General features: G+C 38.9%; 56 protein-coding genes and 1 pseudogene (2 of these 57 cut by a window edge). 35 read left to right on the forward strand and 22 right to left on the reverse strand.

The annotated features are described in order from the left end of the window. On the forward strand, nucleotides 1–498 hold the final stretch of the coding sequence (gene murJ, locus H0S58_RS00275) for a murein biosynthesis integral membrane protein MurJ (RefSeq protein WP_171256888.1). 1,053 nt of this gene lie to the left of the window's left edge; 498 of the gene's 1,551 nt are visible here — the last part of the coding sequence; its start codon lies beyond the left edge, outside the window; its stop codon occupies nucleotides 496–498. A gap of 139 nt (nucleotides 499–637) precedes the next feature. On the opposite strand, the gene H0S58_RS00280 is transcribed toward murJ, so the two are convergent. After that, the gene (locus H0S58_RS00280) at nucleotides 638–796 is read right to left on the reverse strand and encodes a DUF1328 domain-containing protein (protein ID WP_004656956.1); all 159 of its coding nucleotides are present in this window, start codon (nucleotides 794–796) and stop codon (nucleotides 638–640) included. 193 nt (nucleotides 797–989) lie between these two features. Between H0S58_RS00280 and H0S58_RS00285 the strand changes: the two genes are divergently transcribed. Further along, on the forward strand, nucleotides 990–1,442 hold the full coding sequence (locus tag H0S58_RS00285) for a YcgN family cysteine cluster protein (protein WP_092720007.1): 453 nt from the start codon (nucleotides 990–992) through the stop codon (nucleotides 1,440–1,442). Nucleotides 1,443–1,514: 72 nt separating this feature from the next. Here H0S58_RS00285 and H0S58_RS00290 read toward each other — a convergent pair whose 3' ends face one another. After that, complete coding sequence (locus H0S58_RS00290; protein WP_195726826.1) at nucleotides 1,515–3,557, reverse strand: EAL domain-containing protein; 2,043 nt, start codon at nucleotides 3,555–3,557, stop codon at nucleotides 1,515–1,517. 284 nt (nucleotides 3,558–3,841) lie between these two features. Here H0S58_RS00290 and H0S58_RS00295 point away from each other — a divergent pair, with 284 nt between their 5' ends. Further along, on the forward strand, nucleotides 3,842–5,116 hold the full coding sequence (locus H0S58_RS00295; RefSeq protein ID WP_092720012.1) for a replication-associated recombination protein A: 1,275 nt from the start codon (nucleotides 3,842–3,844) through the stop codon (nucleotides 5,114–5,116). Between the two features lie 274 nt (nucleotides 5,117–5,390). Here the strand turns inward: H0S58_RS00295 and purC are convergent, their stop codons facing one another. Genes purC through dapA form a run of 3 tightly spaced genes read right to left on the reverse strand, consistent with a single transcriptional unit; the run spans nucleotide 5,391 to nucleotide 7,666 of the window. After that, the gene (purC, locus tag H0S58_RS00300) at nucleotides 5,391–6,110 is read right to left on the reverse strand and encodes a phosphoribosylaminoimidazolesuccinocarboxamide synthase (RefSeq protein WP_195726827.1); all 720 of its coding nucleotides are present in this window, start codon (nucleotides 6,108–6,110) and stop codon (nucleotides 5,391–5,393) included. A gap of 36 nt (nucleotides 6,111–6,146) precedes the next feature. Next, the gene (locus tag H0S58_RS00305; protein WP_053579215.1) at nucleotides 6,147–6,752 is read right to left on the reverse strand and encodes a lipoprotein-34 precursor (NlpB); all 606 of its coding nucleotides are present in this window, start codon (nucleotides 6,750–6,752) and stop codon (nucleotides 6,147–6,149) included. A 14-nt stretch (nucleotides 6,753–6,766) separates the two neighbouring features. After that, nucleotides 6,767–7,666: a 4-hydroxy-tetrahydrodipicolinate synthase gene (gene dapA / locus H0S58_RS00310; RefSeq protein WP_195726828.1), complete on the reverse strand. Its 900-nt coding sequence runs from the start codon at nucleotides 7,664–7,666 to the stop codon at nucleotides 6,767–6,769. 488 nt (nucleotides 7,667–8,154) lie between these two features. Here dapA and pncA point away from each other — a divergent pair, with 488 nt between their 5' ends. Continuing rightward, a complete protein-coding gene (gene pncA / locus H0S58_RS00315; RefSeq protein ID WP_195726829.1) occupies nucleotides 8,155–8,799 on the forward strand; it encodes a bifunctional nicotinamidase/pyrazinamidase in 645 nt (214 codons plus the stop codon). Between the two features lie 92 nt (nucleotides 8,800–8,891). After that, nucleotides 8,892–9,848 carry a bile acid:sodium symporter family protein gene (locus H0S58_RS00320; RefSeq protein ID WP_195726830.1) on the forward strand — a complete coding sequence of 319 codons (957 nt, stop codon included), beginning with the start codon at nucleotides 8,892–8,894 and terminating at the stop codon, nucleotides 9,846–9,848. A gap of 64 nt (nucleotides 9,849–9,912) precedes the next feature. On the opposite strand, the gene H0S58_RS00325 is transcribed toward H0S58_RS00320, so the two are convergent. Next, nucleotides 9,913–11,166, reverse strand: coding sequence for a hypothetical protein (locus H0S58_RS00325; protein ID WP_195727532.1), 1,254 nt, complete (start codon nucleotides 11,164–11,166; stop codon nucleotides 9,913–9,915). 77 nt (nucleotides 11,167–11,243) lie between these two features. Between H0S58_RS00325 and serB the strand changes: the two genes are divergently transcribed. The 3 genes from serB to H0S58_RS00340 all read left to right on the forward strand — a co-directional run bounded on the left by serB (nucleotide 11,244) and on the right by H0S58_RS00340 (nucleotide 13,851). Beyond that, nucleotides 11,244–12,464 carry a phosphoserine phosphatase SerB gene (gene serB / locus H0S58_RS00330; RefSeq protein ID WP_092720022.1) on the forward strand — a complete coding sequence of 407 codons (1,221 nt, stop codon included), beginning with the start codon at nucleotides 11,244–11,246 and terminating at the stop codon, nucleotides 12,462–12,464. A gap of 420 nt (nucleotides 12,465–12,884) precedes the next feature. Beyond that, a complete protein-coding gene (gene aciT, locus H0S58_RS00335; RefSeq protein WP_053579220.1) occupies nucleotides 12,885–13,220 on the forward strand; it encodes a ciprofloxacin tolerance protein AciT in 336 nt (111 codons plus the stop codon). Nucleotides 13,221–13,371: 151 nt separating this feature from the next. Then, nucleotides 13,372–13,851 (forward strand): SCP2 sterol-binding domain-containing protein, encoded by a 480-nt coding sequence (locus tag H0S58_RS00340; RefSeq protein WP_053579221.1) that lies wholly within the window; start codon nucleotides 13,372–13,374, stop codon nucleotides 13,849–13,851. Nucleotides 13,852–13,928: 77 nt separating this feature from the next. Here the strand turns inward: H0S58_RS00340 and dtd are convergent, their stop codons facing one another. Beyond that, a complete protein-coding gene (gene dtd, locus H0S58_RS00345; protein ID WP_195726831.1) occupies nucleotides 13,929–14,369 on the reverse strand; it encodes a D-aminoacyl-tRNA deacylase in 441 nt (146 codons plus the stop codon). A 276-nt stretch (nucleotides 14,370–14,645) separates the two neighbouring features. Between dtd and pncB the strand changes: the two genes are divergently transcribed. The 3 genes from pncB (at nucleotide 14,646) to asd (ending at nucleotide 17,661) form a co-directional block, all read left to right on the forward strand. After that, on the forward strand, nucleotides 14,646–15,851 hold the full coding sequence (gene pncB / locus H0S58_RS00350) for a nicotinate phosphoribosyltransferase (RefSeq protein ID WP_193891886.1): 1,206 nt from the start codon (nucleotides 14,646–14,648) through the stop codon (nucleotides 15,849–15,851). A gap of 113 nt (nucleotides 15,852–15,964) precedes the next feature. Beyond that, on the forward strand, nucleotides 15,965–16,813 hold the full coding sequence (locus H0S58_RS00355) for a sulfurtransferase (RefSeq protein ID WP_195726832.1): 849 nt from the start codon (nucleotides 15,965–15,967) through the stop codon (nucleotides 16,811–16,813). Continuing rightward, complete coding sequence (gene asd / locus H0S58_RS00360; RefSeq protein ID WP_053579225.1) at nucleotides 16,810–17,661, forward strand: archaetidylserine decarboxylase; 852 nt, start codon at nucleotides 16,810–16,812, stop codon at nucleotides 17,659–17,661. The genes H0S58_RS00355 and asd overlap by 4 nt, the downstream gene beginning before the upstream one ends. A 214-nt stretch (nucleotides 17,662–17,875) precedes the next feature. Here asd and H0S58_RS00365 read toward each other — a convergent pair whose 3' ends face one another. Together H0S58_RS00365 and argS are read right to left on the reverse strand one after the other, a co-directional pair. After that, nucleotides 17,876–18,487, reverse strand: coding sequence for an SPOR domain-containing protein (locus tag H0S58_RS00365; RefSeq protein ID WP_195726833.1), 612 nt, complete (start codon nucleotides 18,485–18,487; stop codon nucleotides 17,876–17,878). Nucleotides 18,488–18,514: 27 nt separating this feature from the next. Beyond that, on the reverse strand, nucleotides 18,515–20,320 hold the full coding sequence (gene argS / locus H0S58_RS00370; protein WP_195726834.1) for an arginine--tRNA ligase: 1,806 nt from the start codon (nucleotides 20,318–20,320) through the stop codon (nucleotides 18,515–18,517). Between the two features lie 207 nt (nucleotides 20,321–20,527). On the opposite strand from argS, the gene H0S58_RS00375 reads away from it, so the two are divergent. Next, the gene (locus tag H0S58_RS00375) at nucleotides 20,528–20,794 is read left to right on the forward strand and encodes a DUF2798 domain-containing protein (protein ID WP_092720032.1); all 267 of its coding nucleotides are present in this window, start codon (nucleotides 20,528–20,530) and stop codon (nucleotides 20,792–20,794) included. A 54-nt stretch (nucleotides 20,795–20,848) separates the two neighbouring features. On the opposite strand, the gene H0S58_RS00380 is transcribed toward H0S58_RS00375, so the two are convergent. From H0S58_RS00380 to H0S58_RS00390, 3 genes are read right to left on the reverse strand one after another with little or no spacing between them, the layout of a single operon-like run. Continuing rightward, entirely contained in the window at nucleotides 20,849–22,156 is a 1,308-nt protein-coding gene (locus H0S58_RS00380) for a DUF445 domain-containing protein (RefSeq protein WP_053579229.1), read from the reverse strand. Nucleotides 22,157–22,180: 24 nt separating this feature from the next. Beyond that, entirely contained in the window at nucleotides 22,181–22,753 is a 573-nt protein-coding gene (locus H0S58_RS00385) for a CC0125/CC1285 family lipoprotein (protein ID WP_053579230.1), read from the reverse strand. Between the two features lie 50 nt (nucleotides 22,754–22,803). Further along, a complete protein-coding gene (locus H0S58_RS00390) occupies nucleotides 22,804–23,343 on the reverse strand; it encodes a DUF924 family protein (protein WP_195726835.1) in 540 nt (179 codons plus the stop codon). A gap of 211 nt (nucleotides 23,344–23,554) precedes the next feature. On the opposite strand from H0S58_RS00390, the gene gshA reads away from it, so the two are divergent. Both gshA and H0S58_RS00400 read left to right on the forward strand, forming a co-directional pair. Beyond that, nucleotides 23,555–25,132: a glutamate--cysteine ligase gene (gshA, locus tag H0S58_RS00395; RefSeq protein WP_195726836.1), complete on the forward strand. Its 1,578-nt coding sequence runs from the start codon at nucleotides 23,555–23,557 to the stop codon at nucleotides 25,130–25,132. A gap of 18 nt (nucleotides 25,133–25,150) precedes the next feature. After that, nucleotides 25,151–25,675 carry a disulfide bond formation protein B gene (locus tag H0S58_RS00400; protein ID WP_195726837.1) on the forward strand — a complete coding sequence of 175 codons (525 nt, stop codon included), beginning with the start codon at nucleotides 25,151–25,153 and terminating at the stop codon, nucleotides 25,673–25,675. A 68-nt stretch (nucleotides 25,676–25,743) separates the two neighbouring features. On the opposite strand, the gene H0S58_RS00405 is transcribed toward H0S58_RS00400, so the two are convergent. After that, a complete protein-coding gene (locus H0S58_RS00405; RefSeq protein ID WP_195726838.1) occupies nucleotides 25,744–27,087 on the reverse strand; it encodes a hypothetical protein in 1,344 nt (447 codons plus the stop codon). 243 nt (nucleotides 27,088–27,330) lie between these two features. Here H0S58_RS00405 and H0S58_RS00410 point away from each other — a divergent pair, with 243 nt between their 5' ends. Together H0S58_RS00410 and parE are read left to right on the forward strand one after the other, a co-directional pair. Continuing rightward, entirely contained in the window at nucleotides 27,331–27,915 is a 585-nt protein-coding gene (locus tag H0S58_RS00410) for a YqiA/YcfP family alpha/beta fold hydrolase (RefSeq protein WP_195726839.1), read from the forward strand. A 14-nt stretch (nucleotides 27,916–27,929) separates the two neighbouring features. Continuing rightward, the gene (parE, locus tag H0S58_RS00415) at nucleotides 27,930–29,810 is read left to right on the forward strand and encodes a DNA topoisomerase IV subunit B (RefSeq protein WP_195726840.1); all 1,881 of its coding nucleotides are present in this window, start codon (nucleotides 27,930–27,932) and stop codon (nucleotides 29,808–29,810) included. Between the two features lie 60 nt (nucleotides 29,811–29,870). Here parE and H0S58_RS00420 read toward each other — a convergent pair whose 3' ends face one another. Then, a complete protein-coding gene (locus H0S58_RS00420; RefSeq protein ID WP_195726841.1) occupies nucleotides 29,871–30,374 on the reverse strand; it encodes a GNAT family N-acetyltransferase in 504 nt (167 codons plus the stop codon). Nucleotides 30,375–30,480: 106 nt separating this feature from the next. Continuing rightward, the gene (locus H0S58_RS00425; RefSeq protein ID WP_195726842.1) at nucleotides 30,481–31,206 is read right to left on the reverse strand and encodes an outer membrane protein OmpK; all 726 of its coding nucleotides are present in this window, start codon (nucleotides 31,204–31,206) and stop codon (nucleotides 30,481–30,483) included. Nucleotides 31,207–31,694: 488 nt separating this feature from the next. On the opposite strand from H0S58_RS00425, the gene H0S58_RS00430 reads away from it, so the two are divergent. From H0S58_RS00430 to H0S58_RS13775, 5 genes and pseudogenes are all read left to right on the forward strand, one after another. Beyond that, entirely contained in the window at nucleotides 31,695–32,072 is a 378-nt protein-coding gene (locus H0S58_RS00430) for an HPF/RaiA family ribosome-associated protein (protein WP_053579239.1), read from the forward strand. Nucleotides 32,073–32,237: 165 nt separating this feature from the next. Beyond that, nucleotides 32,238–32,780, forward strand: a complete 543-nt coding sequence (locus H0S58_RS00435) for an ankyrin repeat domain-containing protein (protein ID WP_053579240.1) — start codon at nucleotides 32,238–32,240, stop codon at nucleotides 32,778–32,780. Between the two features lie 14 nt (nucleotides 32,781–32,794). Beyond that, complete coding sequence (locus H0S58_RS00440) at nucleotides 32,795–33,562, forward strand: transporter (RefSeq protein WP_053579241.1); 768 nt, start codon at nucleotides 32,795–32,797, stop codon at nucleotides 33,560–33,562. A 17-nt stretch (nucleotides 33,563–33,579) separates the two neighbouring features. Continuing rightward, complete coding sequence (gene dsbD / locus H0S58_RS00445; protein ID WP_195726843.1) at nucleotides 33,580–35,421, forward strand: protein-disulfide reductase DsbD; 1,842 nt, start codon at nucleotides 33,580–33,582, stop codon at nucleotides 35,419–35,421. A 4-nt stretch (nucleotides 35,422–35,425) separates the two neighbouring features. Further along, a pseudogene (locus tag H0S58_RS13775) lies at nucleotides 35,426–35,652 on the forward strand (glutathione S-transferase); the annotation flags it as partial. Nucleotides 35,653–35,703: 51 nt separating this feature from the next. Here H0S58_RS13775 and H0S58_RS00450 read toward each other — a convergent pair. After that, the gene (locus tag H0S58_RS00450; RefSeq protein WP_195726844.1) at nucleotides 35,704–36,900 is read right to left on the reverse strand and encodes a GGDEF domain-containing protein; all 1,197 of its coding nucleotides are present in this window, start codon (nucleotides 36,898–36,900) and stop codon (nucleotides 35,704–35,706) included. Between the two features lie 250 nt (nucleotides 36,901–37,150). Here H0S58_RS00450 and H0S58_RS00455 point away from each other — a divergent pair, with 250 nt between their 5' ends. Further along, nucleotides 37,151–37,717 (forward strand): FMN-dependent NADH-azoreductase, encoded by a 567-nt coding sequence (locus H0S58_RS00455; protein ID WP_195726845.1) that lies wholly within the window; start codon nucleotides 37,151–37,153, stop codon nucleotides 37,715–37,717. A gap of 94 nt (nucleotides 37,718–37,811) precedes the next feature. Here the strand turns inward: H0S58_RS00455 and H0S58_RS00460 are convergent, their stop codons facing one another. Then, nucleotides 37,812–38,723 carry an alpha/beta hydrolase gene (locus H0S58_RS00460; protein WP_193893701.1) on the reverse strand — a complete coding sequence of 304 codons (912 nt, stop codon included), beginning with the start codon at nucleotides 38,721–38,723 and terminating at the stop codon, nucleotides 37,812–37,814. 155 nt (nucleotides 38,724–38,878) lie between these two features. On the opposite strand from H0S58_RS00460, the gene H0S58_RS00465 reads away from it, so the two are divergent. Then, nucleotides 38,879–39,316 (forward strand): DUF2147 domain-containing protein, encoded by a 438-nt coding sequence (locus H0S58_RS00465; protein WP_053579246.1) that lies wholly within the window; start codon nucleotides 38,879–38,881, stop codon nucleotides 39,314–39,316. Between the two features lie 78 nt (nucleotides 39,317–39,394). On the opposite strand, the gene H0S58_RS00470 is transcribed toward H0S58_RS00465, so the two are convergent. Next, complete coding sequence (locus H0S58_RS00470) at nucleotides 39,395–39,742, reverse strand: Spx/MgsR family RNA polymerase-binding regulatory protein (protein WP_195726846.1); 348 nt, start codon at nucleotides 39,740–39,742, stop codon at nucleotides 39,395–39,397. A gap of 453 nt (nucleotides 39,743–40,195) precedes the next feature. Then, nucleotides 40,196–41,020 carry an exodeoxyribonuclease III gene (locus tag H0S58_RS00475; protein ID WP_193893707.1) on the reverse strand — a complete coding sequence of 275 codons (825 nt, stop codon included), beginning with the start codon at nucleotides 41,018–41,020 and terminating at the stop codon, nucleotides 40,196–40,198. 40 nt (nucleotides 41,021–41,060) lie between these two features. On the opposite strand from H0S58_RS00475, the gene pyrE reads away from it, so the two are divergent. Next, complete coding sequence (gene pyrE / locus H0S58_RS00480) at nucleotides 41,061–41,711, forward strand: orotate phosphoribosyltransferase (protein ID WP_195726847.1); 651 nt, start codon at nucleotides 41,061–41,063, stop codon at nucleotides 41,709–41,711. 119 nt (nucleotides 41,712–41,830) lie between these two features. On the opposite strand, the gene H0S58_RS00485 is transcribed toward pyrE, so the two are convergent. Continuing rightward, nucleotides 41,831–44,092, reverse strand: coding sequence for a TonB-dependent receptor (locus H0S58_RS00485; RefSeq protein WP_195726848.1), 2,262 nt, complete (start codon nucleotides 44,090–44,092; stop codon nucleotides 41,831–41,833). Nucleotides 44,093–44,699: 607 nt separating this feature from the next. Continuing rightward, on the reverse strand, nucleotides 44,700–46,388 hold the full coding sequence (locus H0S58_RS00490) for a DUF4394 domain-containing protein (protein WP_195726849.1): 1,689 nt from the start codon (nucleotides 46,386–46,388) through the stop codon (nucleotides 44,700–44,702). Nucleotides 46,389–46,702: 314 nt separating this feature from the next. Here H0S58_RS00490 and H0S58_RS13845 point away from each other — a divergent pair, with 314 nt between their 5' ends. Both H0S58_RS13845 and H0S58_RS13850 read left to right on the forward strand, forming a co-directional pair. Then, nucleotides 46,703–47,161, forward strand: a complete 459-nt coding sequence (locus tag H0S58_RS13845; RefSeq protein ID WP_265088218.1) for a transposase family protein — start codon at nucleotides 46,703–46,705, stop codon at nucleotides 47,159–47,161. Further along, the gene (locus H0S58_RS13850; protein WP_265088219.1) at nucleotides 47,109–47,579 is read left to right on the forward strand and encodes a transposase family protein; all 471 of its coding nucleotides are present in this window, start codon (nucleotides 47,109–47,111) and stop codon (nucleotides 47,577–47,579) included. The genes H0S58_RS13845 and H0S58_RS13850 overlap by 53 nt, the downstream gene beginning before the upstream one ends. A gap of 206 nt (nucleotides 47,580–47,785) precedes the next feature. On the opposite strand, the gene H0S58_RS00500 is transcribed toward H0S58_RS13850, so the two are convergent. Then, on the reverse strand, nucleotides 47,786–48,238 hold the full coding sequence (locus H0S58_RS00500; protein WP_195726850.1) for a MarR family winged helix-turn-helix transcriptional regulator: 453 nt from the start codon (nucleotides 48,236–48,238) through the stop codon (nucleotides 47,786–47,788). Between the two features lie 182 nt (nucleotides 48,239–48,420). Between H0S58_RS00500 and H0S58_RS00505 the strand changes: the two genes are divergently transcribed. The 9 genes from H0S58_RS00505 to lpxC all read left to right on the forward strand — a co-directional run. Then, nucleotides 48,421–48,903 (forward strand): glutathione peroxidase, encoded by a 483-nt coding sequence (locus tag H0S58_RS00505; RefSeq protein ID WP_195726851.1) that lies wholly within the window; start codon nucleotides 48,421–48,423, stop codon nucleotides 48,901–48,903. 256 nt (nucleotides 48,904–49,159) lie between these two features. Continuing rightward, nucleotides 49,160–50,104, forward strand: coding sequence for a glutathione synthase (gene gshB, locus H0S58_RS00510; protein WP_195726852.1), 945 nt, complete (start codon nucleotides 49,160–49,162; stop codon nucleotides 50,102–50,104). A 309-nt stretch (nucleotides 50,105–50,413) separates the two neighbouring features. Then, on the forward strand, nucleotides 50,414–51,511 hold the full coding sequence (gene murG, locus H0S58_RS00515; protein ID WP_195726853.1) for an undecaprenyldiphospho-muramoylpentapeptide beta-N-acetylglucosaminyltransferase: 1,098 nt from the start codon (nucleotides 50,414–50,416) through the stop codon (nucleotides 51,509–51,511). Between the two features lie 13 nt (nucleotides 51,512–51,524). Further along, entirely contained in the window at nucleotides 51,525–52,973 is a 1,449-nt protein-coding gene (gene murC / locus H0S58_RS00520) for a UDP-N-acetylmuramate--L-alanine ligase (protein ID WP_193890563.1), read from the forward strand. A 56-nt stretch (nucleotides 52,974–53,029) separates the two neighbouring features. Next, nucleotides 53,030–53,959, forward strand: coding sequence for a D-alanine--D-alanine ligase (locus H0S58_RS00525; RefSeq protein WP_195726854.1), 930 nt, complete (start codon nucleotides 53,030–53,032; stop codon nucleotides 53,957–53,959). A gap of 2 nt (nucleotides 53,960–53,961) precedes the next feature. Next, a complete protein-coding gene (locus H0S58_RS00530; protein ID WP_092720074.1) occupies nucleotides 53,962–54,816 on the forward strand; it encodes a cell division protein FtsQ/DivIB in 855 nt (284 codons plus the stop codon). A 72-nt stretch (nucleotides 54,817–54,888) separates the two neighbouring features. Then, a complete protein-coding gene (gene ftsA / locus H0S58_RS00535) occupies nucleotides 54,889–56,151 on the forward strand; it encodes a cell division protein FtsA (protein WP_195726855.1) in 1,263 nt (420 codons plus the stop codon). A 164-nt stretch (nucleotides 56,152–56,315) separates the two neighbouring features. After that, nucleotides 56,316–57,506 carry a cell division protein FtsZ gene (gene ftsZ, locus H0S58_RS00540; RefSeq protein WP_195727533.1) on the forward strand — a complete coding sequence of 397 codons (1,191 nt, stop codon included), beginning with the start codon at nucleotides 56,316–56,318 and terminating at the stop codon, nucleotides 57,504–57,506. Between the two features lie 123 nt (nucleotides 57,507–57,629). Beyond that, nucleotides 57,630–57,671, forward strand: partial view of a UDP-3-O-acyl-N-acetylglucosamine deacetylase gene (gene lpxC / locus H0S58_RS00545; protein ID WP_092720078.1) — the 5' end (the start) only. 861 nt of this gene lie beyond the right edge of the window; the window shows 42 of its 903 coding nt (coding positions 1–42); it begins with the start codon at nucleotides 57,630–57,632; its stop codon lies off the right edge, out of view.

Raw genomic sequence — 57,671 nt, forward strand, 5'->3', positions numbered from 1 at the left:
ATGACGGCAATGGCGCTGCAATGTATGAGTGCAGGCGTCATCTCTTTTATGTTGATTAAAGTTTTTGCTCCCGGTTTTTATGCCCAGCAAGATACAAAAACACCAGTACGGGTTGGATTGATGGCAGTTGCAGCCAATGCAATTTTAAATGTCATTTTTATTGGTTTCTTCAAGCTGATTGATTGGCAAGCAGAACATATGGCTTTGGCTTTAGCCTCTTCAGGTTCGGCTTTAGTGAATGCAGGAATGTTGTATTTTTATTTGCATAAACGTGATATTTACCGGTTTGGGGCTCATTGGAAAAAACTATTCTTACAGTTTGCGCTAGCGAATATCACCATGATTGCAGCACTTTGGTACGCTTTAAGTTGGTATAATGGCGATGCTTCGCAATGGATACGTATTCTAGAAGTGGTGGGATTATGTGTGATTGGCGTGATTGCTTATGCAGTGGGCTTGTTGATTACAGGATTCAAACCCCGTGATTTAAAACCCTAAGATTTATTATTTAGCCTCTCTCAATTGATAAGACATCTACATTTAGAGTGGGATTTATTAAAAAAGATTAAAATACACAATAAAAAAGAGCCTAATAGTAGGCTCTTTTTTATATGAATTATTTGACTAAGCAAACTCTCTAAACTTTGCCTCGAGACAAGAAACCGACAATTGCCAAAATAACAGCAACCACGAGTAAAATAACAGCAAAATCTTTAGATAAGCCTGCAACCCCACCAAAACCAAGTAGACTGGCAATAAGTGCAATCACAGCAAAAATAATCGCCCAACGGAACATACGCTTTCTCCATGTGTTGTTGTTTTCAAAGTGAATTCAGTATAGGGCTTTGAAACATCTAAAAGTGTTATTGTTCTGTTTACAAAGTGTTGACTTTAATAATAAATGTATGATTTAAAGTAAAAATCAGATAACGACAAGAATCATTTCAACAGGCTATAATAGTGATCATATTCACTCTTTTTTAATGATAATGTCTGAGTTATTACGAACAGAATTTTGGAAAACATACCCATTGGATGAACTTAATTCTGCTGAATGGGAGGCCTTATGTGACGGCTGCGGTTTATGCTGTCTGATTAAATTAGAAGATGAAGATTCAAATGAAGTGGCTTATACCAAAGTGGCCTGCAAGCTTTTAGATTGCCAAACGGCACGATGCAGTGATTATAAGCAGCGTTTTAAGTTTGTTCCTGATTGTATTCAATTAACCCCAGAAAAATTAGCCACCATTCATTGGCTACCCCCCAGTTGTGCTTATCGCCGTTTAAAAGAAGGTAAAAATTTACCGACATGGCATTATTTAAATACAGGTAGCCATGACAGCATAATTAAGGCCAGAAAATCGGCTGCGGGTCGTTGTATCTCTGAAAATAAGATTAATGAAGAAGAGATTGAAGATTATGTTGTACGTTGGGTACGTTGATTTAATTCATTATCTTTTAGATAGATGAAATACCGTGCGTTTCTTATATACGCTACAGATGCTTTTGTTGAATTATAGAAATTCATCAGTTTTCTTTAAAAGTTGAGTCGCATCTTGCATCGCCATGGCTCGATAGAAATAAAATCCTTGTCCCAAATCACAACCACAGGCTTTAACTGCTTCTAATTGTGCTAGATCTTCAATGCCTTCGACCAAGATATCTAAAGAAATACTCGCTCCAATTTGGCTAATCGCTTTGACAATTGCGATTGCAGAGGGGTCATACTCTATATTTTCAATAAATTTACGATCAATTTTAATACAATTCACTGGGTAATTTCTTAAACGTGTTAGAGATGAATGGCCTGTGCCAAAATCATCCAAGGCGATACTGATGCCACTTTTTTTAAGCATATTCAGAGCACGAATTACATAATCAGAACCACGTTCAGAAAGACTTTGTTCAGTAATTTCAATTTCAATCATAGAAAATGGAATATTAAACTGTGCCAATCTATTCAGCAGCGTTTCTGCATAGTTGTCTCGTAAAAATTCAACGGGTGCGGCATTGATAGAAATAGGCAAGAGTTGCATACCCATCTCAAGCCACTGCGTCATATCTTTAAAAATTTTTAATTGCATGGTGGCACTAATGCGAGTGGCCAATTCGTAATCTTGGAAAGCTGAAAAAATATGCGCAGGTAATTGTATTTTTGCTTCTGCATCATACCAGCGCAGTAAGGCTTCAAAACCAATAACTTGTCCAGTTTGAAGGTTAACTTTAGGTTGATAAAACGGAAGAATTTTATTGTTGTGAATAATTTCTCGAGCAAGTGAAAGCTGCTTTGTGGTCATTTCTATGGCTTTAAACATAGCCGTTTTAAATACACGAATTCCACCACGACCGCTAATTTTAAGATCGTTCAGGGCAATATCTGCACAACGTAATAAATTTGAACTGTTTTGAGCATCCTGAGGATAGATCGCACAACCAATACTCATCCCCCCATTGATATATTGGCCTGAATAGCAAATCGGAATATTCAGTTGTAAACGCGCAGTTTTTGCAATGTTTAATAACGTATTTTTATCACTCAGATTCGGAACAATAATCGCAAACTCATCTCCACCTAAACGCGATACAATCACATCATCTTGAAAACAATGATTGAAGCGTCGGCCTAATATTTGTAATAAATAATCTCCCGCAATATGCCCCAGTGTGTCATTGACGTGTTTAAAATGATCTAAATCGATCAGTAAAAAGCCGACTGATTGTTTTAATTCTCGTGCTTTCTGAATGGTTCTTTTGAGTATTTTATTAAAGCCATGACGATTATATAAACCTGTTAATTCATCCAATTCAATGACTTGCTGAAATTCTTTTTCTATTATTTTTTGTTCATTTGGATACGGATAAATATTCAGAATATTTTGTATTAAGCCTTCTTTATTCAAAACAGGACTGAAAATAGGATCGCGACTATGTGTTAGATGAATATCAGCATTCTGCTCAGACATCGCAGAATTTAAACAAGATGACTTTAGATTTTGTGGTTTTAATCGTGGCGTTATGGTTTGCTTTATAGGGGGTATATTTTGCACAAGATTTTGAAAAAGATGTTGATTTTGCAGCTCTATGGTTTGATTCAATTCCGATTGTTTTAATGAATAATCATGTATATCGGTGGCAGTAATCATCCATTCAAAAGGATTCAAATGATTTGAAGAGTGCTGTACCGAGATTAAACAATATCGATATCCTTTTTTCACATGCTTAATTCGACATTCTTTTTCAAAATTTTGTTGAGATTGTAGGGTGTGCTGCCAAAGCACAATAAAATGTTCAAAATCTTCAGGATGTAAAAATTCTTGCCAAAAGTTAACTTCATAAAAGTTAATCTCTTGACCAATATAATTACAAATCGCTTGATTGTAATAGTAAGAATTTTGATTAACTTTCACCCATACAAGTTGAGGTAACTGGTCGAGTAAATTTTGAAAAAATAAATTTTTACTTTCTAATGAAGACATATTTTTTTTATTTTTATGCTGAGGCTTCGTATTCTTCTCCTGATTTAAATAGACAGGCTTGCTATTGAAAAAATATTTCATATACCTCACCTATTCAACAACCGTTATAAAATGTAATACATCAAAATTCATTCTATATTTTTTTATGAAAAGCAGAGCAATCGCTTTTTAAGTCTTTTATTGTCGTACTTTATTCTAATCTAAAAATACTGAATTTAAAGTGTAAATTCTAACAATTCATTCATCATATTGCAGATCTTTTTAAAAGAACAGTAGGATTTTTTTGTAAAACAATTGAATTGAAATACGTTTTTTGAGTATGACATAGTAGACTGGTTTTTAAGTATGGTATAGAAATAAAAAAGATGTCAGATAGTCATATTCCTCTTCCTGAACGACTACGCCCCCGTGATCTTTCAGAAATTATAGGACAAGATCATTTATTAGGTGTACAAGCCCCTTTACGTCAGATGATTGATCAGGGACATTTGCCTTCAATTATTTTTTGGGGACCACCTGGTGTAGGAAAAACCACCATTTCTTTACTCTTAGCACAAGCAGTAGACCGACCTTTTGTCAGCTTATCTGCACTTAATACAGGGGTAAAAGAGTTACGCGATCTGATTGCTCAAGGTGGCGACTTACTCACCCCTGTGGTTTTTATTGATGAAATTCACCGTTTTAATAAAACTCAACAAGATGCACTGTTAAGCGCAGTCGAAAAAGGCAAAATTACTTTAATTGGGGCAACCACAGAAAACCCTTCATTTGAAGTAAATAATGCACTGTTGTCACGTTGTCAGGTGTATACCTTAAATGCCTTAAATGAAGATGCGATTCGGACTTTATTAGACAACGCTTTGCAACAGGATGACTTTTTAAAACAACGTTATATTCAGATTGAAGAATATGAAGCTTTCTTTCAGTTTTCCGCAGGTGATGCACGTAAAGCATTAAACTTGCTCGATTTAATTGCCAGTACTTTTGAACCTGAACTTGAAAATAAAATTGACAATGCTATTGTCGTAAAAGTGGCACAACAGAACATTGCTCGATATGACAAGTCAGGTGAACAGCATTATGACTTGGTTTCCGCCTTTATTAAATCCATTCGTGGAAGTGATCCAGATGCGACATTATATTGGATGGCACGTATGTTGAAAGGCGGTGAAGATCCTGTATTTATCGCACGTCGCATGCTGATTGCAGCTTCTGAAGATATCGGGAATTCGAATCCGAATGCATTACTTTTGGCTGGAGAATGTTTCCGTTCAGTCCAAGCAGTCGGTATGCCTGAATGTCGAATTATTTTGGGACAATGTGCAGTCTATTTGGCCACCAGTGCGAAAAGTAACAGTACTTATTTGGCGATTAATAAAGCCATGGAATTGGCAGATAAAACCTCAAATTTACCCGTCCCATTACATTTACGTAATGCACCCACCAAACTCATGAAAGAGCAAGGTTATGGGGTTGACTACTTATATCCGCACCACTATCCAGAACATTTTGTCATGCAGGAGTATTTGCCACCTGAACTCAAAGGCAGCAAACTGTATGAATCGGCCCGTAATAAGCGTGAAGTCGAAGGTGAACGGTTACAGCAACGTCGTTGGCAACAGGAACAACAGCAGCAATAAGAAAAGTCCAACTCTTGGGGAAGAGTTGGACGAATAGGATGTCTTAGATTGGGAGAAAGAACATCCTAGAGGGCAAATGCATATTAGAGTCAAACTATTCAAAATATGATGTTAGAGTCAGGCTCTCTTTGTATAATTGATTTTATCCTGATTGATAAATAATGTAAAAACGATCATTCTTATTAAATAAATTTGTTTATTCGATTGTAAGCAATATGATAAAAGACATAAAAAAACCGAGCTGAAAAGCTCGGTTTTTTTATGTCTACAAACATTAGATGTCGGAAAGATCAATTCCTAAGCGTGTAGCCACTTCTTCATATGCTTCGACTACACCGCCCAAACCTTGACGAAAACGGTCTTTATCCAGTTTTTTCTTGGTGTCTTTGTCCCATAAACGGCAACCATCTGGAGAGAACTCATCACCTAAAACGATACGGTCATGGAATAGACCAAATTCAAGTTTGAAATCGACCAAAAGCATATTGGCTTGGTCAAATAATGCTTTAAGCACATCATTGACTTGATAAGTCAAAACTTGCATTTGTTCAAGTTGCTGTGCATTGGCCCAACCTAAAGCAATCGCTTGAGATTCATTCACCATTGGGTCGCCAAGCGCATCATCTTTAAAGAACAATTCAAAGGTAGGTGGTGTTAATTCCTTACCTTCTTCAACACCTAAACGACGACACAAGCTACCTGCTGCATAGTTACGAATGACACATTCAACAGGTACCATGTCTAATTTTTTAACCAAAACTTCTGTCGGAGAAAGCAGTTTTTCAAAATGCGTTTCAATTCCTACAGCAGCCAATTTTTCCATGATAAAGGCGTTGAAACGGTTATTCACCTTGCCTTTACGGTCTAGTTGTTCGATTTTCTCGCCATTAAAAGCAGAGGCATCATCACGAAAAACTAAAATCAGGTGATCTTTACTGTCTGTCTGATAAACAGATTTTGCTTTACCAGTATAGAGCAAGGTTTGTTTCAACATGGGGGAACCTTTTTCAAAAAAAAATACCTAGTACGACTAGGCTGGCCAATTTTGGTAAATCTGGGTTAACAGTTCTGCAGCTTTTTCTTGGTCTGCGAAGCTATTATCGGCATTGAACACGGCTAGATTATTGCTTGTTCCAACAGAACTGAGTCTAAGCACATAGATTTGTTGATCGACTTTAACCGTGACTTCATAACGGTTTTTACTTTGGCCAACAAGAGTGTGGTTCAGTGTGCTGAGACTAGCAAGTGTGTATTGCCAAATTGTAGCAGAATTTCCATCAATTTTGAGTAAGGGATTTTGATTTCCATCACGTAGCAATTGTGGGCGGCTAACATTAGTCACATCAAGTTGGTTTGCAGGTACACTATTGGTTTGAGCTTTTTCTGGACGCGGTAAGGCAAAGCGATTACCACGCTCATTTTCCAGTTTAGGGGCATTTTCAATCGCCAAAGTTTCGACCACAGGCGCTGGATATAATGGCGTTGCAGGTCGAACCATTGAACCTTGCGGATATTTTAAAGGCTCTAACGTGGTGGTATCTTTATAGTCCAGTGAACCATTTTTTATTGCAAGTGAACTACAACCCGCTAAACTTAATGCTGAAAGTGCAAGGGTTAAACCAAAACGTAATTGCATAATATCGTGCTCTTTTATTTAATGACACCCGCCGTCGTAAGGGCTTCACGAAGCGGAGTGCGGTATTGTTCTGCAAGCGGGGTCAAAGGTAAACGAATACCTGTACCAATTAAACCCATTTCATGAAGTGCCCATTTCACAGGAATTGGGTTCGATTCACAAAACAGAATATTGTGTAAATTTGCAACTTGAAGATTTAATGATTCTGCTTTTACCTGATCGCCAGCAAGTGCAGCTTCACAGACTTGACTCATTTCTTTCGGTGCAACGTTGGCGGTTACAGAAATATTGCCTTTTGCACCACAGCCCATTAATTGATAAGCAGTTGCATCATCGCCTGAATAAACAATCATGTGTTTACCTTCTAAACCTTCAAGCAATTCTTGACCACGTGCAACATCACCTGTTGCATCTTTAATGCCCACAATTTGTGGAATATCTGCTAAACGAATCACGGTTTCATTTAACAAATCTACACCAGTACGTCCTGGCACATTATAAAGAATTTGAGGTAAGTCAACGGCTTCGGCAATCGCTTTATAATGTTGAAATAAACCTTCCTGCGTTGGTTTATTGTAGTAAGGGGTGACCAAGAGGGCAGCATCTGCTCCAAGCTCTTTCGCTTCTTTGGTCAGCTCAATAGCTTCATGGGTCGAGTTTGCGCCTGTTCCTGCAATCACCGGAATACGTTTATTCGCAACACGAATGACTTCTTTAATCACCTGTGTATGTTCAGCCATACTTAAAGTAGAAGCTTCACCTGTCGTGCCAACAGCCACAATGCTATTGGTACCTTGCTGAATATGCCACTCAACTAGCTTCTCTAGACCCTTCCAATCTACGCTGCCATCTTCAAACATCGGGGTGACGATTGCGACAATTGAACCTTGAATGATCTGTGCTTGCTGAGTCATTTTAAAAAAATATCCTATTTGTCCATCCATGAGGAATAAAAACATAAATTTGGATGGGTGCGTATTTTGATTTATAGCATTTTCAACACGATTGACAAGAATTGAGTAATGCGTATGCAAATTATGAACGAACAAACGATGAAGAACAATATGCTTTAGTCAAACTGATAAAAACTTTATGAAAAGCAATCAAATTTCACTGAAGCCTACACAATATCAATTTAATTTTATTTATTTATATCAATTAAAATGGATGAAACATTAAAGTAATGTGAATTCATTATTTAAATTTATTAAATTCATGGTGTTGTTGATGTTTAGATGCATTTTGTATAAACGGAATACACTATTATATTGATACAACAGCAATTCAATTTTAAGAAATTTAAGTGAAAAATCAATATTTTTAACGTTGGGTTTAAATATAGAAATTTATTTTGTTATATGCTTAGCCAAAATAACAAGCACTCAATCATGGAGGCAGAGCAATGCAAAATAAGAGCGCGTTAATTGTGGTTGATGTACAAAATGGGTTTTGCCCCGGCGGCAATTTGGCCGTGGCACATGCAGACGAGATTATTCCAAAAATTAATCAGTTAGCACAGTATTTTGACAATATTGTGATTACTCAGGATTGGCATCCAGATCATCATATTTCCTTTGCTATGAATCATGTTGGCAAACAACCTTTTGAAACCATTGAATTGGATTATGGAACACAAGTTTTGTGGCCTAAACATTGCGTACAGGGAACTTTTGATGCTGAATTACACGCTGCACTTGATTTGCCGACGACACAATTGATTATTCGCAAAGGCTATCATGCGCATCTAGATAGTTATTCTGCCTTTATGGAGGCAGATCACAAGACCACAACAGGACTTGCAGGTTATTTAAAAGAACGTGGAATTGACAGTGTATTTGTTGTCGGTATTGCCACCGATTTTTGTGTAGCTTGGACCGCCATCGATGCACGAAAATTTGGTTTTAACACGTTTGTGATTTCAGATGCCACGAAAGCCATTGACTTGGATGGTTCGCTTCAACATGCATGGCAAGAAATGTTGGCTAAAGGTGTAAAACGGATTCTAGTCAAAGATATTATTCAATTACAAGATTGCCTTGCTGGATAAAAATATGTGAAGGAATCTCATTTTTTATTGTGCTGTTGAGGTATTCAGATATGTTTTTAACCCCAAAACCGAATAAAGATCGGATGTAATTTATGGCTCCTTTTTTACGCTTTATCGAATTTATTCAAAAAACATTTGCTTTATGGGTGCTACTTTTTGCAGGACTGGCTTTGATATTCCCTGAGGCTTTTGTTTGGCTGAAAGTTTATATTACTTGGATGCTGGGTATTATCATGTTTGGTATGGGCATGACCATGACCATGGATGACTTTAAGGGGGTATTTCAAAGCCCTAAAGCGGTGGTTATTGGTGTAGTGGCTCAGTTCGTAGTAATGCCTGGGTTGGCCTATTTATTGTGCCAGTTATTTCAACTTCCGGCTGAAATCGCGATTGGTGTTATTTTAGTGGGCTGTTGCCCAGGTGGTACTGCATCCAATGTAATTACTTATATGGCAAAAGGCAATACCGCTTTATCTGTAGCGTGTACCTCTGTTTCAACCCTTTTAGCTCCCGTATTAACACCTGCTATATTTTATCTTTTAGCCAGCCAGTGGATCGAAATTAATGCACTCTCGATGCTTGGTTCAATCCTGCAAGTGGTTTTATTTCCAATTATTTTAGGACTGATTGTACGCTCAATGTTAAAGCAAAAAGTAGATGCTTATATACAAGTGATGCCATTCATTTCAGTTATTGCGATTGTTGCAATTGTCGCTGCGATTATTGCGGGCAGTAAGGCACAAATTTTAGAATCAGGTTTACTGATTTTAGCTGTGGTGGCACTACACAATGGGTTGGGGTATTTATTGGGTTTTTGGGCAAGCCGATTCTTTAAATTACCTTATGCAGATCGTAAAGCGATTGCGATTGAGGTGGGCATGCAAAACTCAGGCTTGGGCGTGGCTTTGGCGGCTGTACATTTTGCTGCTTCACCGATTACAGCGCTACCGAGTGCCATTTTTAGTTTATGGCACAATATTTCAGGGCCAGCACTAGCGACGTATTGGGCCAGTAAAGCCAATCAAATAAAAACAAACCCCATTGAATAGCCTGTTGTTTGAAGTGGAAAAAAACCGAGCACAGATGCTCGGTTTTTTGTCTGATGATGATCTTTTAAGAGGCTTTAGATTGTTTGGCTTTTAAAATGTCTGTTCTAAAAGTTTGTGCCAACTCTGCCACTTCACTATCCATTCCATTCATCATAAAAGCATGCCGAGTTAGGACATTGGTTGGATTTGGTATACTGACCAACTGATAAAAGCTAGAAATTTCTTTGAGTAAATGATTGGGTAAATGAAGTGCACTTTCTTTAGCAGACAAGTGTTGAACCAGACGTTCCGCGGCTTGGACAGGGGTCAATTGCATGGCTTCTACATGACTTGAAATCGCACTACGCGTTTGTAAAACGAAACGTTTTTCTTCACGATAACGTTTATATAATACATCGGACAACAATTGGAATACGGTACTGATCATCACCAAACATTGAACTGCATTTGGAGTGGTGGCCGACATGCTTAACGTTGTGCCATGCTCATCGAATTTATGTACAGTGGTAATATCGGAGCGGTTTAATTTGTAGTGCTGAATACACAATTCCGCAGCTTTATTGAGGAAAATCTGACATAAATTAAAATAAGGCACAGAAACGGTTTTATTGACCGAATCCATTAACTGTTTTGGATCATAATACTGAATATTTAAAGCAATACACTGGTCATCTAATACCACAGGTTTGGTTTCTTTTACTTTGGTTTTTGCCTGTGCATTTTGCTGCGCTTGTGCAATCGCCACAGCAGCGTTGTGTTGTTCTTGCTCTAAAGCTTGAGTCAGCGTTTGAATTTCATGTTTCAGACGTGATTCGTTGTTGATTCGTGCTAAATATTCGGTGCGACTTGGACGTGCAATTGCTCGATAAGCCAACCACAATAAGCCATGTAGCATCAGTGATAATAAAATAGCCAGCCATTGAGTCCGTAAAATTTCACCAATACTGGGTTTAATCAGCGTAATTTCAATACTGCCGACTTTCTTTTCATTTTGCAGTGCTTCACGAACAAATACTTCACCTTGACGAGTTTTGGTCAAACCGCCTGTGGCCAGCACCTGATTGTTTGCATCTAAAATACGAATCGAGGCAATACTTGGATTGGTGGCGTAACGATTGGCCAGCAAAGCTAACGATACTGTATTGGCAGGTTCAAGCTCGGATAAGCTGTCCGTGACCAATTGCGTGGTCATGAGCTGTCCTTGACTGGCGCGGTTAGCATTCAGTTGATGCGTTGTCGCAAGTACCAGTAAAAAGGTGTGTAAAGCAAAACTTACAATCAGTAGGCTAGCAAAGAGCCCTTGTCTAGGCGCATTCAACGTAAACTTCCAAGGCATTTATATTCAAATTCGATTATGATTCTTACAATAGTTGTAGCTCAGATCAGAGTCAATTCATGCGAGAAATCATTCTTATATCATTTTTAGGACCAGACCAGCCTAATCAATTTACACGATTAATGCAGGTATTGTCCGTACATTCTTTACAAATTCTGGATGTTGGACAAGCCGTCATCCACAACCAACTGACTTTAGGTATTGTTGTTTCGTCAGATGACCAAACTGCTACAGCATTAGCCATGAAGGAGATTCTGATTCTAGCACATGATATTGGCTTAACAGTGCGCTTTAAACCAATCTCTGCAACAGAATATGATCAATGGGTAGGTGAGGGCGGACAGACACGTTATATCGTGACGGCTTTGGCACCTGAATTGACCGCTTCGCAGTTACAAGCAGTGACCCAAATTGTATCAAGCCAAGGTTTTAATATTGAAACGGTAACTCGTTTATCAGGTCGTCCCGAACTGGAAAATCAAGCAGATACACCAAAACGCTCGTGCGTACAATTTGGTTTAAAAGGACAAATGTTGGATGCCACGGCTATGCGTGCTGCATGTTTACGTTTATCAAGTGAACTGAATGTCGATGTAGCTGTACAAGAAGACAATGCCTACCGTCGTAACCGTCGTTTGGTTTGCTTCGATATGGACTCGACCTTGATTGAACAGGAAGTGATTGATGAATTGGCGATTGACGCAGGTGTAGGCGCGCAAGTGGCTGAAATTACTGAGCGTGCGATGCAAGGTGAATTAGATTTTCAACAAAGTTTCCGTGCACGTGTTGCTTTGCTCAAAGGGCTAGATGCAGCAGTATTACCTAAAATTGCTGAACGTTTAACGGTGACTGAAGGGGCTGAACATCTTATTTCAACTTTGAAATCATTGGGTTATAGAACTGCAATTTTATCAGGTGGTTTTCAATATTTTGCTGAATACTTACAAGAAAAGTTAGGGATTGATGAAGTGCATGCCAATATTTTGGATGTACAAGATGGCAAGGTGACAGGTGAAGTCAAAGGTCATATTGTGGATGGGGCGCGTAAAGCTTTATTGCTGCGTGAACTTGCCGACAACATGGGGATTTCGTTGGAACAAGCCATTGCTGTAGGCGATGGTGCCAATGATTTGCCGATGCTATCGATTGCTGGTCTCGGTGTGGCTTTCCGTGCCAAACCTTTAGTCCGTCAAAATGCAAATCAGGCTATTTCAAGTGTGGGTTTAGATGGGGTGCTCTATCTTCTAGGCGTGCATGACAAAGACTTAAACCGAGCTTAGATCGCGATTTTTATTGAAAAAACGCGACTATAATGTCGCGTTTTTTATTGTTAAAAGTATGAAAATACGATGAACGGTAAAGTTAATTTTTTTATTTAAATATTGATTGTTCAATTCTAAAAAAATATTTTTTACCTGCTTTAACGATGGTATTTTTTTGTAATGACAGCGCAAGACTGAGACTCTCTCTGTTCTATAAAAACTTAAAAATAAAAAAATGTAATGACAAAAGAATATTGCGACAAGGTGTGTCGCTTTATAAAAATACAAGACTATTTTTCTTTAAAAAACTCAGCATAATGCTTGCAGAGAAATTGATATAAATATATTCCATCATTTATTAAACGGTAATCGGGGTTTAGGTTGAAACAGGTGATAGCCATATCAAATCTGTAAAATCTATCTTAGACGGAGGTTTTTATGGTCACAGCGAATTTAGCTACCATTGTAGGTTTAAGCTTGATAGCAGCTGCTTTGATAGCGGTTTTCTTCTCACCTTATCGTCGTTTGTTAAGCTTTATGTTCGCGGGAATGCTTTTTTGGGGATTGATTGAAACCGTTCGTTTCAGTACTCAAATTGTATTTGATCTGCCTATCGCATACAGTTATCTCACTGCACTCATGTTAGCAATGTCGATTGTGATTGTGCTTTTATTACGTGAAGATCGTCGTGCGGAACGTGCTTTAGCTAAACGTCGTTATATTGAACATACCCCAGTGTATGAAGACGATCAGCAACAATGCTCAAGTCGTTAAATGATAAAATACAGATCAAATTTAAAGATGTACTTCGGGACATCTTTTTTTATTCTTTCATTATTGTGATACAAAGCCTTGCTTCAAAAAAACAGAACTTATGGTAGGATGAGTCGTTCATTTTTTCACAATTACAATAGGCTTAAATGTCATGAAACTCTCTTCGATTCCTGTCGTAAAATTACCACTGGTCGATGTAAGCACGGATCCGCTTGATTTATTAGTTGCAGGTTTGGCCTTGCGTATGAAGCAATTGGCGCGTACCAGTCCAAAATTTATCGAGTTAGTGCATGAGCGCCAGTTCCGTATTCAAATTGGTACAGATTTGGGTGTGGCACGTCAAATTATTATCAATAATGGGCAAGTGGATAGTGTCGCAGGTGATACAGAAAAAGCAGACTTTACTTTACAATTTGCGGACAGTGAACAAGGGGTTAAAACCTTGATGAAAGGTGACCCAACGGCTTTCATGACTGGCATGCAAAATGGCAGTATTAAAATGGAAGGTGATTTTGGATTGTTGGTTTGGTTCAATAAAGTAGCCAAACTTATTCCACCAAAGTTACCGAAACCTGTAAAAGAAAAAGTGAAATTAATTCGTTCATTTATTAAAGCAAAAACAGGTAAATAGCTTTTAACCGAAAAATGTCAATAAAAAGCCCTTTCACTTAGATGAAAGGGCTTTTTTAATAGTTAAATTTATGCTCTTTATACTACTTCCAGATTGAAAGTAACAGGGCCGTCATTGACCAAATGCACTTTCATATCTGCCGCGAAAACACCAGTTTGCACCTGTTCAAATTGAGTTTTGGTATAAGTGACCAATTTTTCATATAACGCTTCTGCTTCCTGTGGCGGCATTGCTGGACCAAAGTCAGGGCGTAAGCCTTTTTGAGGCTGCGCCATTAAGGTAAATTGAGAAACCAATAATAAGCCACCACCTGCTTGATCGACATTCCAGCCCATCTTGCCTTGTTCATCATCAAAAAAACGATATTTCAAAATTTTATCAATCAGCTTTTTGCCTTTCTCGAAAGTATCATCTTTGGCTAAACCCAAAAACACCAAAATTCCCTGTTGAATTTCGCCTGTGATTTCACCATTGACCACAACTTTAGCTTCAAGCACTCGTTGTAACAAAGCACGCATAATTTAACCAGATCACTAAGATATAATTTTAGCTGAATTGTAGCAAATTCACTGCATTAGGCTAAACATTATCTGCTTTGATCTGCGGTAGAAAATTAATTTTTGCTTGCATCAGATTGATTAAAACTGAATGAAAAGGATAAAATCTTTGATTTTCTGATTGAAAGGAAAAATTTGAAATCATTGGTCTAATCGCTTAAGCGATTTAACAAATCATCGCTTTGTGAGTGAAAAAATATGTTTTAATGCAGTGAGTTGATAAAAACTGAAAGTTCTATGACTGCAATTATCCAATCACTATTAGATACCGATCTGTATAAATTCACCATGCTACAGGTGGTATTGCATAAATTTCCTCAAACACACAGTGTTTATCATTTTCGATGTCGCAATTTAGAAGATACGGTCTATCCACTGTCGGAAATTCTGGATGATTTAAATCAGCAGTTGGATTATTTGTGTCAGCTCAAATTCAAATCAGATGAATTACAATATTTACGGCAATTGCGTTTTATTAAAAGTGACTTTGTCGATTATTTAGAGTTATTCCAGTTAAAGCGCCGTTTTATTAAAACCAGTATCGATCATGAAGGTCGTTTGGATATTTGGGTTGAAGGCCCGATGGTTCAAGCAATGATGTTTGAAATCTTTGTTTTGGCGATCGTAAATGAATTATATTTCCGTCGTATCCGTAGCGATGAAGTTTGGGCAGAAGGTGAGCGTCGCTTAGAGGCCAAAGTGGCGTTATTGAAATATTATCAAAAAGAACAAAATCCTAATGATCCTCCATTTTTAGTTTCAGACTTTGGTACCCGTCGTCGTTATAGTTATGCATGGCAAAAGCATGTGATTGAAGTTTTTAATCAAGCTTCACCTCATATCTTTCGAGGAACCAGTAATGTACTGATTGCCAAAGAATTAGGCCTTACACCCATTGGAACTATGGCGCATGAATTTTTACAGGCTTTTCAAGCTTTAGATGTAAGATTGCGTGATTTTCAAAAATCTGCACTTGAAACATGGGTTCAGGAATACCGAGGTGATTTAGGCATTGCCTTGACTGATGTGGTCGGGATGGATGCTTTTCTGCGTGATTTTGATTTGTATTTTGCTAAACTTTTTGATGGCTTGCGTCATGACAGTGGTGACCCTTATGAATGGGGTGATAAAGCATATGTACACTATAAAAAACTAAAAATTGATACCAAAAGTAAAATGTTGACCTTTAGTGATGGGCTAAATCTAGAAAAGGCTTGGAATTTGCATCAATATTTCAAAGATCGTTTTCAGGTCAGTTTTGGAATTGGCACCAATTTAACCAATGATATGGGACAAACACCCTTAAATATTGTATTAAAACTGGTTGAGTGTAATGGTCAATCGGTGGCTAAAATTTCGGATAGTCCTGGCAAAACCATGACAGATAATGATACGTTTTTGGCTTATTTACGCCAGGTCTTTAAAATTCCTGAAGCGGAATAATCTCAATTTTTCTATATCTGATTTTTTGCTAAATCAATGCAAAAAATCAGAATAATAGTGAAAATGACTTGTGCTAAGATCGTAACTGTTGATCTGAATAAAACTCGAAAAATATGGCTATACCTACATTTAATTTTGGCCTGCTGATTGAAGCAGAAGAACTTTTGCCTTATTTGGGGCATGAGAAATTACGTATTGTCGATTTAAGCCGAAGTTCAGTTTATGATCAACTGCATATTCCGCATGCGATTCATGTTAAGCCTAAACAACTGCTGCGCCAAGACGAGCAAGCTTCAGGTTTACTTCCCGATCTTGATGGCTTAAAAGCACTGATTGAATATTTGAACATTTCTCCAGATCATCATGTTGTGGTTTATGACGACGAAGGCGGTGCTTGGGCGGGACGTCTTATCTGGAATCTACATTGTCTTGGTTTTGAAAACACCAGTTTGCTGAATGGCGGCATTCATGCATGGTTAGGTGCAGGCTTTCCGACCTCATCTGAAATTGTAAAATTAAATTCTGTTGAATCTTTGGTCGAGATCAATCAAAGTAAAATAGATCAATATCGAATTGAATATCTTGAGTTACTGGATAAAGTAAATCAACATTCTGTGCAAATTTGGGATTGCCGTACCGAAGATGAATATACTGGCCTTCGATTAGCAGCGCGACGCGGCGGTCACATTCCAAATGCGTTACATTTCGAGTGGAGTACTGCCCTTAATCGTGAAAATCATTTAAAATTGCATCCTTTAGAACGCACTCAACAACGCTTAGAACAATTGGGATTCAAGTTAAATCAGCCGATTGTGGTGTATTGTCAGTCACACCATCGTTCGGGTTTAGCTTATATCTTGGGTCGATTACTTGGTTGCAATATTCAAGCTTATGACGGTGCGTGGAGTGAATGGGGCAACCGCCTCGATAGTCCGATTATTACCGGAGAGTTACCATCTTGAGCTTCACATCACGTTTAAAAAAACAAATTTTTATTCAAGCACAGCGTGTTGTGCCGCATCACCCATTATCACGTGTGGTGGGAAAACTTGCAGCCAGTGAAAACCCGATTATTAAAAATACTGTTATTCAGGCTTTTAAAGCCCAATATGGTATTGATATGTCGATTGCTGAACAAAGTAATGCATTAAAATTCAAATCTTTTAATGAATTCTTTACCCGTTCACTTAAACAAGGTGTCCGCTCAATTGATGTTGATCCAACGAGTATTGTTTCACCTGCGGATGGGGCTATTTCACAATTGGGTAAAATCGAAGCCGGTGATATTTTTCAGGCCAAAGGTCAAAGTTTTTCTGTAGAAAAACTGATTGCTGACCCACAATTGGCCGAACCCTTTAAAAATGGTCAATTTGCCACGGTATATTTATCGCCTAAAGATTATCACCGCGTGCATATGCCTTTCGCGGGAACCTTAACAGAAACACTCTATGTACCCGGTGAACTATTTTCGGTCAATCAAACCACTGCTGAAAATATTCCAGGTTTATTTGCACGTAATGAGCGTATGGTGTGTTTGTTTGATACTGAACTTGGTCGTATGGCTGTCGTTTTAGTGGGCGCGATGATTGTGGCTGGGATTGAAACTGTAGCCACTGGAAAAGTAAAACCTACGGGACGTTTAGAGTTGAATCAGCATGCGCTGTCACTTGAAAAAGGTGCAGAGCTTGGACGTTTCTATTTGGGTTCAACTGCCGTAATTTTATTTGAGCAGGATAAAATGGCATGGGATACAGCATTTAAAGCAAACTCTGTCGTGGTGATGGGTGAAGCTTTAGGACATACGATTTAAATTAATTTGGCGTCTTCTTAGAATGCTAGAAAGTACTTTTCCTTTAAAAGAACTGCTCTTTTTATCTTAGACTTAAATTGCTTTCACGACTCTTTAGGCACAAAACCTCCTCTAAGCGTCTCTTGGGAAGAAGGTGGTGTAAAGTGAAGTTCAAAATTAAAAAAGAGCCTGATAGTAGGCTCTTTTTTAATTTTAGAATAATGTGATCTACAAATTAGCGTTTCACCACAATTGAATCAATGCCGCTACGTTGTAGGCTTTGCTGAGCAAGAAGAGCAGACTCTGCAGAATCATAAGGACCAGAAATGACTCGATACCACGTTTGACCATTTTCTACCGATTTCATCACATCTGCAGATAAGCCATTTAAAATAATTTCTGCACGTCGCGTGTCAGCACTGTCTGGATCAGAATAACTACGGACTTGAAGAATGTAGCTAGCTTGATGTGCAACAGGAGCTTCTGACGTCTCAATACCTGACTCTGTACTTTCAGTATTGATGGTCGTTTCTGGTTCTGGTGCCTCGACAATCACGACGGTACCTGAACTTTTACTTTCAGGCACTGCTTGTTCAGGAATAGGAGTGACTTGTTGCTGAGGCAATAAATCGTAGAAACGATAGTCTTTATTGGTTTCTTCTTGATAATGCTCAGAATTAATCTGATTTTTTGGCTGAACAGGTGCCCACGGTTTCCATAGCATTAAAGCTACAGCAAAACTTAACACGATTAAAATCACGACAAGCGTTCCGAGCCACGCTGGAATGAGGGGCTTTTTAGGCTTATTCGGTCGCTCAGATACACCGCGCTGCGTTTTTCCAAACACGTAGGTTTCCTCTCTTATTGTCTTATTTTACATTTCATAAGGTGCTGATACACCAAGTAATGTTAAACCATTTTTCAACACTTGTTGTACGTTTATAGATAACAATAAACGCGCTTGAGAAAGCGGAATATTTTGATCATCTAAAACTTTTGCATCATCTAAGTTGTACCAACCATGGAATAAAGCTGCGAGCTCTTTCAAATAGTTTCCAATTTGATGCGGCTCATAACTATTCGCAGCACGAATCAAAATTTCAGGATAAGCTGCGAGTTTAGCGAGTATTTCTGTTTCAGCTTCAAGTGTTAATAAAGAGGCATTATAGTTCGCCAATTGATCACGAGCGAAGGGGATATTTTTTTCTGGTGCTTTGATATCGACCATACGGTTGACGCGAGCATAGGCATATTGAATATAATATACTGCATTGTCTTTGCTTTGTGATACTGCAAGATCAAGATCAAAATCAATATGTTGTTCAGATTTACGCATCACATAATAAAACCGTGCCGCGTCATTTCCGACTTCTTTACGCAAATCACGCAAAGTCACAAACTGGCCTGAACGAGATGACATTTGAATCATCTCTCCACCACGCCATAAGCTGACAAATTGAACCAATAGGACGGTTAATTTTTTCGAGTCATACCCCAGGGCATCAATCGCTGCTTTGACACGCGCGATGTAACCATGATGGTCAGAACCCCAAATATCCACGATATCAGTATAGCCGCGTTGTAATTTATTCAAATGGTAGGCAATGTCTGAAGCAAAATATGTGGTTTGACCATTACGACGTTTGACCACACGGTCTTTTTCATCACCAAATTCAGTTGATTTAAACCAGATATTGCCTTCTTTTTCGTAAAGGAAGCCACGTTGATCAAGCATTTGAAGGGCTTCATCAATTTTAACCGTTAAAGAGTCTTCACTAAACCATTGATTGAAAGTTACCCCGAACTCACCAAGGTCATCTTTAATGTCATCCAAAATAGCTTCTAATGCCGCTTGATGAAAAACACGATAACCTTCACCCAGCAAATTTTGAGCGTTAAAAATTAAACCATCAATATGTTTTTCTTTGTCTCCAGACAACACCACTTTGTTGCCATCGGCATCTAATTCAGCAGCAAACTGTACATCTTCTGGCACATCTTTATAAACATCGACGACATCGCGTACGTGCGCATTGCCATCTTTTTCAATCACACTTTGTGCAATTTCTTTAACATAATCACCTTGATAGGCATTCTTGGGAAAGACCAGTGTTTGACCGGTTAATTCTAAATAACGCAAGTAGGTGGATGTTGCCAAAATATCCATTTGACGACCAGCATCATTGACATAGTATTCGCGGTCAACTTTGGCACCCGTCGCTTCAAGAAGGTTGGCAACCGTCATACCGTACGCTGCGCCACGTCCATGACCTACATGCAAACTTGAAGTCGGATTGGCTGAAACAAATTCAACTTGTATGCGTTTTTCAGCATTAGCATTACTTTGACCAAATTGATCTTTTTGTGCTTGAATCTGATCTAAAACCGTAAAACGCTGGTCAGCATTTAAAAAGAAATTGATAAATCCTGGACCTGCAATGTCTGCTTTACTGATATCTGCAACTTCAGGGAGATGAGCAAGGATTTTTTCTGCCAGATCACGAGGTTTCATTCCCGCAGCTTTAGCACCAATCATAGCAATATTTGAAGCGAAATCACCATGTGTTCGGTCTTTGGTTCGCGTTAAATGTGCGCTTTTATTCCAGTCGGATGGGAGTACACCTTCAGCTTGAAGAGATTGCACTGCATGATCGAGAGCTGCTTGGATTGCCGTATTCATAATCAGTCGAAAATAAGTGTCGCAGAAAAACCACAAATATAGCAAATTTCGCTGTCTTTAGGTGAACCCATTTGTATTGAATAAATCGTGTCCAAATATCTAGATCTCTTTGAAATCGGTTGAAGCTCAATCCCAGCAAAAAAAGCGTGATAAAAGCGTGAACTATGGCATATGATGACACTTTAAAATTTTGCAGAGTATGCAGCTATGCAGCCTAAGCGTTCTATGATTATTGGCAGTATTCCAAAACTTTCTGCAAAATGGGCCACCATTGTGATGCCATTTATTTTATCGTGTCTGATGAGCGGTATTATTTCTTTGATTAATATGCTGCGTAATTTAGGCTGGATTGATGGTTTTATCACACTCTGGTTTCATAACTGGATGATTTCTTGGGTTTTTGCTTTTCCCATTGTATTAATACTTTTGCCCATGGTGCGTAAATTGACGAGTAAACTGGTCGACATTCCCTAGCATCGCTTTTCAATTTTATGATGAATAACTGACATGGAAATTCAGCATAAGTCCTTAAAGCAGGACATCGACTATAGCGCGGATAATACCCAAAATTAAGCCAATAAATGCACCGACCACCACGCCATTGACACGAATCATATGTAAGTCACCGCCGACTTCATTTTCAATCTTGTCAATCATTTCACGTGAATCCCATTCATGAATGCGTTCACTGATAAAAAGAATCACTTTCTCACTGTATTGATCACTTAAATTGACTGCTATTCCACTCATTCGATCATTCAATAATTCACGTACTGCAGAGTTGGAGATGATATTTTCCCCGAGTTGCTGAATTGCGACCCTTAAGTTTTGGGCAATTCCTGAATCTGGTTTGAGTAAATCTGCTTTTATCGCATCACACAGAATTACTACCGCACCACTAATAAAATTTAAGACTTGCGGACTATCCAGTAAGGCATCTTTGGTGTTGTTCAGGCGTTCGCTGGCCTGACTTTCATTATTTGCCAGTTCAAGCATCAATTGATGCCCCATCTCTTCAATTTTTTGTCGCCACGGATGTTCATGATCGGCCAGCATAGATTCAACCCGTTCTATCAGTGAGTCAATCGTGCGTTGCTGCACATCAATTCCAATCCAACTGGCCCCTTTGGCCAGTTTCCAAACGCCCAGTTCTTTAAATAAGGTTCGAGTCAAATCATGCGTTTCTTCAGGATGCGAGGTCATCCATTCATGCGCTAAGTCTAGTCCCCGTTGTAATACATCTTGATGAAAGTCATTTTCCAGTACGGCTCGTAACATTTCACTGGCCAAAGTATTGATTTGGGTATTGCGTACCCATTGCACACTGTTGTTGCGAATAAAATGGCCAATTTGTTCTTGACCAACAAATTCAAAAATTTTGGGTACAGTTTGTTGGATGAGCTGAGTGACTTGGCTGTTATTTTCAGGCTTTGCCAACCATTGTCCGATTGCAAGACTCAGATCGGTATTACTTAAGCTTCTTTGTACCACTTGAGGGGACAAAAAATTCTCTTGAACAAAGCGTCCCATTGACTCTGCAATACGAGCTTTGTTACGTGGAATAATTTCGGTATGGTCGCGTAAAAATTTGGGAATGGGGATTTTCCCAAATGGATTGCGAAACAGGACGGTAATGGCATACCAGTCTGCTAAACCGCCGACCACACCAGCTTCGGCAGCAAGCATTAAAATATGAATCAGCCACACATATTCAGGAACAAGTTTGGCGACCACCATCAGAATTAACCAGATCACAACTGCCATCACCAAAGCAATTGTGGCGAAGCGTTTACTGCGTTGTAAACTCGGTGGAGCTGTAATTTCTGCTGTGGTCATGCAATATTCCTGTTGACGTGTATATTATTTTGTAGTCGTCGGTACTTGGGGCTGTAAAACTTGTCCAGTCGGACTCAGCCCGTATTTCGCTCCCAGAGATTGTAAAATCAGATGGGCATCAAAAGCTTCATTGGGTGCTTTTTTCTGATCTTTATAACATTCAATAGTATAGGAAACTTGCACAGGGTCAATATCAACCACACGTGGCATATCATAAAACGGATCAGGCCAAAAAGCAGGATGGCGACGAGAATAACCATAACGAGAATAAGAATACGGATAGTACATGGGAGATGGATAAACCAGTGCTTGGCGTGGCGGTTGCTGAGAACGGTTACTTGGATCATTTAATACTTTGAAATAGCGAAATCCATTGTGTACCGTGGTTTGTGCGGCCTTGACCAACGTAATTTCCTCTGCTGTGGCAAAACTCATGTTGGGACGAGCCAAAAAACCAATACGAAAGGATTGGGTATTTAAAGGTGTTTGACTGAATTGACCCAATTGGTCGAAAGTCAGAGGCTTAGAAGGCGCCATTGCACAGCCAGAGAGTGCAAGAGTTGCAATGAGACTAAACCCTATAAGATAGTTTTTCATGTTGAACCTCCATACCATTTACTGTGTGCGGGAGGAGACACAATAAAGAGTTAAAAACTGCTGTTGGGTTGGGTTAAAAATTCCAGTTCTTCTGCGGTAGAGCGACGCGCTAAAATATGATTACGATGTGGATAACGACCAAAGCGATCAATAATGATTTTATGTTTTTTCTCATAATCTAGATTAAGCGGATTACCCAAACGCTGAAATAATTTTAACGCGAATTCATGTATCAGTTTCGATTCACTGTGCATAAAAGGCATATATAGAAATGTACGTTGTTCTGGACTTAATTGTTGATCTAAATCTAAACTAATGGCTTCTTGTGCCAGCGCTAAGGCCAAAGCATCTTGTGCAAACGCATGCGCTTGATCACGAAATAAATTACGCGAAAATTGATCAAGAACAATAATTTCTGCCAAACGGCCTTCAGCTATTTTACGCCATGACCAAAGCTCTGCTTGGGCGGCTTGTGTGTGAACAGCGGAAAACTTGTCTTGAATCAGCTGATCGAAAGCATCACTTTTTGCAAACCAGACAGGCTGAGTTTCTGGATTAAACCAAAAATCCAATACATCTTGATAATTCATAATATTTACAAATCCTTAGCATTTATTCTTCAATACAATCACAAAATTCAGGTGTCTTATAGAGTAACTTTGTGATAAAAATTCCAAAAATAAAATCAATGGTTTGCCTGAAAAATAGACTGGGTATAATGTGCAGTTTTAAAATCACGTTATACTGATATAAACTGATGATTTTATTTTAGTAGTTATCTTCCGACAAGCGAGATTGTTAATGAATCAACCCGAATCGACCTCTCAAGCTATATTACCGACTTGGGTGGATTCTTCGCTATTTAAAGGCATGTTACGTGGGATTGAGCGTGAAAGCCTCCGTATGCAAAATAATGGTTTTTTATCACAAGCGTTACATCCGAAATCACTTGGATCAGCCTTAACACATCCGCATATCACTACGGATTACTCAGAAGCCTTGATGGAGTTTATTACGCCACCTCAAGACAGTATCCAAAAAGTACTGCATTATTTGGAAGATATTCATGCGATTGCGCATCGTCATTTGGAACATGGTGAAAAACTGTGGCCTTTATCGATGCCTTGCATGTTAGATGATAATGAAGAAAATATTCGTTTGGCCCAATATGGCAGCTCAAATATAGGGCGTTTCAAAACGTTATATCGTCATGGTTTGGGCGTACGTTATGGTCGCCGTATGCAGACTATTTCAGGGGTACATTATAATTTATCTTTTCCTGACCCAGTGTTTGAAGCGCTGCAACAGCATGAAACCGATGCAGCGTTAAAGCAATTAAGTTTGCAGGATTATCGGAGCCATCGCTACTTTGGTTTAATCCGTAATTTTATTCGTTTAACCCCTCTGGTGATGTTTTTGGTTGGGGCCAGTCCGTCGGTCTGCCAGTGTTTTATGACTGGACGTGAACATCAATTGTTGCCGTTATTAAAAGGCACTTTATTCCTGCCTTACGCCACTGCACTGCGTATGGGCAATTTCGGTTATCAAAATTCTGCACAGAAACAGCTTGGTATTCACTACAATACGATGTCAGGTTATTTGGATGGCTTGCAAAAAGCCGTTAAGACGCCGTATGCGCCATTTAGTCGTTTGGGTTTAAACAATGCGCAAGATGAACCGATTCAAATTAATGATCATGTATTACAAATTGAAAATGAGTACTACAGTTTAGTGCGTCCTAAACAAGTGCCTCTGGCGGGAGAGACACCTTCACAGGCACTGGAAAAGCGTGGCGTTGGCTATGTTGAATTACGTGCGGTAGATGTTAATCCTTACAGTCCGATTGGTATCGATGAAAATACTGCAGCATTTTTAGAAGTTTTGGCCTTGTATTGTTTATTACAAGATAGTCCAGATTTGTTGGATGCAGAACAAGAGCAGATTGAACGAAACCAAATAGAAGTGGTCAATCGTGGTCGGGCACCAAATGCTTCGATCATTGATCCTACAGGTCAACATCCGATGGAGCAGTGGGCGCGTACTCATATCATGGAGATGCAAACTTTAGCTGAGGTTCTGAATGAAACCTACAGTACTGATCTATATTCGACTGCCTTGAATGTGATGCTTAAGCGAATTGATGAGGTCGATGAAACACTCTCTGCCCAAGTGATTGCTGATACTGTAGAAAATGGTGGTACATGGAACTTTGGCAGTGTTATGGCACAACAGCATGCTTTAAGTTATGAGCAGCACCCATTAAGTTCAGAGACACTGTCATATTTTGATGATTTGGCAATGCAGTCATTGCAACAACAAGAACAACTTGAACAGGACAATTGTCTCAGTTTTGAGCAATATCTTACCGATTATCGATAAAAATGAAGAGGGTGTGCGATGCAATCGAGTTATCGCTTGGTCAGTGGTTTTTTTGTTTTGGCCAGTATAATGGGAATGGCCTTTGCCTTGTATTTAGAACACGTACAAGGTCTGGAACCGTGTCCTTTGTGTGTATTTCAACGACTAGGACTGATTGGGTTGGGCGTGGTGTCTTTAATCGCCTTTTTACACAATCCAATTTCCACCGCGTTTAAGCGTGGTTATGCATTGCTGGGCAGTCTGGCTATCTTATGGTCTACAGCTGTGGCGGCACGTCATGTATGGTTGCAACATTTACCACCTGATCAAGTTCCCAGTTGCGGTCCGGGTCTCGATTATTGGGTCAATACCTTGCCTTTAAAATCGGTATTTGAACAAGTGCTAACGGGTTCTGGAGAATGTGCCAAAGTCGATTGGACATTCTTGGGTCAATCGCTTCCAGTCTGGTCGTTGTTGTTTTTTGCTGTATTGACGTTAGTCAGCATATGGCAATCTTTTCGTCATTATCCATCGATAGGGCGTAAATGGAATAAGAAAAAATAATCAGAATCTATTTCCTCTGTTTGCAGCATAAAAGAAGTAAACAGAGGAGAGAGTCGCATGACGAAGCCTTATTTAAACCTTTCTAATCCTGCAAGCTCGGACTGACTTTCTAAATTTACCCAATACTCATGAACACCCTCTGTGACTGTCTGATTTTTGGGTGGATAAAACCATTTCACTAATTGTTCAGCGACCTGCGCGTGGTAGTGAATTTTAAAATGGTTCACGCCATAAAAAATAGCTTTATGCGATGCGGGTAATTTTAATTGAAAACGTGGATCAGGGTGCTCGCCTAAAGCACTTTTAACACTGACTAAATAATCTCCTAATACCTCTAAGTGGCGATTTTTCCTATTTTTATACGCCACTGAACCTGCAACAAAATAGGTGTTGATATGTGAGGATAACGGAGCAGGTTTTCGATTGTCATCCATACCGCCAATGCGAGCAGTACTGTGTTCCCAATCATCATCACGGACACTGCCATAACGTAAATCTAAAATACCGTTGCTGCGAATATTGACAATATGGCGAATAATTTTAACAAAAGGGAAATGTCCGAGTTTATCTTGCAAAATAAATCCAAAACGTTCTAATACTGCACCATGATGAGGTGATGCTAGACAGACCAAATTTTCAGTAAGATGCAGCCAATGGTGTATATTTTGTTTTCCATAAAACAGCGCGCTGCGCAATACCAAACCACCCATACTGTGCCCAATTAAATCAATACTACTGATATTTGGGTTACGACGGACCAAATCTTGTAGTGTATTGGCGAGGCTACGTCCATTGGCAGAAATACGACGGCCTGAATTGTAATTTAAGTACAGCATCGTATTGTGGTCGCGCTGTGCCAACAACTTTTCACCAATCCCCCCATGTTGAGGATTTGACCATTCCAGATGGTTCATACATAAACCATGTGCAAAAATCACAATACGTCCAGACAATTCACCATGTTGCAATTCACCATAATGATCGTATAAGACCATCGGCAAAGAGACTGGGTTTTGATATTTTAATAAATAATCGCCCAATATCCCATTTAAAACACCCACCAAAAAATGCAGTGAAGGGGTCAGCGGTTTATCATGGAGTTTTGGATATTTTTCAATAATTTTACGTAAACCTGGCGCAAGCAAATAAGAACTATAATTCAGCAAAGTGTCATAGGAAAATTGATAGAGCTTTTCAATAGAGGGAATATTCTGTAATTTTTTTGAACGTTGTTCACTCATTCCAAAGAGGCTAATCAAGATTTCACGTTGAATCACCTGGATCAGATCTTGTACTGCATCCCCTAAACGCGTCGTAACCAATTGTGCAAGCCCTTCTAATACGTCAGCTTGGCTAGGTGGTGTGCGATCCCACTTACAATAGGTTTCATGCAATGGTGTTAAGCTTGGCATTTTGTCCTATCCTTTATTTGACGCTATATCTCAGACATTTTATTTTTCTTGGGTATTCAATATAAATACTGAACTGATAATCTGTTAAGATTTATTTCGATTCACTTTTACAATAACGATAATTGTAGTTAACTTTTATTTTTTTTGTCTAACAATTGCTGTTATATGTGCAAATGATGAAAAAATTGTAAAAAAAGATGAGTTGAATACAGATAAAATTAAACAAAGATGTAATAAAAATATATGAATATCATTTATTTACATGGATTTAAAAGTGGTTCTTTATCCATTAAAGGGCAGCTTATTCAAGCCTATTGTCAGCAACATAGCGCGGATCAGGTACATTTGCCAGATTTAAATATGTCACCTGAACAAGTCTTGTCGCATGTAGGTGAGATGATTCAACGTCTAGATGAAGTGGTGCTCATAGGCAGTAGTTTAGGGGGCTTCTATGCGACACAGTTGGTCGCAAAATATCATGTCCCTGCTGTACTGATTAATCCTGCTATGCGACCATGGCAATTGTTTTACGATTTATTTGATCAGGTCAACATCCCGTATGTTGTAAATGCACAATGGACTTTAGAACATACTCAACTGGATCAACTTAAACACATGGCTGTGCCATTTGTACAAGATGCATCCAAAATTTTAGTCTTGCTACAACAAGGCGATGAGATTTTGGATTATCGTGAAGCACAGCGTTATTATAGTTTCCCTTTGCATCAGTCCATGATGATCACTGAGGCAAAGGGCAGCCATGCAATGAATAATTTCGTAGACAAAATACCGATGGCATTACAGTTTTTATCGGATTGTATTAAATAAGGAAACAGTACAACGTGTCTCAATATACGGCTCAATCCCTTGAAGTTTTATCTGGTTTAGATCCGGTACGCCGTCGCCCCGGCATGTATACAGATACTACGCGTCCAAACCATTTGGCACAAGAAGTCATTGATAATGCAGTCGATGAGGCACTTGCAGGACATGCCAATAAAATTACAGTTATTGTTTATAAAGATGGCTCTTTGTCGGTAGAAGACAACGGTCGTGGCATGCCTGTAGATATTCATCCTGAATATGGTCAAAGTGGAATTGAAATTATTCTGACCAAATTGCATGCTGGCGGTAAATTTAGCACAGACAATTATCAGTTCTCAGGTGGCTTGCATGGCGTAGGCATTTCCGTGGTGAATGCTTTATCTAGCCGAGTCGAAGTAGAAGTTCAGCGTCAAGGCAATATTTACACCATGGCATTTGAGCATGGTGAACCTGTTTCTAAACTTGAGGTGCTTGAAGGTAAAGTACCGAAACGTGCCACTGGCACCACGGTGCATTTTTGGCCCGATGCGAAATATTTTGACTCACCTAAGTTTTCCTTAAAAGCTTTAAAACATAATTTAAAAGCCAAAGCGGTTTTAGCGGCCGGTTTACAAATTGTCTATATTGACCAAATTAACAATGAAAAAATTGAATGGCAATTTGAAAATGGTTTGGTCGATTACTTGATGGATGAATTGCAGGATCGTGACATCTTGCCACATCCTGCTTTTGTCGCAACAGGACAGGCGGAGCGTGCCAGTGTTGAATTTGCGATTTGTTGGAATATAGAAGGCGGTGAACTGGTTCAGGAAAGCTATGTCAATTTGATTCCTACCGCGCAAGGCGGGACGCATGTCAATGGACTACGTTCAGGTGTTACTGATGCGGTGCGTGAGTTCTGCGAACTACGTAATTTATTACCGCGAAATTTAAAACTGTCGGCAGAAGATGTTTGGGATGGCGTAAATTATATTTTGTCCTTAAAGTTTCAAGAACCACAATTTTCTGGTCAAACCAAAGAGCGACTTTCCAGTCGTGAAGCTTCAGGTGTGGTATTAAATATCGCTAAAGATGCCTTTGCCCTGTGGTTAAACCAAAATTCTGATACCGCGATGCAACTTGCCGAAATGATGATTGCAAAAGCGGGTCGTCGTTTAAAAGCTGCAAAAAAAGTTGAGCGCAAAAAGATTGTCGCTGGGCCAACTTTGCCAGGGAAATTATCTGATTGTGTTGGGCATTCGTTGGAAGAATCAGAACTCTTTATTGTCGAAGGAGATTCTGCGGGTGGATCTGCAAAACAAGCGCGTGATAAAAATTTCCAAGCCATCATGCCCATTCGGGGCAAAATTTTAAATACTTGGGAAGTGGCATCTGATGAAGTTTTGGCTTCGCAGGAAGTGCATAATATTGCGATAGCCATTGGAGTAGATCCTGGCAGCGATGATCTATCGGAACTGCGTTACGGAAAAGTATGTATTTTGGCTGATGCAGACTCAGATGGATTGCATATTGCAACCTTACTCTGTGCTTTGTTTGTGAAGCATTTTCCAACTTTGGTCGAGGAAGGTCATTTGTATGTGGCGATGCCGCCTTTATTCAGAATTGACGATGGAAAAGACGTTCATTATGCGTTAGATGAAGATGAATTAGAGTCGGTTTTGAAAAAAGCCAAAACTAAAAATCCACAAATCACCCGCTTTAAAGGCTTGGGTGAGATGAATGCGAGCCAACTTCGGGAAACGACCTTAGATCCGAATACACGTCGCTTGGTTCAACTTGATTTAGATGATGTACATTTTACTTCGGGTTTGTTAGATAAATTACTGGCAAAAAAACGCGCAGGTGATCGTAAACACTGGTTAGAACAAAAAGGCAATTTGGCCGATTTGGTGGTTTAAATATTCAACATAAAAAAGCCCTAAATGGGCTTTTTTATTTGGACTAAAACTGTTTAGATTTTAATTCAGTATCAATTGCATCAACACCAAATCTCGCCACTGTCCAAATTTTTGTCCCACTTGTGGCATATAACCTGTTTGCACAAAGCCCAGCTTTTCATGTAGCACAATAGAGGCTTGATTGGCGTGATCAATAGCAGCGACCATGACATGGATTTTCTGCTGCTGAGCATGATGGATCAACTCAAGCATTAATGCTTGACCTAAACCTTGTCTGCTAAAGTTTGGATCAATAAATACGGAATGTTCAACTGTGTGCTTAAATCCAGTAATTTGACGAAAACCAGAATAATCGGCATAACCTGCGATCTTTTTAGAAGGAATATGTTGTGCGACCAGCACAGGAAATTGTTGATTACTGAGAGTGTTAAACCAATGGTGCAAATCATTTAAGGTTTTTTCTTGATCATTCCAAGTCGCTGTTCCAGTTAAAATTTCAGCATTATAAATCTTGAGAATTTGATCTAAATCTTGAATTTGAGCAGGACGTATGTGGAAGTCCATTAAATAAGCCGAATCAATAAAGTAAAAAACTATTTTAGAAATAAATTGATTTTGACGCAATAAAAAAGCAAGACTTGCGTCTTGCTTAATCCGTTTTTTAGACGACTTAAAAGTGATATTTCACTAAAGCACTGACATTATTTTCATTGGCATCTGGAATACCAAATTTATTGTTCCAAACTGAATGTTCAATACCTAGATATAAACGTGTATCAGGAGAAATATGTTTTCCAGCATTCCATTTCCACTGCGTTGTCCAGTTCAATTCGCTGGCATGATCTTTTTCTGCAGTTGACCAATCAAGAAAACCATCGACCAAAAAGTCTTCAGCACCCAGTTTAAATGGCACACCATAAGTGAGTGTCATTTGATAATCGTCTTGGGTCATTTCATTGTTAGCACGATAAAGATTGATGCTGGCATATTGGAAATAAGGAATATCTAAATCGAAACCGAAACCATAAAGGAAGTTATCAAAGTTGTTGAAATCATCACTATTGGCTTCCCACGTTGTCGAGATTAAAACATCTTTAATCGGACCAAACGCAAGCTTTTTCTGAGTGATCTCACCTAAGCTTAAACGCGGTGATAATTCAAAATAGGTCGATTTATTGTCATCACCGCCGCGCATACGGTCAGCAAAGAAGAATACATCTGCATATTTTACTTTCGCTGCATATTCAACCGTTAAAGTACTTTGCTGCTCATCAACGACTTCATAGTTTTCGCCATAAAGCCCAGTCAAACTAAAGTCTTGCCAAATTGGCGCAGCTTGAGTAAAGGTCGCAGTTGAAGCCAAGGTACAAGCCGCAAAAAAATGTGTAAATTTCATGAAAAAGTCTCCCCCCGAGAAGCCCACAAAGCATACAGATTCTTAAGCAAAAATAAAGTCAAAATTGACCAATAACTCAAAAATAACAAATTTAAGCTTGATCATGTGATCAAAAAAACTGAATACAATCTCGATACTCAAAAAAATATAGATGAATAAAGAAGCTTAAGTAATTTATACAAAAAGCCTAAAAGACTTAAAAATAATATGAGCATTATCATGTATTTTAAGTGAAATTGAGGTAATGCATAGTTTTTATAAACAGTTCTAAAAAATATCAAAATACTACTTGCATATTTCTCGCTTAGCCCCGTATATTCGAACTAGAAGGACATGATTCTGCAGACTCAAAAGTGTCCATTGTGCAAAGTGAAGGAGTGTATTCCAAACTTATTTGAAAGTGGTAACTGCTGTTTTACGGCAACGTTAAATGTGGCAAGATAAAGAAGTTTTGCACAAAAGATTCGCATAAAAGAGGATGATATTATATGAACATTGAAATCCGTACAGATAAAAATATTCAAAATAGTGAACGTTTAATTACATATGTTCGTGCAGAACTGAATGCAGGATTCGAGCGTCATAATGATCGTATTACCCATTTTTCAGTTCATTTGAGTGATGAAAATGGGGCCAAAGGTGGAGCCGACGATATTCACTGTATGATTGAAGCACGTCCAGCAGGATTAAAACCTGTAGTGGTTAATCATCGTGGACATAATATCGATACCGCTATCCATGGCGCGATTGATCGTTTAAAACGAAGTCTTGAGCACATTATTGAAAAAACAGAAAATCCACGTGCTGCGGCTTTGGCCTTTGCTGAAGCAACTGATGTAGACGACGCGGAAGATGTGAAGTATTAAATCAAACGGCTAAAATAGACAGAAAAAAGCTCTTCGGAGCTTTTTTTAGGTCTGATCCTTCTTCAATCTGATCCAATAAAAAATATATTTGTTATACATTTGCGTAAAACAAATGCCCGTTTATTCGGCATAATAGTTTTAAATAGATTGAAGAGAACTTTCTCGATGTTAACAGCGCAACAACAAGTCTTGGTACAAGCCCTAGAACAGCAAGATTTGGCTCAAGTTCAACGCCTTTTGGCAGATGGACTCGATCCAAATTTCATTGATGGAGAAAAAGGCCCCGCCATTTCAATTTGGTCAGATGGTCTATTTCAATGGTGGGAACAAATTTGTGAAGCCTATGAAGCGGGTGCGCCTTTATCTGAAGCACAAAAACAACAAAATTTGACCGTGCATCTTGAAATTCTAGAAGCGCTGATTCAGGCCAAAGCTAATTTGCATTTGTGGGATGCTGAAGAACTTTATGGTCCATTGTGGGATGCTGCCAGTTCAGCTTGTGTACCCGCAGTAAAGCGTTTACTTGAAGAGCAGGTCGATCCCAATCGTAAAGATGAAGAAGGCTTAACGATTCTATCTTCAATTAGTGATTTATTCTTTGATTGTGATTTTGATGAAATTAACTGGTCAGAAGCACTAGAAGAAGAAAAACAAACGCTAGAATTACTTCGTCGTCACGGAGCTAAAATGACAAAAGAATTAGCATAAATAGGACTTTAAAAATGAAAATATTCAATCTATTGAGTTGTGTGTGTTTAGCAGGTTTCAGTCTGAATACGATGGCGGCCGACTTTTCTTTTGATCGGCCAGGGGCTGGGATGGGGACGGGAATTACTCCGGTTGGACAATTAGCATGGGAACAGGGCTTACCCAGTGCTAGTTATAATGAAAGTACAGTCGATGGTGAAAAACAAAAAACCGTGACTTTGAATGGGGATATGTTATTTCGTACCGGTTTAGCCAAAGATCTTGAATTGCAATTGGGGTGGCAAGGTCCTGCATGGACGCAAGTCAAACGTGCAGGTCAGACGGTAGAAGAAGATGGTTTAGGGGATGTCAGCATTGGTCTAAAAAAAGCCATTGATTTAGATGATGACAAACTGACAATGGCCATTTTGGCAGAAGCGATTATCGCCACAGGAAATGATGGTTTTAGCAATCATGATGATATTTATAGTTTAAGTTCCGCAGTGGCCTATGAACTCAGCGATCTCATTTCAACATCAATCACTATGCGATATGAAGCACAAAATAGTGATTGGGCGGTAAGTGCTGTGCCAACCATTGAATATAAAATTGCAGATAAATGGTCTGGTTTTTCAGAATTGGTTTATCGTAAAGCGGAAAGCCAAGACTATGAATACGCACTGGGTTCTGGTGTGATTTATGCACTCAACGATCGCGTACAGATGGATGCGAGTATTGGGGTCGACTTAAATGGTCCTGATAAAAGTTACCAATCTGGTTTAGGTGTGTCGTTCCTCTTCTAAGAGTACAGTATTAATTTATGAAAAAGCATTTTCCAGTCCTTGAGTTGTGGTTGTCTTGCGCTATAGGTGCATTGATTTGTAGTGTCATTTTATTGTTTTCAATTAATGCACAGGCACAAGATCGTTTACTTTCCGCAGAAGATGCTTTTTCTTTCTCAGTAGAGTCCAGTCGTGAACATCAGGCACAATTGAATTGGACGATGCCTGAAGGTTATTATTTATATCAGCATAAATTTGAAGTACAGCAAAGTCATCAGAACCTGAGCTTAAAGTTACCCAAAGCCATCGATTTGTATGATGAGAACTATGGGCATACTCAGGTTTATTTTAAGCAGGTCTCTTTTGATATTCCAACAGAAGCTGCAAAAACCTATCGGGTGACTTGGCAGGGTTGTGCTCAAGACCGTATTTGTTATCCACCTCAAACTATAGAATTTCAAACGGATGTTGATGGACTAGTACTTTTGCAGGATCAGGCTAAATCGAGTAAACGATTACTGGATTTGTCACAAACCTCGAATAGCACTACAAAAAGTCAACCAAATTTTGTCACTGAAAATAATTCTTCAACCTCAACTGCTCAATCTAAAGAAATTGATACGGCTCAAGACCAGATGTGGTCGGAAAAATTAGCCCAAAGCTCTTTGATCTATGGTTTATTGTTATTTTTTGGCTTGGGTATTTTATTGGCATTTACCCCATGTTCATTGCCAATGTTGCCTATTTTGACCTCATTGATTGTGCGGGACAGCAAAGGCTTAAAAGCATGGATGATTGCTTTGGTCTTTGTCTCTAGCATGGCACTGGTATATGCCATTTTAGGTTTGATTGCCTCATCAGCTGGGCTGAACTTTCAACGTTGGTTACAGCAACCATCTACACTGATTGCTTTTAGCGTGTTGTTTGTCTTGTTTGCTTTAAACCTCTTTGGGCTCTTTGAAATTAAGTTGCCGCAAGCCTTGGTAAACCGTTTAGACCGCGCTCAATCCTTACAAAAAGGAGGCAGTTTAATGGGTGCAGGGATTATGGGCGTGATCTCGGCATTATTGGTGGGGCCTTGTATGACTGCACCTTTGGCAGGTGCGTTGTTGTTTATTTCTCAGACCCAAAATCAATGGCAGGGCGCATTACTGCTATTTACCCTAGGTTTTGGCATGGGGACACCTTTACTTTTGGCCAGTATTCTTGGTGCTAAAGCTTTGCCGAAAGCAGGCTTATGGATGAATCAAATCAAAGTATTGTTTGGTTTTATCATGTTGGCACTGGCTTTATATTTTGTTCGACCTTTATTGTCAGAAGCGTGGATGCAAGGTTTGAGTCTTGTACTTGGTTTGGGTTTTATTGTCTATCTAATCGTGGGTTTAACGGCTAAAAATTCGAAGTTTAAATGGGTCTATATTTTAGCGTTGGTACTGATGATTCCTTATTTGGGCTATACACAATATCAGCAGAGTCAGCGATTTTTTGTTGAACAAAGTACGACTCAAGCCAGTTGGCATATTGCAAAAACAGCAGATGAATTTAAACAATTATTGAATCGAGTCCCAGCCAATCAAGCCATTGTGATTGATGTCTACGCCGATTGGTGTGTTGCTTGTCAACCCATCGAACATCGTATTTTAAAGTCAGTTAATGTTCAGCGTGCTTTAGCACCTTATTTTTTGATTAAACTTGATTTGAGTCACTATCATGCCACGCATCAAACTTTATTGAATCAATGGGATATTTTAGGGCCACCTACTTATTTATTTTTAGACCAGCAACAGCAAGAAATACGTGGTCTACGTTTGACGGGCGCATTTACGGAGCCAGAACTACTTAAACAGTTAAGTGAGTTTGCACAGCAGATAGGACAATAACGATATGGATCAGCTGTATATTGCTAACAAAAATTACTCCAGTTGGTCTATGCGTCCATGGCTGTTCGAAAGCATTTAATTTGAATTTTGAGTAAATCAGGATGTTGTCATTAGGGATTCTTTGGCCATCTGTGAATATTTAGCTGAACAATATTGAGTTAGCGTTATGGCCAAAAAATGCTATACAACGTACACGTGCGCTGTATGACCGCAGAAATGTATAGTGGCTTTTTGACGCAAGGTATGGGGCAATTATTTAGAACCTGATCAATCCCACCTACTTTAATAAAGCTGAGCTTCTCCCAAATTTTCCGGATAGCATTTTACTTGATTACGACCACAGGCTTTTGCTTCATACAGAGCTTTATCGGCTTGGCTGAGTAATTTTTGTGGGTCAATTTCGGTGCTGGAAAAGGCTACTCCAAAGCTTGCAGTCACTTGAATGCTGTCACCAACACTGCTAAATAAATGCAATGCTTGAATGGCTTGGCGACAACGTTCAGCAATAATTTTTGCTTGTGCTAAAGACGATTGATGAAGAATCAAAATAAATTCCTCTCCACCAAAGCGACCGACGACATCTTGATCACGAATGATTTTTGAGAGCGCTTCACTGACTTGAATCAGAGTTTCATCACCTGTGTTGTGACCATATTGATCATTAATTTGTTTAAAATGATCTAAATCAATGAGAACCAGCGCATAAGACTTTATTGGCCTGTGCTCTAATTTTTCTAAACAGGCTTTAATACTGCGTCGATTCAATATATTGGTGAGTGGATCAATTTGACTTAAATGCTGAATCAATTGTTCTCTATGCCGCCATTGGCTGAGTAAAATTTCAAATAAAATTAAACAAATCATTAGAATAGGTGCAATAAAATACAACATTGAACTGACCCAAAACTTGTTTTGATATGGACTTGTGTTGAGATGGAACAGCGGGGCGTAACTGATGTGGCCTTCTAAACTTAAATAATTGGAGAGGATCAAAAACAGAGTGACGGGAATCAGGCTAAAGTAAACAATTTTGCGATTAAACAGCACCAAACCCACTGTAACTAAACTGACATAAGAAACCATTGTGGCGGGGCTGAGTACACCAATCATGGCACCATTGCGACATAAGGAAAGCACCAAAATTCCTATTGATAAATAGGGCAACCATTGTTGTGCCCACTTTTTTTTAGACCAAAAGACACAGGGCAAAATCATGAGAATTAAAAGACAGAAGAATAAAATGTCGAGTTTGAGTTGGAGTTGGAGCAAAGCTAAATCGACGAAATTCCATAAATTTGGAGAAAGAAGAACAAAACTTTTCCAAAAAATCCAGAAAATATGCACCAAGCTGCCTAGAATCAGGATGAGAATAGATTTATTGAGGACACTCCAATTCATGATCACTTCATCTTCGAGCAAATATTTCGCAATTTTTGCTTTGAATGAGCTTCGAGTATTGGAGGCCAAATTTTTCTTCATTTAATCACGCTGACCTCTACATCTTTAAATGATCACTTAATTGAATTTATTCTTATAAATCACAACATAGCACGTTTTTTTATGAAGTGTAATGGCTATGATTTATACCGATAAAATTTAAAAATAAAGTTCACTTCAAGGAAGTTTGTTCTAAAAATAAAACAGTGTGTTGTATTTAAGTATATTATTCTATTTTTATAGATCGCTTAAACTGCTGTCATTGAATAAATACAGATGAAGGGTTTTAAGCATGAAAATTTTACATATTGATTCGAGTATTTTAGGCGATGCCTCAGTTTCACGTCAGTTAAGCCAAGCAATTGTTGTACGATTAAAAGTGAAACATCATGATGCGGCTGTAGAATATTTAGATTTGGCCAAACAGCCTATTCCACATTTAACCGCAGAAATTTTAATGGGGCAAGATGCTGACCAAGCAGTCTTAGGAGAGCAAATCATCCAGCAATATCTGGATGCTGATATTGTGGTGATTGGTGCTGCGATGTATAACTTTGGCTTGACCTCGACCTTAAAGGCTTGGATTGATCGAATTAGTGTGGCGGGTAAAACCTTTAAATATACTGAAAATGGTCCAATAGGTTTAGCCGGCGATAAAAAGGCCTACATTGCTAGCAGTCGCGGTGGGATTTATGGGGAAAATAGCCCTGCTGATTTTCAAGAGGGGTTCTTAAAAACAGTGTTTAATTTCACTGGGGTGAATGATATTGAGGTTATTCGTGCCGAAGGGGTGAATATGGGACCAGAGTTAAAAGATCAAGCCATCGCTGCTGCTTTAACTCAAGTTCACAGCCTATAATTTACGGTATATATTATATTTCCATCATTGGGTCAGCTTCGGCTGACCTTTTTGATTAGAGCTATTGAATCAAACGCTGAATGACAAATTTGGTTTAATCCTGATCCAGTTGATGGGCAAATTCAGCCAAATCAGCAATCGCTTGTTGGGCTTCGTCAAACCATGCAGAAAACATCTGAAAGTTGTGCCACATACCTGTATAAATTTTAAAATGAACTTTTACATTCGCCTGTTCTGCGCGCTCTTTAAAACGTTGCGCATCATCTAGTAAAATTTCTTTAGAGCCAACTTGAACTAAAATAGGGGGTAAACCTGTCAAATCTGCAAATAGGGGCGAAATGGTCGGATCTGATTTATCCATATTTTTAGGAACATAATAATCAATTCCCGTTTCTAATGTTTCAATAGACAATAAAGCATCATGCTGCGCGTTATAACGCAAAGATTCACTGGTTAAGGTTAAATCTAAAAAAGGCGAGAGCAAAATTAAACCACTCACTTGCGGCAATTTTTCCTGTTGAATTCTTAAGGCCAAAGCCAAGGCCAAGTTCGCGCCACAGGAATCGCCAGATAAAATAATATCTTTGGATTGCACTCCCTGATCAAGCAATGTGGTATAGATATCAAACAGCGCATCAATGGCTTCAGGATGTTGATGTTCTGGTGATAAAGGATAATCAACGTGCAGAACCTGCATTTGAGTACGGGCAGCAATTTGCGTTAAAAATGCACGGTGAGTTTTTAGTGATCCTAAAAAGAAAGCACCGCCGTGAATATGAAAAATGAGTTGCGTGGATTCAGTTTGAGGCTTAATTTCTTCTGCTCTGAGACCTGCTAAACGTAATGTCCTGATTTCGACTTCTTTATTTTGAGGGAAAGCACGGCAGAGTTGTTCTAAGGCTAACCGTAATGAGTTCGGCGGCAAATTAAATTGGCTCGGTTTACGGATAACGGTCTTTAAAATACGCTCTGTAATTAATTGTTTCCACAACGGACTAATCTTCATGTTTTTTCCATCTTGTTATTGATATGCAGACGTGTTGCTTTATTTACTAACACAAGTTACAAGGTTACACTAAATGGTCACATTCAAAAATTGCAAAAATGTTGTGACTTTTTGATAATAAATAGGTCTATACCAGACTAGGGAATTGAACAAAAATGAAAAAAATTGTATTTGCATTAGGATTGCTTGGATTATCAGCACTAGCCAATGCGGCTGATCCATTAGACGGGACCGTTTGGAAAACGATTGATGACAAAACGAAACAACCCAAAGCGATGGTTAAGTTTACTGAGCAAAAAAATGGGACGTTATCGGCAAGTATTCAAGGCATTTTAACGCCAGGCGAAGAAAAAGCCTGTACCAAATGTGAAGGCCCATACCATAACAAATCTTTAAAAGGATTAAAAATCGTTCATGGTCTTAAAAATGTTGGTGGCACACGCTATGAAGAAGGTTCAATCTTGGACCCGCAAACAGGTAAAACTTACAAATTAAAAGGCCAAATGACCAACGGCGGTAAAAACTTAGAGTTGCGCGGCTTTATTGGGATCGCGGCTTTAGGTCGTAACCAAGTTTGGGTTCGTGCAAACTAATTTAAACTGAACAGATCAAGTCATAAAAAGCCCAACTGACCATCAGTTGGGCTTTTTTACTGTACTATCAATCACAATTTATTTTAAAGCACGGTAAGCGGCTTCATCAAAGCCAACAATATAGCCTTGCGCAGTTTGAAGTACAGGACGTTTGATTAAACTGCTGTGTTGGCTTAAACTCTCAATTAAATTTTCTTCATTCAAAAGCGCAGTTTGTTGCTCTTCCGCGCTCAATTTGCGCCATGTGGTGCCTTTTTTATTCAGTACAAGATCTGCGCCAATCTGATCTAGCCAGATTTTTAGGGTTTCGGTATCAATACCTTGTTTTTTATAATCATGAAATTCATAGACCAGACCTAATTCATTTAATAAGTCGAAAGCTTTTTTCATTGAATTACAGTTTTTGATCCCGTAAATTTTAAGCATAAGTCAATTCATTGATGTTCTAGAGACAAATAGACTAGCGAAAATTGAGCCAAAGCTCTAGCCTTAACAAAAAATAATTTATAGCTTAGAAAAATAAAAAAGTGTCATGAAATTGACATGATGATTTGCCAGAATATAGGTATAGAGAGAATGATAGAAAGACTTAAGAATAAAAAATGACGATATAAAAAAGAGAAAACCCGCATTTAATCATCCTGATCATGCGGGTCTCAATACAACGTCCATTGTCACATCCTTGCAAAATAATTGACCAAAGTCGCTTATTTTGTTTTCATCCTACGGCGTCCAATCCTTTTGCTGTCATCCTGACATGTCCCTGTGCCGTGACGCCATAATGCACCTAAACTTGATGGATAAAAATACACAAACGCGTCAAGTGTTGTAGGATTTTTGACACGATTCAGTATACAGTTGTACACTTAAAATTATAATTTATATTGGAAATTGATAATCAATAATCACCGGTGCATGGTCACTAAACCAACTGTCTTTATAAACCCAAGCATTGACTGTACGGGCTTTCCAGTCTGGTGAACACGCTTGGTAATCAATCCGCCAACCGACATTTTTAGCTCTTGCTTGACCGCGATTTGACCACCATGAATAGACTTCGGCTTCTTTTCGTACTTCTCGGAAAGTGTCTACATAACCCAATTCATCATAAATATGATCGAGCCATGCACGTTCATGTGGTAAACAACCTGAAGACTTTTGGTTACCCGACCAGTTTTTAATATCAATCCGTTTGTGTACGATATTGTAGTCACCACAAACAATGATCGATTTATCTTCGTCACGCCATTGTTTTAAGATGGCTTGATATTGTTCTAAAAAGTGGTCTTTACGTGCCTGTGCTTCATCACCAGAAGAACCTGAAGGTAAATACAGTGAACAAATATGGACAGTTTTGTCTAAACCGAGATCGAATTCAGCACGTATAAAACGGCCTTGAGAATCCGCAAGTTCAAATCCTAAGCCGTCGGTGACTGACACAAAGGGTAAACGGCTATAAATGGCTGTGCCTGCATAACCTGCACGTTCAGCTGGAAATAAATGGGTATACCAGCCTTCAGGTTTAAATTTATCTGTCCACTGTACATGGGTAATTCGACTTTCCTGCATGCAAACCACATCGGCTTCGGACTGTTCTATCCATTCTAGTAAGCCTTTCGTCACAGAAGAACGTAAGCCATTCACATTAATGGAAACAACTCTTAAAATTTTTTGATCACTTGGATAGCTACTCTTTGGTATCATGCGCAAGTTTTACCTCTATTTATAAATTTTGGAGCACCTCATGACCTCGCAAGCGACTTTTAACCCTCAAGCTTTCATCGAACTTGCATTATCACGTGGTGTGCTTAAATTTGGTGAGTTTACTTTAAAATCGGGTCGGGTGAGTCCTTATTTTTTCAATGCAGGTTTACTCAATGATGGTGAAGCTTTAACTTTATTGGCTTCAGGCTATGCAAATAAATTAACCACTTGTAATCATGTCGATGTAATTTTTGGTCCTGCCTACAAAGGTATTCCATTTGTTGCAGCGACGGCTGTGGCATTGTCACAAAATCATGGGCTTAGCATTCCGTGGGGTTTTAACCGTAAAGAGGCCAAAGATCATGGGGAAGGTGGGGTTTTGGTCGGAGCATCGGTGCATGGTAAAAAAGTCTGGATTATTGATGATGTGATTACTGCAGGTACAGCCATTCGAGAAGTGGTGACCATTCTTAAAAATGCAGGCGCACAAATTGCGGGTGTATTGGTGGCACTGGATCGTCAGGAAAAAGGTCAGGGTGATTTATCGGCCATTCAAGAAGTACAAAAAGAACTAGAAATTCCAGTTCATGCGCTCATTACGATGAAAGATTTAATGGATTATTTGGATGCGAAAGGTGAAAAAGAAGCTTTGGCAAAAATGGAATATTACCGTTTGAACTATGGTATTTGATCACTTAATTTTTTAAGACAAATGCGAAATTTTTTTGAAAATTTCGAGCAGAATTTAAAAGCCCAATTTGAGACAAATTGGGCTTTTAAAATAGAAATGATTTAAGATAAAATATTCAATTAAAAGAAGTAATTCAGTCTGAATAGATAGTTTCGTGGTGTGCCAGGCATTGAACTTGAACGCCAATATTCCTTGTCAGTCAAATTATTCACTGCAAAAGTTGCTCCCCACTTCTCATCTTTAAAGCCAATGGCCGCATCTAAAAGCGTGAAATCTGGCATTTTTACTATATTTTTATCTGAAGTGTAATAAGAACCGACATAAGTTGCCCCTAACTCTGTATACCAGTTTTCATTCGGTAAATAACGGACAAACAGATTGCCAGTATTTTCAGAGATTCCAGATAGTTTTTTGCCTTTTAAGCGATCTGCTTCCCCTACATTGGTACGACTATCACTTTTCCATTCTGCATTTGTATAGCCATATCCGCCACGTAGATATAAATGATCAAAGACTTGACCAATAAAACTGAACTCTGCACCTTGGGATTGCTGTTTTTGACCGACTTCCCATTCATTTGGTTGATTAACAGAATCTGGCTGATAGCGAATATTATTTTTCGTAATATCATAGATAGAAAGCTGAGTATTTAAGCGACCATCTAACCAATCACTTTTTACCCCAATTTCATATTGTTCGTTAAATTGAGGCTCCGCATCATATAAACTTGGATTTATGGTTGTACTTACGCCTAACAAGCCTCGACCACCATAAGGGGAGAAGCTCTTGCTGTAAGAGGTGTAAAAACTTTGACTTTCCACAGGCTGCCAAACAAAACCAATATTTGGACTCACACTCTCATCACTGTATGAGCGCTTATTACTGTTACGAATATCATGAGTTTTAAAATCATAGCTGTCGTAGCGTAGACCCAACATCATTTTATATTTTTCATTCAATGAGATTAAGTCTTGAAGAAAGAAGCTTAAAGAGTTCGCATCGGTTTCACTATGTGATGTTTCTGCTGGACGTGTACCATTAAGCATTGACCAACGGCTAGGTAGGAAGCTTTCCGATGTATTAAATGGATTAACATCACGGTAATAAAGTCCAGCATTGCTACCACTTGAATAGTTACCCAGAATGGGTTCCCTTTTCTCGTTTGACCAATCACTACCGAACATAATGTGATGATCTAAAATACCTGTTTTAAATTCACCAGTAATATCGAACGTATTCATTAAGGTTTTATTGGTGGTTTGTTGCCAAGCATAACTTTGACGTATTTTACCTTGCCAATCGCAGGTTTTACCATCAGACAGCAAGCCTGCCGCTGAACACCACGCTCCACCAAAAAAGTTATCAAAATCTTGAAAAGATTCACGATGGCTTAAAGCCCAGTGAAATTTCCAGTCGGGTGCGAATTCATATTTCACATCTGTTCTAAATGACTTCGTTTCATCGACAATATTGTCATTCTGTCCAGCAAAACCAGATTTAATTGAAATACCTGTAGGTAAATTTTCATAGTTTGGCCCGCGATCTGGTGTTCTGTTTAAACTATCGTAAGTAAATTCCGTCGTCCAAAGTAGTTTTTCATCGTCACTTCGATAAGTCACACTGGGTGACAACATTTCCTGATTAAATCCAATACCTGAACGAAAACTGTTGCTATCTGATTTTTCACCGACTAGACGTACAGCCCAATTATCATTGAGTGCTTTATTCAAATCGATGGTGCCACCCACATTATGATAAGAACCGACGTATGCACCCACTGAGCTTTTTGAGTCAAAATTAGCAACTTTAGTTACCATATTGATCACACCACCGCCTGCACTGCGTCCATAGAGTACCGAGGCAGGGCCTTTTAGGATTTCAATTCGCTCAACATTTGCAGTACTACGTCGATATTGTCCACTTTCACGAACACCATCACGATAAATATCATTGGTATCTGCGTTGAATCCACGAATAGAGATACCATCATTTCGCGTATCATAACTGGTTGAAACACCTGGTGTTCCTTGTAACATTACACTCAGGTCATTTGAACCATAAATTTTATATTTTTGAACATCAAGGGTATCAATCGTTTGGGGAATATCTTTTTTCTTTAAGCCATTTCGAGTGACATTGGCTTCATCATAATCAACATAGCTTTTAATTGGATCGAGCTCACTCATCGCTTCAATTTTGAGCGTAGGCAATACTGCTGTTGTTTTAATTTGTTTTTCGATGTCTTGTTGCATACTGGCTGTCGATGGAGCTGCGTCAGATTCTTCTGCATAAAGAGCATGCGAATGCAAAATCATCAGGCTGAGTAAACTATATTGAAAAATTTTTTGGCCAGATAAACCATGGGGAGCAAGAGGATGCATAACAAGACCCTAAAATCACAATCAACAATAATGAAGTTGATAATTATAATCATTTACATAATCTTAACAAGATTTAATATAACTGCTATAAGAGCCTTATCGTTTATTTGTAATGTTTGTCATTAATTTTTTACATTATTATGATGCTATTTTTTTATTTTATTGAATATTAACAATTATTTATTTTTATAAAATAAAATTTAAAATTACTTTTTCTCGATTTTTGTAGTAGTCAAAAAGTCTAAATATTGAAGAGATAACAACGGAAGATGAAAGCGGATAAGAAATTTTAGTAAAAATGCAGAAGCCTGCTCTGAAATAATGGTATGTCAATTTTTGATCTAAGAGGCGAGGAATTGAATTTTTTTTGATTAATTTTTATTGCAGATACATCATGATGAACTACATTTGAAAAATTCTAAAAATTATTTAAAAACCCATTCTAGAAAGAATGGGTTTTTATCCAAAATAAATCTATTTGACTATGCGCAGTCGCTAAAATATTTTTACTGGGGAATCACAACATCATCCAGTAGGTTTGTTCCACTCTTTAGGCCTAATCTCGAGCAAATAAATTTGACCTCAGTATTCTTCAAAATGCCTTCGATTATTTTAATAAAATTGCAAGATCGATCAGATCTGCATTTGTTCCAATCGTTGATGCAATCATGTTCGGTGTTCCATCTACATTGATGGCAGGTTTTGCACGACTGTCATTTGGTGTGCTATTTAAATCAACACGATATAAAATAGAGTTACCAGAAGCACTAGACACTGTTGCGAGTGCATAGCCATTATCTCCGCCTGCGATGTCAAATCCATTATTTTGACCTAGAGTTATTCCTAATCCACCCAGTGAAGTGAGAGTGCCTGCATTTGGAGGATTTTGTTTTGCAAGCAGTTGATTGTTTTGATCAAGATCAAATAATTCTGTGCCCAAGCCTTCGACACTTGTTTTAAAACTATTAATATAAGCAGCTGCAGTAACGACTGCACCCTCAATGCCGTTAATACCGCCATCTCGAATAGTATCGCCTGTATCTACATTAATTCTGAGACTTTGCCCAGTATTGCTAATAACACGTAATCGATCCGCTGTAGGATTGAAATCTACAGCAAATGCAGTTCCTTCTAAACCGGTATATGTACTGTCGGTGGCAGGTTTAAGTGTACTGACCAACATGGCTAAACCTGTTTCGGTGTTAATGGTATATACATTGGCTCGATCAGTTAAACCATAGAGTTGACCTGATTTATCGGTGGTATTTCTTAATCTATAATCAATACCAACAAATTTTTCATTCACTAAAATACCAGTAATATTTTTCTCTGTAACAAGATTGGGGTTATTAAGGGTAAACTGGATCAGTTTATTATTTTTATTAAGACCTATTCCTTGTGCTGTAGTATCTTTAGCACGTTTTAATGCGATACCTCGTATCCCCGCAGTGGTGTAATAATTGGCTAAATTTGTGCTATTAAAAACGGTATTATTTTCTGTGCCTACATGGGCTAAATTGAGGTGGTAAAACTTGTAGCTGCCCGCAACTTTTAAGGCAGCATATCCAATATTATTGATTGGATCTATATCAAAACCGGCAGCGCCTTGAGTGCTAATACCTTCTCCTAATAGCGCAGATGTACCTAAAGTTCCTGCATTGGCATTTTGTAAATAAATTCGATTGGATGTTTGATCTATACTATACAGTCGTGTACTTGCTGTGCCCGAAAATGCATTGGTATAAGCTGCGGCCACAATCACAGGCTGATTTGTAGTGGGATTAATTGCACCATCGGTAATGGTTGCACCTGTATCCACATTGATTCTTAAATTTTGCCCTGTATTTGTGATGACACGTAAACGGTCTGCGGCAGGATTAAAATTTACAGTGATTAAATTGGCATCACCTAAAATTTTACTAAAAGGTGCATTACCATCGCTAGTATCCGTTGCATCCGCTGTGAGCTTTCGAAGGAATGTAGCAACGCCTGTATTGGGGTCTAAAGTATATAAATTACCTAATAGTCCAACGGCATAAAGTTTGTCACCTTTAGGTCTGTAGTCAATGCCAACAAGCTGATCTTCTGATTGCAGCATAACCACTTTAGTGTTTGAAACCACAGTGTCGGGTTTGTCTCGGTTAATCGAGCTAATCATTCCTTCACTGGTTAAAATAATGGTATCACCAGAAGAGGATGGACTCATATTATTGGTTCGGTCTGAGCTGGTATTACAACCGATCAGAGAAAAACAGCCAATCGAGGCGAGTGTTAAACTCAGTATACTTTTTTTCATATTTCTAATCCTTTTGCAATATTATTGAAACTGAAGCGTATTTTTAAAATAATATGAATAAGTTGTATTTATAAATCTACTTATATAGATTATTTTAGTTTTCATTAAAGTAATGCGTTAGATTTTATTGCTTATATAAAAATATAGTGTGCCATTTGTTAAGTAAAGAAATGATTTATTAAGTTTTTTTGATAAGATGTGTTTAATTGGTAATTGTTCACATTAAATTCACAAGACATACATTCCTAATATGATTAAATCTTTTTTATTTAAAAATATCGTTTCATAAATAGACCTCTTTCATAAATCAAAAAATGATCTTCTTTTTGGTTGATATTTGCACTCCGGATTTCTTAGCATTCGTGCATAATCTGCGGATGAAATACATCGATTCAAACAAGCTTTCTGATCCTCAGTTCAAGCGATACACTGGCATCTCATGGTCAACCTTCTATTTAATGGTTGAGCAATTGAAGAAACTTGTTCCTACTAAAGGCAGACCGCCCAAGTTAAGCCTGGAAGACCAGATTCTGCTCTGTCTAAGCTATTGGCGGGAATACCGAACCTTATTTCACGTTGCAACGAGTTACGGGGTTTCAGAGCCCACAGCCTCAAGAATTGTCCGTCATGTTGAAGACTGCCTGATTCAGTCCAATCTTTTTAATTTACCCAAAGATTTACCCGAGGGCGAAGGCATAGACTGGAATGTTGTGATCGTGGATGCCACAGAAATCCCAATACAAAGGCCTAAAAAAACAGAAGAAAAGCTATAGCGGCAAGAAAAAGACCCATACCTTCAAAGTACAGGCCATGATTCACTACAAGACTCAGCAAATACTGAGTTTATGTACCAGTCGCGGTGCTGTACATGATTTCGAGCTATTTAAAAGAAACATAAAGCTGATTCCTTCAGAAGCCTTTGTTCTTGCAGATAAAGGCTATCAGGGTATTTATGCTCTGCATCCGAATAGTCTGTTACCTTTAAAAGCCAAAAGACGTTGTAAATTGGATCCTGAACTAAAAATCTATAATCAGGAAATCAATAAAAGAAGAATAGGAATTGAGCATGTATTTGGCAGGCTTAAAACCTTCAAAATCTTTGCTGAGCGTTATCGAAATAGAGGTAAAAGACTCGGTTTGAGATTCAATTTAATTGCTGGAATCTATAACTTGGAGCTGAGTAAAAAATGATTTATGAAAGAGGTCTAATGAGTTCTGATTTTTTAGTTATATATTATTCTCAATATTTAAGAGTATTAAAAAAAACAATAGTCTAAATTATAGTTATTAATCACTATAAATTTTTTTAAAATTTTGCAGTCAATAAAAATGGATAAATATTCTTTTAAGTTTTTGAAGATGCCCTCATCTTCAGTTGAAAGACTTGCTTATTGTATTTAATTGCTCAAACGTTCTGATTGAGCAGTTTCCAAACCTTTTAAAAAGCGATGAGATAAGTTGTGTATCGCCACCAAATCATTTGGATCCACTCCCAAAGAGCAGGCGAGTTTAAAGGGAATTGAGATAATTTCATCTTTTTTAGAAACTGCTTTATCCAGCAGCACAACTTTTTTCATGCGTTCATCTTCTTTAACCGCAATCCGTTTTAAAAAAGCTTTTTCTTCTAATTTCTTAATAATTGGTGTGAGTGTTCCAGAGTCAAATAACGTTTTTTGGCCAATTTCAGAGATGGACACATTGTCCTTTTCGTACAAGGCCAATAACACTATAAATTGCGGATAGGTCAGATCATACGCTTGTAATAATGGGCGATACTGACGAATCATGGCATTGGTGGCAGAGTACATGGCAAAGCAGACTTGATTTTCCAGAAATGAAATTTCAGCCATCATTTATTTCCTAAAATTCGCAATCTTTCATGTCCAGTATAAGTTGAATCACGCTGGAAGTATATTGTGCATAATTAACTTGTGCACAAGTAAGTTGTATGCAATATTGTTTTGAGTAAAGACTGATATTTGGAAATTGCTCAATGAAGCAATCGAATACACTTATTAAAGCGAGATGAAAAATGACCACAATTTATGATTTTCAGGCTGAAATGTTAGAAGGCGAGCAGAAAAAATTTTCTGAATATCAAGGTAAGGTTTTACTGATTGTTAATACCGCAAGCCAATGTGGTTTGACCCCACAATTTGAAGGATTGGAGCAGCTTTATCAGGACTATCAATCAAAAGGCTTAATTATTTTAGGCTTTCCCTGTAACCAGTTTGCCCATCAAGATCCATTAACGAATGAGGAAATCGGTGGCTTTTGCCAACGTAACTATGGAGTATCATTTCAAATGTTTGCCAAAGTAGATGTCAATGGTTCGACGGCGCATCCGCTTTATCAGTATCTGACTACGGAAGCGAAGGGTATATTGGGTAGTCAAAAGATTAAATGGAATTTTACAAAATTTTTGATTAATCAAGAAGGCAAGGTGATTAAACGTTATGCACCTTTGATTAAGCCAGAAAAAATTGCCAAAGATATTCAAAAAATTTTATCTTAAAATCTAGAAGAATATTTAAACCTTCATCTTGTTCAAGAACCTGATTAATTTGAATGAATTTTGGTTTGTGATCGTAATTTTTTAAATTCTGGGCTTATTTTTATCTGAGAATCAGGCCAACATTATTTTTAAAGCAAAGAATAAAAAATTGAATAAACTCAATTTTTTATTCTTTAATTTTTACATAACCGCGTGTAACAAGCCAATTGAAATTCGCTATACTTTTCTCAATTTAAAATTTTATGAGCAGACCAATATGCGCGTACTTGTTGTGATGGATCCCATTGAACATGTCAACCTAAAAAAAGACTCAACGATGGCGATGTTGTGGGCTGCATCACGTCGTGGACATGAGTTAGGTTATGCGTTGCAACAAGACCTCTATATCGAGCAAGGGAAAGCTTTTGGCTTAATCGCACCGCTTACCGTATTTGAGGATTATGATCATTACTATGAACTAGGGGCTAAACAAAAAGAATCTATTGCGGATTATGACGTGGTGTTAATGCGTAAAGATCCACCCTTTGACATGAATTTTGTGTATACCACTTATATTTTAGAACAAGCAGAACGTGAAGGGGCATGGATTATCAACAAGCCGCAGTCTTTACGTGACTGCAATGAAAAACTGTTTGCGACCCAATTTCCAGAACTGCAAGTGCCTACTTTGGTGACCTCGCAACAAAGCTTAATTCGCGAGTTTTTACAACAACACGGGGATGTGATTGTAAAACCGTTAGATGGCATGGGTGGAACTGGCATTTTCAGGCTTTATCAAGATGGCGTAAATATTGGCGCAACTTTGGAAATGCTCACTGAATTAGGCACGTGTCCGATCATGGCGCAGCGTTATATTCCTGAAATTGTTGAAGGCGATAAACGTATCTTGATGATTAATGGAGAACCCGTACCTTATTGTTTAGCACGTATTCCACAAAATGGTGAAGTCCGTGGTAATTTGGCGGCAGGCGGTTTGGGTGAGGCACGTCCGTTGACTGAAAATGACAAAGCGATTGCTGCGAAAGTAGGCCCTTTTCTAAAGCAAAAAGGACTGGTTTTTGTTGGATTAGATGTGATTGGTCATTATGTGACTGAAATTAATGTCACCAGCCCAACTTGTATTCGTGAAATCGATCAGCAGTTTGGTACGTCAATTGCTGATGATTTATTTGATGTATTGGAGGCAGGTTTAACCACCTAAGTATTAACCTATACCTAAGGAGAGAGCTCTGTACGAGCTCTTTTTTATTTTAAAAAATATTTTAGATATTAAACTTGAGTAAATTTGATGTTCATCATTTTAGGCAAAACATTGAAAAAAGGCAGGAATTTTTATATTTTTGATAGATTAATAATAAAACTAGTTTAAACTTTTAAAATTGAAGAAAAAAACAATGACACGCATGTTGAAAAAAAGTAAATAACCTTTCACGGCTATGCGTTTGTGATTACAATTGATCGCTTAAAATCAAATTTCGTTATCCCTATTTTAAAATTGAAGAATTAGACTGTGACAGAAGCAACTCATACAAAGCCCAAACATGTCATGATGATGGCCGCAGGTACTGGTGGACATGTTTTTCCTGCACTCGCTGTTGCTAAAGCATTGCAGCAACAGGGGATACAAGTATCTTGGCTTGCGACCCCCACAGGAATGGAAAACCGACTATTAAAAAATCAAAATATTCCTATTTATCAAATTGATATTCAAGGATTACGGGGTAATGGCGTAACGCGAAAATTATTGGCGCCATTTAAAATTTTAAAAGCGACGTTCAGTGCAATGCGCTATATGAAGCAGCTTAAGATAGATGCTGTGGTTGGTTTTGGTGGATATGTGGCAGGCCCAGGTGGTTTGGCTGCACGCGCTTTAGGCATTCCCGTGATCATTCATGAACAGAATGCAATAGCAGGTTTTACCAACACACAATTGTCACGCATTGCTAAAACAGTGTGTCAGGCTTTTCCGAATACTTTTCCTGCAACTGGTAAAGTTGTCACCACTGGCAATCCAGTACGTAAAGAAATTACTGAAATTTTAAATCCGTCTTGGCGTTATCAAGAACGGGAAAAAACAGCAACGCCTTTACAGATTTTAATTGTTGGTGGCTCTTTAGGTGCTCAAGCTTTAAATGAACGTATACCTGAAGCCTTAAAGCAATTTGATGTGCCGATGCAGGTGTTTCATCAATGTGGTCAAAACCATACCGAAGCGACGCAGTTGTGCTATGCAGATAAACCCGCTTCTTTACATGTTGAAGTACAATCCTTTATTGAAGATATGGCACAAGCCTACGCCAAAGCTGATTTAATTATTTGTCGAGCGGGTGCGTTAACCGTCACTGAAATTGCGACTGCAGGAGTGGCGGCTGTTTTTGTACCCTTGCCAAGCGCAGTCGATGATCATCAAACAAAAAATGCTCAATTTTTGGTCAATATGCATGCTGCAAAAATTTGTCCTCAGAACAGTATGACCACTGAAAGTTTAAAAGAACTATTAACCCCACTGATGAATCGTCAATTACTCAGTGAAATGGCAATCAAAGCACGTCAACACGCACAGCCCGATGCAACCCAGCATGTGGTTCATTTAATTCAAGCATTGTAAATTAGAGAAATATATGTCTCCATCAACTCCTGCTGATCAAGCAAAAAAGTTAATTAAAGTGCCTGAAATGCGCCGTATCAAACACATTCATTTTGTGGGAATTGGTGGTGCTGGGATGTGTGGTATTGCAGAAGTATTAAAGAATCAAGGCTATAAAGTTTCAGGCTCAGATATTAAAGCCTCGAAAACCACTGCGCAGCTTGAAGAAAATGGAATTAAGGTATATATCGGCCATAGTCCAGATAATATTAAAGATGCCAATGTGATTGTGGTTTCCACTGCAATTGATCCAGAGAACCCAGAAATAAAAACGGCAATTGAACAACGTACCCCGATTGTACGTCGCGCAGAAATGCTGGGTGAGTTGATGCGTTATCGTCATGGCATTGCAGTTGCGGGTACGCATGGCAAAACCACTACCACCAGTTTGATTACGTGTATGTTGGCCGAAGAAAATATGGATCCGACTTACGTGATTGGTGGTTTATTAAACCGCACAGGTGTCAATGCGGCTTTGGGTGCGAGTCGTTATATTGTGGCTGAAGCAGATGAATCAGATGCAACATTTTTACATTTACAGCCTATGGCGGCTATTGTGACCAATATTGATGCTGATCATATGGATACTTATGGTGGCAGCTTCGATGTTCTCAAAGACACTTTTGTTCAATTCTTACAAAAACTTCCCTTCTATGGTTTAGCTGTGGTTTGTGGGGATGATGCCAATGTTCGTGAAATTATGCCGAGGATTGGTCGTCCATTACTGACTTATGGTTTTAATGAAGATAACGATATTCGTGCAGTAGATGTTGATCAAGACGGTATGCGTACTCACTTTTCGGTGTTACGAAAAAATCGTGAACCATTACGGGTCACTGTGAATCAACCTGGTTTACATAATGTACTGAATGCCTTGGCTGCGATTGGCATTGCGACCGATGAAGGTGTTTCAGATGGCGCAATTTGCCGTGCTTTGGAAGGTTTTAGTGGTGTTGGTCGTCGTTTTCAAGTACAAGGCGAGTTTGAACATGAAAATGGTAGTATTACGCTTGTTGATGATTACGGCCACCATCCTAAAGAAGTTGAAGCGACCATTAAAGCTGCACGTCAGAGTCATCCTGACCGTCGTTTGGTCATGATGTTCCAACCACACCGCTTTAGTCGTACTCGCGATTGTTTTGATGATTTTGTCGATGTATTGTCACAAGTCGATCAATTACTCTTGTTAGAGGTTTATCCTGCAGGTGAAAAACCCATTGTTGGTGCAGATAGTCGGGCTTTGGCGCGGAGTATTCGTCTGCGTGGTGAGGTTGAGCCTATTTTGATTGATCCTGTTGATGGTAATTTAGCCAATATCATGCAAAAAGTATTACAAGCGAATGACTTGTTATTAACACAGGGCGCGGGTAATGTGGGGGCTATTTCCCTAGAACTTACCCAAAATAAATTATATTTAAAGTAGTCGCTTCTGCGATTTTTGAATTTGATCATTCAATTATAAAGTTTAAGGATAGAAACGTGGCAAATGCTTCAAAATTCGGCAAAGTTGCCGTGTTGCTTGGTGGTAAATCGGCTGAGCGCGAGGTTTCTCTAGATAGTGGTACGGCTGTACTTGAAGCATTGGTCCGTTCAGGGGTGAATGCCGAAGCATTTGATCCCAAAGAACGCAGTGTGACTGAGTTAGTTCATTATGATCGTGCATTTATTGTCTTGCATGGTCGTGGTGGTGAAGACGGTCAAATTCAGGGTGCTTTAGAGTGGTTGGACATTCCATATACTGGAACAGGTGTACAAGGTTCAGCCATTGGTATGGATAAGGTCAAAACCAAGCAAGTGTGGCAAGGCTCTGAACTGCCTACCGCACCCTATCGAATTGTAACCAAAGATTCTGATTTGAATGCAGTTATTGAGAGTATTGGTTTGCCTTTCATCATTAAACCTGTGCATGAAGGTTCAAGTATTGGAATGAGCAAAGTCGAAAAAATGGAAGACTTTGCAGAAGCTATGTCGAAAGCCACTGTTCATGATGCTGTTGTTATGGCAGAGAAATGGGTCACTGGCCGTGAATTTACCATTGTGATTTTAAATGGTCAGGCACTTCCAGTTATTCGTCTTGAACCGCCAAAAGACGTGGCTTTTTATGACTATGAAGCTAAATATAACCGTAATGATGTGCAATATGGCATTCCATGCGGATTAACTGAAGCTGAAGAAAAGCAATTGCAAACCTTAAGTTTACGTGCATTTCAGGCCGTTGGCGCCAGTGGTTGGGGGCGTATTGACGCGATGCAAGATGAACAGGGTAATTTCTGGTTGCTAGAAGTCAATACAGTTCCGGGTATGACCAGCCATTCATTGGTGCCTAAAGCAGCCAAAGCTGTGGGTTATAGTTTTGATGAGCTGTGTGTGGCGATCTTAGAACAGACTTTAATCGCTGCGGCGCACTAACTATGGCTCAACTTCCTGCTTCAATGCGCCGTAAACGAGCAGCAATTACATCAATACATGATAAGCCACCTACGCGTAAAGAAAAGCTTGCGAACTTAGGTGGCTGGTTACTCATGCTGATTGCTGTCGCGGTGCTGGCTGTAGGAATTTATGGCTTATATACTGTCATGACAGATGCGCGTGTGGCAGAGCTTAAAGTGGTGGGGACACGCTCAGATGTTGAAAACCGTCAAGTGATGACCCATGTTGCACCGACATTAACCGCAAATTATTTTACTGCTGATCTGGAGCTGATTCGTGATCAGGCCTTGGAATTATCTTGGGTCGATCGTGTCGTGGTTTCTCGTGCATGGCCCAATTCAATTCGTGTGCGCGTCATGCCGCGTCATGCCATCGCCCGTTGGGGAACCGGTCGATTATTAAGTGACAGTGGTGATATTTTTACGGAAGTGGTTGCGCAGAATAATCAAAAACTGCCGTTACTTCACGGACCAGCCACGCAGTCAAAAATGATGATGCGTCGTTATAATGAAATTAACCAATTATTTTTGCCCGTCAATATACGTTTAAAAGAATTATATTTAACAGAGCGGATGACGTGGTTTATGCAATTTGATTCAGGTCTGCGTGTTATCGTGGATCAAGATCAAACTATGAGCAAACTTCAACGCTTCAGTCATCTGGCACAAAGTGATTTAAAGCCAGTATGGACTAAAATTTCATCGGTTGACCTACGTTATCGAAATGGACTGGCGATACAATGGAAGAATTCGGCTCCACCAAAAATTGTAAATAGTCATTTTCTTGTAACGATTGATGACACAAGCATTGCAGATGTAAGAAAGGTAAAGCCATAATTGAGCGGCTTTATATAAAATTAGAGGCTTAAGGCCATAAATTAACGAAACACGTCATGGTAGTAGTAGATAATGAATGAAGCTGTTCCCTCGGTTGTTGCGATTGACATTGGGACACACAAAGTTTCAGTTTTGATTGGTAAGGTACATGCGCCGGACAACATCCAAGTGATTGGTATGGCAACCGCTCGTAACCGAGGCATGAATAAAGGAAAAATTGTAAGTCTAGACAAAGTCATTACTGCAATTAAAAATGCCGTACAAGAAGCAGAAGATATGGCTGAATGCCGAGTGCATTCCGCTTGGATTTCTATTCCAAGTGCAGAATTAAAAAGTTTTTATGCTTCGGGTCGTACGCCCGTTGAAAATAATGAACATATCATTACCACCAGTGAAGTAGTGCGTGCCCTAGAGTTGGCCAAAGCCAGTCATTTAACTTCTGATCATTATTTGGTCAGCGCAGTCCCTCTGGGTTTTGAATTGGATGACTCGGCAGAATGGGTGCAAAACCCGATCCGTATGTCTGCGCATAGTATGATGGGGCACTATCAATTAATGATGCTGCCAATTAGTACGATGCAAAATCTGGATCGTGCGCTTAAAGGGGCCAATATTGGGGTTGAAAAAATGGTGGTGTCTTGCTTGGCGACTGCCGAAGCAAGTTTGCTCAAAGATGAAAAAGAGTATGGCGTGTGCTTGGTTGATATTGGCGCAGGAACGACCAATATTGCGGTCTATTTAGATGGCCGTTTGGCATTGACTCATACTTTACAACGCGGCGGCGAACATGTGACTCGCGATATTGCAGCTGTGCTACAAACGACTACAGAAGAAGCAGAGCGAATTAAGTTATTGTATGGCTGCGTAGACTTAAAAGTTGTCAAACCAGATCATATGATTCAGTTCCAAGGCATTGATGGTCCACAAACCATGAGCCGTATAGAGTTATCAGAGATTATTATTGCGCGTTACGAAGAAATATTGACTCAAGTTCATCATGAGTTACAACGTAATGGTGCTATTCATGGTTTATATCACGGTGTAGTGCTGACAGGTGATGCCACTCAAATTGAAGGAATGGTCAGTTTGGTTCGTCGTATGTTAGGCGTTTCAGCCCACTTAGGTAATCCGCCAGTACAGGTTTATGCTGAAGAACACAATCAAGCAGCTTTGCGACGTTCACAGTATGCAACCGCGTCAGGATTATTGATATTTAGCCAAAGTGAAACGCAAGAGAGTATTGTAGAAGTGAATGATACTGCAAAACTGTCTGTGGTTAAGCGGGTTGGACGTGCATGGTCAGCATTGAATAATCAGTTAAAATCGATATTTTAAGTTGAATTTTTTGGGAATATTGTGAGGAAGTTGTACGTCTAACGGCTTGGACTTGACAAGTGTGTGGTTGAACAGCATCCTAAAACATAATTTTTGTTTATTAAGATCAAGGCAGTATACGGGCTTAAGTGACTGCCGATTACGAATTAGGAAATCCAAAGGTCATGGCCTCATTTGAATTTTTAGAAGATGATCAAAACGATAGCAACGGTCAGGCCCGTTTCACTGTATTTGGTGTGGGCGGTGCTGGGGGTAATGCTGTACAGCATATGCTTGAGTCTGATATTCAGGGTGTAAAATTTGTTTGTGCGAATACCGACAAACAAGCGCTCGATCGTATGAATGCACAATTTAAAATTCAGTTGGGTGAGCAAAGTACCCGTGGTTTGGGTGCAGGCGCCAATCCTCAAGTGGGTCAAACCGCTGCTGAAGAAAGCCGTGAAATCATTCGTCAACATCTTGAAGGGACAGACATGGTGTTTGTCACGGCAGGAATGGGCGGTGGTACGGGTACAGGCGCTGCGCCTGTAGTGGCTGAAATTGCGAAAGAAATGGGAATTTTGACTGTGGGTGTGGTGACAACGCCTTTTAATTTTGAAGGGAAACGTCGCCAACAATCTGCCGAGAAAGGCATTGAAGCATTAGAAGCGCATGTAGATTCTTTAATTATCATTCCAAATCAGCGTTTACTTAAAGTATTCCGCGATATTTCAATGAAAGATGCCTATAAAAAAGCAGATGACGTATTGTTGAATGCAGTACGTAGTATTTTTGATTTGGTGGTTCGACCGGGTCATATCAACCTTGACTTTGCCGATTTAAAAACTGCAATGAGTACACGTGGTTATGCCATGATGGGTGTGGGTTCTGGTCGCGGTGAAAACCGTGCGCGTCAAGCTGCTGAGCAAGCAATTCGTAGTCCACTGCTTGATAATGTGACTATTATGAATGCCAAAGGTATTCTGATTAACGTCACAGGTGGTGATGATGTCACGTTTGGTGAAATTGAAGAAATTACGGATGTCGTCAATCAAATTGTCGATTTAGATGAAGGCCAAGTATTCTACGGAACGGTATTTGATCCAGATGCGCGTGATGAGATTAGCGTTACAGTGATCGCGACAGGTTTAACCCGTAATTCGGCAGATGCTGTGAATACAGTTAAACGTCCAACGAGTCAGTCTGCAACTCGTCCTGGGAATACTGTTCAAAATACTGTAGTTGAAGATGATGATGTACCTGCTATTCAACGTCAGCAGAATGAAGCGAATACCACTTCTGCGCCTGTAGCGGGAACAGCGCGTCCAACGCCAATGAGTATTCAAGATTACTTGAAAAATCAGCAACGTAAATAATGAGAAATCAGTAAACTCTGCATAAAATCAACAGAAAAGGTGGCCATCGTGCTACCTTTTTGTTTTTGATCAATGGCTAAATATGCTAACGTATAGCGGTTTGATGAGCAGATGATAGAAAACATGTTGAAACAACGTACCCTGCAACGTATCGTGAAAGCGAGC

This window comes from Acinetobacter sp. TTH0-4, assembly GCF_015602665.1.
In the GTDB taxonomy this organism is placed as follows: Bacteria; Pseudomonadota; Gammaproteobacteria; order Pseudomonadales; family Moraxellaceae; genus Acinetobacter; species Acinetobacter albensis.

Excerpts from the sequence above, each read along its gene's own strand:
- H0S58_RS00280 (WP_004656956.1), bottom strand. The coding sequence starts at position 796 with ATGTTCCGTTGGGCGATTATTTTTGCTGTGATTGCACTTATTGCCAGT.
- H0S58_RS00285 (WP_092720007.1), top strand. The coding sequence starts at position 990 with ATGTCTGAGTTATTACGAACAGAATTTTGGAAAACATACCCATTGGAT.
- H0S58_RS00290 (WP_195726826.1), bottom strand. The coding sequence starts at position 3,557 with ATGAAATATTTTTTCAATAGCAAGCCTGTCTATTTAAATCAGGAGAAG.
- H0S58_RS00295 (WP_092720012.1), top strand. The coding sequence starts at position 3,842 with ATGTCAGATAGTCATATTCCTCTTCCTGAACGACTACGCCCCCGTGAT.
- purC (WP_195726827.1), bottom strand. The coding sequence starts at position 6,110 with ATGTTGAAACAAACCTTGCTCTATACTGGTAAAGCAAAATCTGTTTAT.
- H0S58_RS00305 (WP_053579215.1), bottom strand. The coding sequence starts at position 6,752 with ATGCAATTACGTTTTGGTTTAACCCTTGCACTTTCAGCATTAAGTTTA.
- dapA (WP_195726828.1), bottom strand. The coding sequence starts at position 7,666 with ATGACTCAGCAAGCACAGATCATTCAAGGTTCAATTGTCGCAATCGTC.
- pncA (WP_195726829.1), top strand. The coding sequence starts at position 8,155 with ATGCAAAATAAGAGCGCGTTAATTGTGGTTGATGTACAAAATGGGTTT.
- H0S58_RS00320 (WP_195726830.1), top strand. The coding sequence starts at position 8,892 with ATGGCTCCTTTTTTACGCTTTATCGAATTTATTCAAAAAACATTTGCT.
- serB (WP_092720022.1), top strand. The coding sequence starts at position 11,244 with ATGCGAGAAATCATTCTTATATCATTTTTAGGACCAGACCAGCCTAAT.
- aciT (WP_053579220.1), top strand. The coding sequence starts at position 12,885 with ATGGTCACAGCGAATTTAGCTACCATTGTAGGTTTAAGCTTGATAGCA.
- H0S58_RS00340 (WP_053579221.1), top strand. The coding sequence starts at position 13,372 with ATGAAACTCTCTTCGATTCCTGTCGTAAAATTACCACTGGTCGATGTA.
- dtd (WP_195726831.1), bottom strand. The coding sequence starts at position 14,369 with ATGCGTGCTTTGTTACAACGAGTGCTTGAAGCTAAAGTTGTGGTCAAT.
- pncB (WP_193891886.1), top strand. The coding sequence starts at position 14,646 with ATGACTGCAATTATCCAATCACTATTAGATACCGATCTGTATAAATTC.
- H0S58_RS00355 (WP_195726832.1), top strand. The coding sequence starts at position 15,965 with ATGGCTATACCTACATTTAATTTTGGCCTGCTGATTGAAGCAGAAGAA.
- argS (WP_195726834.1), bottom strand. The coding sequence starts at position 20,320 with ATGAATACGGCAATCCAAGCAGCTCTCGATCATGCAGTGCAATCTCTT.
- H0S58_RS00375 (WP_092720032.1), top strand. The coding sequence starts at position 20,528 with ATGCAGCCTAAGCGTTCTATGATTATTGGCAGTATTCCAAAACTTTCT.
- H0S58_RS00380 (WP_053579229.1), bottom strand. The coding sequence starts at position 22,156 with ATGACCACAGCAGAAATTACAGCTCCACCGAGTTTACAACGCAGTAAA.
- H0S58_RS00385 (WP_053579230.1), bottom strand. The coding sequence starts at position 22,753 with ATGAAAAACTATCTTATAGGGTTTAGTCTCATTGCAACTCTTGCACTC.
- H0S58_RS00390 (WP_195726835.1), bottom strand. The coding sequence starts at position 23,343 with ATGAATTATCAAGATGTATTGGATTTTTGGTTTAATCCAGAAACTCAG.
- gshA (WP_195726836.1), top strand. The coding sequence starts at position 23,555 with ATGAATCAACCCGAATCGACCTCTCAAGCTATATTACCGACTTGGGTG.
- H0S58_RS00400 (WP_195726837.1), top strand. The coding sequence starts at position 25,151 with ATGCAATCGAGTTATCGCTTGGTCAGTGGTTTTTTTGTTTTGGCCAGT.
- H0S58_RS00405 (WP_195726838.1), bottom strand. The coding sequence starts at position 27,087 with ATGCCAAGCTTAACACCATTGCATGAAACCTATTGTAAGTGGGATCGC.
- H0S58_RS00410 (WP_195726839.1), top strand. The coding sequence starts at position 27,331 with ATGAATATCATTTATTTACATGGATTTAAAAGTGGTTCTTTATCCATT.
- H0S58_RS00420 (WP_195726841.1), bottom strand. The coding sequence starts at position 30,374 with ATGGACTTCCACATACGTCCTGCTCAAATTCAAGATTTAGATCAAATT.
- H0S58_RS00425 (WP_195726842.1), bottom strand. The coding sequence starts at position 31,206 with ATGAAATTTACACATTTTTTTGCGGCTTGTACCTTGGCTTCAACTGCG.
- H0S58_RS00430 (WP_053579239.1), top strand. The coding sequence starts at position 31,695 with ATGAACATTGAAATCCGTACAGATAAAAATATTCAAAATAGTGAACGT.
- H0S58_RS00435 (WP_053579240.1), top strand. The coding sequence starts at position 32,238 with ATGTTAACAGCGCAACAACAAGTCTTGGTACAAGCCCTAGAACAGCAA.
- H0S58_RS00440 (WP_053579241.1), top strand. The coding sequence starts at position 32,795 with ATGAAAATATTCAATCTATTGAGTTGTGTGTGTTTAGCAGGTTTCAGT.
- dsbD (WP_195726843.1), top strand. The coding sequence starts at position 33,580 with ATGAAAAAGCATTTTCCAGTCCTTGAGTTGTGGTTGTCTTGCGCTATA.
- H0S58_RS00450 (WP_195726844.1), bottom strand. The coding sequence starts at position 36,900 with ATGAAGAAAAATTTGGCCTCCAATACTCGAAGCTCATTCAAAGCAAAA.
- H0S58_RS00455 (WP_195726845.1), top strand. The coding sequence starts at position 37,151 with ATGAAAATTTTACATATTGATTCGAGTATTTTAGGCGATGCCTCAGTT.
- H0S58_RS00460 (WP_193893701.1), bottom strand. The coding sequence starts at position 38,723 with ATGAAGATTAGTCCGTTGTGGAAACAATTAATTACAGAGCGTATTTTA.
- H0S58_RS00465 (WP_053579246.1), top strand. The coding sequence starts at position 38,879 with ATGAAAAAAATTGTATTTGCATTAGGATTGCTTGGATTATCAGCACTA.
- H0S58_RS00470 (WP_195726846.1), bottom strand. The coding sequence starts at position 39,742 with ATGCTTAAAATTTACGGGATCAAAAACTGTAATTCAATGAAAAAAGCT.
- H0S58_RS00475 (WP_193893707.1), bottom strand. The coding sequence starts at position 41,020 with ATGATACCAAAGAGTAGCTATCCAAGTGATCAAAAAATTTTAAGAGTT.
- pyrE (WP_195726847.1), top strand. The coding sequence starts at position 41,061 with ATGACCTCGCAAGCGACTTTTAACCCTCAAGCTTTCATCGAACTTGCA.
- H0S58_RS00485 (WP_195726848.1), bottom strand. The coding sequence starts at position 44,092 with ATGCATCCTCTTGCTCCCCATGGTTTATCTGGCCAAAAAATTTTTCAA.
- H0S58_RS00490 (WP_195726849.1), bottom strand. The coding sequence starts at position 46,388 with ATGAAAAAAAGTATACTGAGTTTAACACTCGCCTCGATTGGCTGTTTT.
- H0S58_RS13845 (WP_265088218.1), top strand. The coding sequence starts at position 46,703 with ATGATCTTCTTTTTGGTTGATATTTGCACTCCGGATTTCTTAGCATTC.
- H0S58_RS13850 (WP_265088219.1), top strand. The coding sequence starts at position 47,109 with ATGCCACAGAAATCCCAATACAAAGGCCTAAAAAAACAGAAGAAAAGC.
- H0S58_RS00500 (WP_195726850.1), bottom strand. The coding sequence starts at position 48,238 with ATGGCTGAAATTTCATTTCTGGAAAATCAAGTCTGCTTTGCCATGTAC.
- H0S58_RS00505 (WP_195726851.1), top strand. The coding sequence starts at position 48,421 with ATGACCACAATTTATGATTTTCAGGCTGAAATGTTAGAAGGCGAGCAG.
- gshB (WP_195726852.1), top strand. The coding sequence starts at position 49,160 with ATGCGCGTACTTGTTGTGATGGATCCCATTGAACATGTCAACCTAAAA.
- murC (WP_193890563.1), top strand. The coding sequence starts at position 51,525 with ATGTCTCCATCAACTCCTGCTGATCAAGCAAAAAAGTTAATTAAAGTG.
- H0S58_RS00530 (WP_092720074.1), top strand. The coding sequence starts at position 53,962 with ATGGCTCAACTTCCTGCTTCAATGCGCCGTAAACGAGCAGCAATTACA.
- ftsA (WP_195726855.1), top strand. The coding sequence starts at position 54,889 with ATGAATGAAGCTGTTCCCTCGGTTGTTGCGATTGACATTGGGACACAC.
- ftsZ (WP_195727533.1), top strand. The coding sequence starts at position 56,316 with ATGGCCTCATTTGAATTTTTAGAAGATGATCAAAACGATAGCAACGGT.